This window comes from Nocardia wallacei, assembly GCF_029869545.1.
Taxonomy (GTDB): domain Bacteria; phylum Actinomycetota; class Actinomycetes; order Mycobacteriales; family Mycobacteriaceae; genus Nocardia; species Nocardia wallacei_A.
Genome location: NZ_JARWQD010000109.1, coordinates 1 through 57,671, shown reverse-complemented (window position 1 = coordinate 57,671; position 57,671 = coordinate 1). Strand labels below are relative to the sequence as shown.

50 protein-coding genes and 1 other RNA gene (1 of these 51 running past the window's edge) are annotated in these 57,671 nt (G+C 69.0%); 21 read left to right on the top strand and 30 right to left on the bottom strand.

Annotation, left to right across the window (positions count from 1 at the left end; all coding sequences use genetic code 11):
- Positions 1-38, bottom strand: the beginning of a protein-coding gene (locus QH290_RS08050; protein WP_280263057.1) for an SRPBCC family protein. Its footprint begins 397 nt before the window's first position; only the first 38 of its 435 coding nucleotides appear in the window; the start codon lies at positions 36-38; its stop codon lies beyond the left edge, outside the window.
- A 114-nt stretch (positions 39-152) separates the two neighbouring features.
- Here QH290_RS08050 and QH290_RS08045 point away from each other — a divergent pair, with 114 nt between their 5' ends.
- From QH290_RS08045 to QH290_RS08030, 4 genes are all read left to right on the top strand, one after another.
- Positions 153-836, top strand: a complete 684-nt coding sequence (locus QH290_RS08045) for a hypothetical protein (RefSeq protein ID WP_280382429.1) — start codon at positions 153-155, stop codon at positions 834-836.
- 180 nt (positions 837-1,016) lie between these two features.
- On the top strand, positions 1,017-1,502 hold the full coding sequence (locus QH290_RS08040) for a GNAT family N-acetyltransferase (RefSeq protein ID WP_280382428.1): 486 nt from the start codon (positions 1,017-1,019) through the stop codon (positions 1,500-1,502).
- A 155-nt stretch (positions 1,503-1,657) separates the two neighbouring features.
- On the top strand, positions 1,658-3,091 hold the full coding sequence (locus QH290_RS08035) for an FAD-binding oxidoreductase (RefSeq protein ID WP_280263076.1): 1,434 nt from the start codon (positions 1,658-1,660) through the stop codon (positions 3,089-3,091).
- A complete protein-coding gene (locus tag QH290_RS08030; protein ID WP_280263052.1) occupies positions 3,088-4,404 on the top strand; it encodes a class I SAM-dependent methyltransferase in 1,317 nt (438 codons plus the stop codon). The genes QH290_RS08035 and QH290_RS08030 overlap by 4 nt, the downstream gene beginning before the upstream one ends.
- Here QH290_RS08030 and QH290_RS08025 read toward each other — a convergent pair.
- From QH290_RS08025 to QH290_RS08010, 4 genes are all read right to left on the bottom strand, one after another.
- The gene (locus QH290_RS08025; protein WP_280382427.1) at positions 4,401-8,018 is read right to left on the bottom strand and encodes a serine/threonine-protein kinase; all 3,618 of its coding nucleotides are present in this window, start codon (positions 8,016-8,018) and stop codon (positions 4,401-4,403) included. The two genes, QH290_RS08030 and QH290_RS08025, sit on opposite strands and share 4 nt — an antisense overlap.
- A 182-nt stretch (positions 8,019-8,200) precedes the next feature.
- Entirely contained in the window at positions 8,201-10,348 is a 2,148-nt protein-coding gene (locus QH290_RS08020) for a 3-hydroxyacyl-CoA dehydrogenase NAD-binding domain-containing protein (protein WP_280263051.1), read from the bottom strand.
- Between the two features lie 31 nt (positions 10,349-10,379).
- The gene (locus QH290_RS08015; protein WP_280263049.1) at positions 10,380-11,591 is read right to left on the bottom strand and encodes an acetyl-CoA C-acetyltransferase; all 1,212 of its coding nucleotides are present in this window, start codon (positions 11,589-11,591) and stop codon (positions 10,380-10,382) included.
- A gap of 256 nt (positions 11,592-11,847) precedes the next feature.
- Complete coding sequence (locus tag QH290_RS08010) at positions 11,848-14,787, bottom strand: DNA polymerase III subunit gamma and tau (protein WP_280382426.1); 2,940 nt, start codon at positions 14,785-14,787, stop codon at positions 11,848-11,850.
- Positions 14,788-15,178: 391 nt separating this feature from the next.
- Between QH290_RS08010 and QH290_RS08005 the strand changes: the two genes are divergently transcribed.
- The 4 genes from QH290_RS08005 to QH290_RS07990 all read left to right on the top strand — a co-directional run bounded on the left by QH290_RS08005 (position 15,179) and on the right by QH290_RS07990 (position 20,703).
- Positions 15,179-16,036 (top strand): hypothetical protein, encoded by an 858-nt coding sequence (locus QH290_RS08005; RefSeq protein ID WP_280382425.1) that lies wholly within the window; start codon positions 15,179-15,181, stop codon positions 16,034-16,036.
- Between the two features lie 321 nt (positions 16,037-16,357).
- Positions 16,358-17,653, top strand: a complete 1,296-nt coding sequence (locus QH290_RS08000) for an ammonium transporter (protein ID WP_280268534.1) — start codon at positions 16,358-16,360, stop codon at positions 17,651-17,653.
- Between the two features lie 117 nt (positions 17,654-17,770).
- On the top strand, positions 17,771-20,020 hold the full coding sequence (locus QH290_RS07995) for an MMPL family transporter (RefSeq protein ID WP_280268535.1): 2,250 nt from the start codon (positions 17,771-17,773) through the stop codon (positions 20,018-20,020).
- The gene (locus QH290_RS07990; protein ID WP_280268571.1) at positions 20,020-20,703 is read left to right on the top strand and encodes a TetR/AcrR family transcriptional regulator; all 684 of its coding nucleotides are present in this window, start codon (positions 20,020-20,022) and stop codon (positions 20,701-20,703) included. Before QH290_RS07995 ends, QH290_RS07990 begins: the two co-directional genes overlap by 1 nt.
- Before the next feature lie 31 nt (positions 20,704-20,734).
- Here the strand turns inward: QH290_RS07990 and QH290_RS07985 are convergent, their stop codons facing one another.
- A complete protein-coding gene (locus QH290_RS07985; RefSeq protein ID WP_280268536.1) occupies positions 20,735-21,976 on the bottom strand; it encodes a neutral zinc metallopeptidase in 1,242 nt (413 codons plus the stop codon).
- 5 nt (positions 21,977-21,981) lie between these two features.
- The gene (locus QH290_RS07980) at positions 21,982-22,830 is read right to left on the bottom strand and encodes a neutral zinc metallopeptidase (RefSeq protein ID WP_280382423.1); all 849 of its coding nucleotides are present in this window, start codon (positions 22,828-22,830) and stop codon (positions 21,982-21,984) included.
- A 752-nt stretch (positions 22,831-23,582) separates the two neighbouring features.
- On the opposite strand from QH290_RS07980, the gene QH290_RS07975 reads away from it, so the two are divergent.
- Entirely contained in the window at positions 23,583-25,205 is a 1,623-nt protein-coding gene (locus QH290_RS07975) for a DUF2207 family protein (RefSeq protein ID WP_280382421.1), read from the top strand.
- 3 nt (positions 25,206-25,208) lie between these two features.
- On the opposite strand, the gene bla is transcribed toward QH290_RS07975, so the two are convergent.
- The 3 genes from bla to QH290_RS07960 all read right to left on the bottom strand — a co-directional run bounded on the left by bla (position 25,209) and on the right by QH290_RS07960 (position 28,071).
- A complete protein-coding gene (bla, locus tag QH290_RS07970; RefSeq protein WP_280382435.1) occupies positions 25,209-26,144 on the bottom strand; it encodes a class A beta-lactamase in 936 nt (311 codons plus the stop codon).
- A gap of 27 nt (positions 26,145-26,171) precedes the next feature.
- Positions 26,172-26,735, bottom strand: a complete 564-nt coding sequence (locus tag QH290_RS07965; RefSeq protein ID WP_280268539.1) for a TetR/AcrR family transcriptional regulator — start codon at positions 26,733-26,735, stop codon at positions 26,172-26,174.
- 67 nt (positions 26,736-26,802) lie between these two features.
- A complete protein-coding gene (locus QH290_RS07960; protein ID WP_280382419.1) occupies positions 26,803-28,071 on the bottom strand; it encodes an ROK family protein in 1,269 nt (422 codons plus the stop codon).
- 359 nt (positions 28,072-28,430) lie between these two features.
- On the opposite strand from QH290_RS07960, the gene QH290_RS07955 reads away from it, so the two are divergent.
- Positions 28,431-29,543: a Fic family protein gene (locus QH290_RS07955; RefSeq protein ID WP_280382417.1), complete on the top strand. Its 1,113-nt coding sequence runs from the start codon at positions 28,431-28,433 to the stop codon at positions 29,541-29,543.
- Position 29,544: 1 nt separating this feature from the next.
- On the opposite strand, the gene QH290_RS07950 is transcribed toward QH290_RS07955, so the two are convergent.
- Positions 29,545-29,904 (bottom strand): hypothetical protein, encoded by a 360-nt coding sequence (locus QH290_RS07950; protein ID WP_280268542.1) that lies wholly within the window; start codon positions 29,902-29,904, stop codon positions 29,545-29,547.
- 348 nt (positions 29,905-30,252) lie between these two features.
- Here QH290_RS07950 and QH290_RS07945 point away from each other — a divergent pair, with 348 nt between their 5' ends.
- The 3 genes from QH290_RS07945 (at position 30,253) to QH290_RS07935 (ending at position 32,024) form a co-directional block, all read left to right on the top strand.
- Positions 30,253-31,146, top strand: a complete 894-nt coding sequence (locus tag QH290_RS07945) for a helix-turn-helix domain-containing protein (protein ID WP_280382415.1) — start codon at positions 30,253-30,255, stop codon at positions 31,144-31,146.
- On the top strand, positions 31,143-31,352 hold the full coding sequence (locus QH290_RS07940) for a DUF397 domain-containing protein (protein WP_280382413.1): 210 nt from the start codon (positions 31,143-31,145) through the stop codon (positions 31,350-31,352). The genes QH290_RS07945 and QH290_RS07940 overlap by 4 nt, the downstream gene beginning before the upstream one ends.
- A gap of 84 nt (positions 31,353-31,436) precedes the next feature.
- The gene (locus QH290_RS07935; protein WP_280268545.1) at positions 31,437-32,024 is read left to right on the top strand and encodes a hypothetical protein; all 588 of its coding nucleotides are present in this window, start codon (positions 31,437-31,439) and stop codon (positions 32,022-32,024) included.
- 22 nt (positions 32,025-32,046) lie between these two features.
- Here QH290_RS07935 and arfB read toward each other — a convergent pair whose 3' ends face one another.
- The 12 genes from arfB to QH290_RS07875 all read right to left on the bottom strand — a co-directional run bounded on the left by arfB (position 32,047) and on the right by QH290_RS07875 (position 44,021).
- Entirely contained in the window at positions 32,047-32,475 is a 429-nt protein-coding gene (gene arfB / locus QH290_RS07930) for an alternative ribosome rescue aminoacyl-tRNA hydrolase ArfB (protein WP_280382411.1), read from the bottom strand.
- 82 nt (positions 32,476-32,557) lie between these two features.
- Positions 32,558-33,148: a rhomboid family intramembrane serine protease gene (locus tag QH290_RS07925; RefSeq protein ID WP_280382409.1), complete on the bottom strand. Its 591-nt coding sequence runs from the start codon at positions 33,146-33,148 to the stop codon at positions 32,558-32,560.
- Between the two features lie 58 nt (positions 33,149-33,206).
- Entirely contained in the window at positions 33,207-34,340 is a 1,134-nt protein-coding gene (locus QH290_RS07920) for an LLM class flavin-dependent oxidoreductase (RefSeq protein ID WP_280382408.1), read from the bottom strand.
- A complete protein-coding gene (locus QH290_RS07915) occupies positions 34,337-35,173 on the bottom strand; it encodes a DUF1684 domain-containing protein (protein ID WP_280382406.1) in 837 nt (278 codons plus the stop codon). The genes QH290_RS07920 and QH290_RS07915 overlap by 4 nt, the downstream gene beginning before the upstream one ends.
- Entirely contained in the window at positions 35,170-36,534 is a 1,365-nt protein-coding gene (locus QH290_RS07910; protein ID WP_280382404.1) for an NtaA/DmoA family FMN-dependent monooxygenase, read from the bottom strand. The genes QH290_RS07915 and QH290_RS07910 overlap by 4 nt, the downstream gene beginning before the upstream one ends.
- Positions 36,535-36,541: 7 nt before the next feature.
- Entirely contained in the window at positions 36,542-37,621 is a 1,080-nt protein-coding gene (locus QH290_RS07905) for an LLM class flavin-dependent oxidoreductase (protein WP_280382403.1), read from the bottom strand.
- The gene (locus QH290_RS07900) at positions 37,622-39,244 is read right to left on the bottom strand and encodes an ABC transporter ATP-binding protein (protein ID WP_280382402.1); all 1,623 of its coding nucleotides are present in this window, start codon (positions 39,242-39,244) and stop codon (positions 37,622-37,624) included.
- A complete protein-coding gene (locus QH290_RS07895; RefSeq protein WP_280382401.1) occupies positions 39,241-40,125 on the bottom strand; it encodes an ABC transporter permease in 885 nt (294 codons plus the stop codon). Before QH290_RS07895 ends, QH290_RS07900 begins: the two co-directional genes overlap by 4 nt.
- Complete coding sequence (locus QH290_RS07890) at positions 40,118-41,077, bottom strand: ABC transporter permease (protein ID WP_280382398.1); 960 nt, start codon at positions 41,075-41,077, stop codon at positions 40,118-40,120. The genes QH290_RS07895 and QH290_RS07890 overlap by 8 nt, the downstream gene beginning before the upstream one ends.
- A complete protein-coding gene (locus tag QH290_RS07885; protein ID WP_280382396.1) occupies positions 41,074-42,252 on the bottom strand; it encodes an LLM class flavin-dependent oxidoreductase in 1,179 nt (392 codons plus the stop codon). Before QH290_RS07885 ends, QH290_RS07890 begins: the two co-directional genes overlap by 4 nt.
- Before the next feature lie 48 nt (positions 42,253-42,300).
- Positions 42,301-43,077 (bottom strand): amino acid ABC transporter ATP-binding protein, encoded by a 777-nt coding sequence (locus QH290_RS07880; RefSeq protein WP_280268556.1) that lies wholly within the window; start codon positions 43,075-43,077, stop codon positions 42,301-42,303.
- Positions 43,074-44,021 carry an amino acid ABC transporter permease gene (locus tag QH290_RS07875; RefSeq protein ID WP_280268557.1) on the bottom strand — a complete coding sequence of 316 codons (948 nt, stop codon included), beginning with the start codon at positions 44,019-44,021 and terminating at the stop codon, positions 43,074-43,076. Before QH290_RS07875 ends, QH290_RS07880 begins: the two co-directional genes overlap by 4 nt.
- Positions 44,022-44,293: 272 nt before the next feature.
- On the opposite strand from QH290_RS07875, the gene QH290_RS07870 reads away from it, so the two are divergent.
- Positions 44,294-45,157, top strand: coding sequence for an SDR family oxidoreductase (locus tag QH290_RS07870; protein ID WP_280268558.1), 864 nt, complete (start codon positions 44,294-44,296; stop codon positions 45,155-45,157).
- A 79-nt stretch (positions 45,158-45,236) separates the two neighbouring features.
- Positions 45,237-45,878, top strand: a complete 642-nt coding sequence (locus QH290_RS07865) for a hypothetical protein (protein ID WP_280382394.1) — start codon at positions 45,237-45,239, stop codon at positions 45,876-45,878.
- Between the two features lie 135 nt (positions 45,879-46,013).
- On the opposite strand, the gene QH290_RS07860 is transcribed toward QH290_RS07865, so the two are convergent.
- From QH290_RS07860 to QH290_RS07845, 4 genes are all read right to left on the bottom strand, one after another.
- The gene (locus QH290_RS07860; RefSeq protein WP_280268560.1) at positions 46,014-46,178 is read right to left on the bottom strand and encodes a hypothetical protein; all 165 of its coding nucleotides are present in this window, start codon (positions 46,176-46,178) and stop codon (positions 46,014-46,016) included.
- Positions 46,165-46,683, bottom strand: a complete 519-nt coding sequence (locus tag QH290_RS07855; RefSeq protein WP_280268561.1) for a flavin reductase family protein — start codon at positions 46,681-46,683, stop codon at positions 46,165-46,167. The genes QH290_RS07860 and QH290_RS07855 overlap by 14 nt, the downstream gene beginning before the upstream one ends.
- A 203-nt stretch (positions 46,684-46,886) precedes the next feature.
- Entirely contained in the window at positions 46,887-47,981 is a 1,095-nt protein-coding gene (locus QH290_RS07850) for a hypothetical protein (protein ID WP_280382393.1), read from the bottom strand.
- Positions 47,982-48,126: 145 nt separating this feature from the next.
- Positions 48,127-48,837, bottom strand: a complete 711-nt coding sequence (locus QH290_RS07845; RefSeq protein ID WP_280382434.1) for a DUF8020 domain-containing protein — start codon at positions 48,835-48,837, stop codon at positions 48,127-48,129.
- A gap of 267 nt (positions 48,838-49,104) precedes the next feature.
- Between QH290_RS07845 and QH290_RS07840 the strand changes: the two genes are divergently transcribed.
- Genes QH290_RS07840 through QH290_RS07825 form a run of 4 tightly spaced genes read left to right on the top strand, consistent with a single transcriptional unit; the run spans position 49,105 to position 52,896 of the window.
- Positions 49,105-49,911, top strand: coding sequence for an ABC transporter permease (locus QH290_RS07840; RefSeq protein WP_280382392.1), 807 nt, complete (start codon positions 49,105-49,107; stop codon positions 49,909-49,911).
- On the top strand, positions 49,884-50,735 hold the full coding sequence (locus QH290_RS07835) for an ABC transporter ATP-binding protein (RefSeq protein WP_280382391.1): 852 nt from the start codon (positions 49,884-49,886) through the stop codon (positions 50,733-50,735). The genes QH290_RS07840 and QH290_RS07835 overlap by 28 nt, the downstream gene beginning before the upstream one ends.
- Positions 50,732-51,733 (top strand): ABC transporter substrate-binding protein, encoded by a 1,002-nt coding sequence (locus QH290_RS07830; RefSeq protein ID WP_280268566.1) that lies wholly within the window; start codon positions 50,732-50,734, stop codon positions 51,731-51,733. Before QH290_RS07835 ends, QH290_RS07830 begins: the two co-directional genes overlap by 4 nt.
- A gap of 14 nt (positions 51,734-51,747) precedes the next feature.
- Positions 51,748-52,896: an LLM class flavin-dependent oxidoreductase gene (locus tag QH290_RS07825; protein WP_280382390.1), complete on the top strand. Its 1,149-nt coding sequence runs from the start codon at positions 51,748-51,750 to the stop codon at positions 52,894-52,896.
- Positions 52,897-52,898: 2 nt separating this feature from the next.
- On the opposite strand, the gene QH290_RS07820 is transcribed toward QH290_RS07825, so the two are convergent.
- Positions 52,899-53,474 (bottom strand): HhH-GPD-type base excision DNA repair protein, encoded by a 576-nt coding sequence (locus tag QH290_RS07820; RefSeq protein ID WP_280382433.1) that lies wholly within the window; start codon positions 53,472-53,474, stop codon positions 52,899-52,901.
- 161 nt (positions 53,475-53,635) lie between these two features.
- Between QH290_RS07820 and QH290_RS07815 the strand changes: the two genes are divergently transcribed.
- Positions 53,636-54,454 carry a methyltransferase domain-containing protein gene (locus QH290_RS07815; RefSeq protein WP_280268568.1) on the top strand — a complete coding sequence of 273 codons (819 nt, stop codon included), beginning with the start codon at positions 53,636-53,638 and terminating at the stop codon, positions 54,452-54,454.
- Between the two features lie 51 nt (positions 54,455-54,505).
- Here QH290_RS07815 and QH290_RS07810 read toward each other — a convergent pair whose 3' ends face one another.
- Together QH290_RS07810 and ffs are read right to left on the bottom strand one after the other, a co-directional pair.
- Entirely contained in the window at positions 54,506-55,792 is a 1,287-nt protein-coding gene (locus QH290_RS07810; RefSeq protein WP_280382389.1) for an aspartate aminotransferase type Ic, read from the bottom strand.
- 143 nt (positions 55,793-55,935) lie between these two features.
- An RNA gene (gene ffs, locus QH290_RS07805) (signal recognition particle sRNA small type) lies at positions 55,936-56,030 on the bottom strand.
- Positions 56,031-56,210: 180 nt separating this feature from the next.
- Here ffs and QH290_RS07800 point away from each other — a divergent pair.
- On the top strand, positions 56,211-57,257 hold the full coding sequence (locus tag QH290_RS07800) for a hypothetical protein (RefSeq protein WP_280268570.1): 1,047 nt from the start codon (positions 56,211-56,213) through the stop codon (positions 57,255-57,257).
- The last annotated feature ends 414 nt before the right edge of the window (positions 57,258-57,671 follow it).

Genomic DNA, 57,671 nt, shown 5'->3' with positions numbered 1-57,671 from the left:
GGAACGACGATCGAACTGGAGGCGCTGACCTGTCCCACTGTGAACTCCTTGTTTGAGTCGGCGGTGTGCACGATGACTGCCGCCGGGCTATGCTACGCCGCGGTCCGGGGGAGCCGGACCGTCAGCATTGCCGGAATCACCGAGGGGGGTTCGTGTCCAACGTCGTACATCGCATGCGCAGGGTCAAGGAGATCGTCACCTGGGCGTTGCTGGTGGTGTTCGGAATCGTCGCCCTGATCGCGGGCATCGTGATGCTGAACAGCCACGGCAAGGTCGACTGCGGCGGTAAGACGATGGACGCGGGCGACAAGTGCGTCACCACCGGCAAGCACGGCTCGACCACGCGCACCGCCGAGGAACAGCAGTCGAAGAACACCAAGACCGCCTGGGCGATGGTCGTGCTCGGCCCGCTGTTCAGCGCGGGCGGGGTGTTCATGCTGCGCAGCGAACTTCGCAAGTCGAAGGGTTCGGCGGGTGGCGGAATGCAGCCGCCGCCGAACGATCCACAGGCCCCGCAGGCCGCCCATCCCCAGTGGCCCGCACCCGCCGGTCATGGTGCGGCGCAACCGTATCCGGGCCATCCCCAGCCGGGCCCGTCCCCCACCGGCCAGCCGCACGGCGCCGGGCACTACCCCCAGCAGCCTCCGGTACCGGCGAACTATGCTGCGCCCCAACAACACCCGGCACAGCCCGGCGGCTACGCTCCCATGCCGCAGTACGCCGCCCCCGGCTACGGCCCGCCCCCGGGTTATCCCCAGGGCCCACCCCCGGGCTATCCCCAGCACCCGGGCTACCCACAACAGGGCCCCCACAACCCGTATCCACCCCAGCGCTAGGGGATCCCGGCGAAAAGCATGCCGGGAAAGAGAGATCCGGCATGCCGGGAAAGAGAAGCAGCATGCCGGGCAAGAGAAGATAGGGAGCGCTGGCGGTCGCAGCGGTTCTGAGCGGAATCGTGTGGGAGATCCGGAATCGCCATGTCCTCCTGGGCCTTCGCTCCGGAACCGGTTGGTTCGGTGGTTGCGGTTGCCCTGTGGCGGGCCTACTGCACCGAGGTCAGTGATCGCTGGTACCGGCTGCACGAGGCCAGGCCGACGCCACCGGTCGAACTCGAGCGGGCGATCGCCGCGGAGTCCGGCGCGCATCTCACCCCGACCCACGGGGTGCTGCTGGTCGCCCGGCGCGCGGGACAACCGGTCGGGACGGCGGGGATACACCTGGTCGACGCCACCACGGCGGAGCTGCAGCGGGTCTTCCTGCTGCCACCGGCCCGCGGCCTGGGCGGCGCGCCGCTGCTGGTCGCCCCGCCGAGGACGCCGCCCGCGCCCTGGGCGCCGATCGATACCCGCACGGATCTGGTGGAGGCCCGCGCCCTGTACACCCGGCTCGGCTATCACGAGACGGCGATTGCGGCCCGATCGGTGATTCGCATCCCAATCGGATCCGGTCCCACATGCCGACCGTCCCCGGCGCGGCCCGGGCACCCGAATCGACACTGTTAGACCCGCTAATTACCGTCTTGAGCTGCGCAGACGGCATAGAATCGGACATCCGGACGATTTCCCAACGCCATGCAACAGGTGCGTGAAAATTCGGACGGATAGGTACCCTCACAGTGGCCTCCCTTTTCGGGGAGAGATAGCGTCATGGGGTGGCAGTGAGTCTGTTGGGGAAGGCCGGCCGCGCACCGGCCGCACACGAATCAGGATTTGCCGCGCATCGGGCGGGGGTGGACCGGCTGCTGGCGAGTTACCGCGCCATCCCCCGGGACGCGAACGTCCGGCTCGCCAAGAAGACCTCGAACCTGTTCCGCGCCCGGGCCAAGAACCCCGCACCCGGCCTGGACGTCTCGGGCCTGACCCGGGTGATCGCGGTGGACCCGCAGGCCAAGACGGCCGACGTGGCCGGAATGACCACCTACGAGGACCTCGTCGCCGCGACGCTGCCCTACGGACTGGCCCCGCTGGTGGTCCCGCAGCTGAAGACGATCACGCTCGGCGGCGCGGTCACCGGCCTGGGCATCGAGTCGACCTCGTTCCGCAGCGGCCTGCCGCACGAATCGGTCCTGGAGCTCGACGTGCTGACCGGCGCGGGCGAGATCATCACCGCGACCCCCGAGCAGCACGCCGATCTGCTGCGGGGGTTCCCGAACTCCTATGGCACGCTCGGCTATTCGACCCGGCTGAAGATCGAGCTGGAGACCGTGCAGCCCTACGTGGCGCTGCGGCACGTGCGCTTCCACGATCTGCGCGAGCTGGAAGCGACGATGGCGCAGATCGTGCTCGACCGCGCCTACGACGGCGAGCGGGTCGACTACGTCGACGGCGTCGTGTTCACCGCCGACGAGAGCTACCTGGTGCTCGGCCGCCAGACCGACGAGCCCGGCCCGGTCAGCGACTACACCGGAATGGACATCTACTACCGCTCCATCCAGCACGACGGGAAACAGCCCAAGCGCGACCGCCTCACCATTCACGACTACCTGTGGCGCTGGGACACCGACTGGTTCTGGTGCTCGCGGGCGTTCGGCACCCAGAATCCGAAGATCCGCCGCTTCTGGCCGCGGCAGTACCGGCGGTCCAGCTTCTACTGGAAGCTGATCGCCCTGGACCACAAGTACGACATCGCCGACCGGCTCGAGGCCCGCAAGGGCAATCCGCCGCGCGAGCGCGTGGTGCAGGACATCGAGGTGCCGATCGAGCGCACCGCCGAATTCATGCAGTGGTTCCTCGACGAGATCCCGATCGAACCGGTGTGGCTGTGCCCGCTTCGGTTGCGTGACACCGGGCATACCGCGAGTGGGCGCCCGTGGACCCTGTATCCGCTGGAGCCCGAGCGCACCTACGTGAATATCGGCTTCTGGTCCTCGGTCCCGACGGTGCCCGGACAGCAAGAGGGCGCCGCCAACCGGGCCATCGAGCACAAGGTGTCCGAACTGGACGGTCACAAATCCCTGTACTCGGATGCCTACTACGACAAAGATGAGTTCGCCGAGTTGTACGGCGGCGATGTCTATCCCGAACTGAAGAAACACTACGACCCAGATCATCGTTTACTGGATTTGTATTCGAAGGCGGTGCAACGCAAGTGACCACGTTCAGAGACCGTTCCGACGTCTTCGCGGAGCTGGGAACCCGACTCACCATCGCCGAGATCTTCGAGACCCTGGTCGATGGCGAGGTACCGATCCGGTTCACGGCCTACGACGGATCGAGCTGCGGCCCCGAGGATTCGAAGTACCGCCTGGACATCCGCACTCCGCGCGGGATCAACTACATCGCCACCGCACCCGGCGATCTCGGCATGGCCCGCGCCTACATTTCGGGCGATATGCTCGCCGAGGGCGTCCACCCGGGCGACCCGTACGATTTCCTGCGCGCGATGAGCGACCTGAAGTTCCGGCGCCCGTCGGCGCTGGCGCTGGTCACCATCGCCCGCTCGCTGGGCTGGGACGCGCTCAAGCCGATCGCGCCGCCGCCGCAGGAGACGCTGCCGCGCTGGCGGCGCATCGCGCTGGAGGGCTTCCGGCACTCGAAACACCGTGACGCCGAGGCGATTCACCACCACTACGACGTCTCCAACGAGTTCTACGAGTACGTGCTCGGCCCGTCCATGACCTACACCTGCGCGGCGTACGGGGACGAGAACTGGACGCTGGAGCAGGCGCAGGAGAACAAGTACCGCCTGGTGTTCGACAAGCTGAACCTGAAGGCGGGCGACCGGCTGCTCGATATCGGCTGCGGCTGGGGCGGCATGGTGCGCTACGCGGCCAAGCGCGGGGTCAAGGTGATCGGCGCGACCCTGTCCAAGGAGCAGGCCGAGTGGGGGCAGAAGAAGATCGCCGAGGAGGGCCTGCAGGACCTCGCGGAGGTGCGCCACTCCGACTACCGGGACGTGCCCGAATCCGAATTCGACGCGGTGTCGTCCATCGGGCTCACCGAGCATATCGGCGTGCACAACTACCCGTCGTACTTCGGCTACATCCAGAGCAAGCTGCGCGACGGCGGCCTGTTCCTCAACCACTGCATCACCCGGCCCGACAACACCCGCACCACCAAGGCCGGTGACTTCATCGATCGCTACGTGTTCCCGGACGGCGAGCTGATCGGCTCCGGCCGCATCATCTCCGATATCCAGAACGTCGGCCTCGAGGTCGTGCACGAGGAGAACCTCCGCCCGCACTACGCCCTCACCCTGCGCGAATGGTGCAAGAACCTGGTCGCCAACTGGGACGCCTGCGTCGCCGAGGTGGGCGAGGGCACCGCCAAGGTCTGGGGCCTGTACATGGCGGGCTGCGTGCTCGGCTTCGAGCGCAACGTGGTGCAGCTGCACCAGGTGCTGGGTATGAAGCTGGGCCCGAACCAGACCTGGGATGTACCACTGCGCCCGTGGTGGAACGCCTAGAGGAGCGAGTCCAGGAACTTCTTCGGGATGTCCGGCATTTCGGAGTGTTCGGTGCCGAGCAGCATCTCGTTGCGCAGGGTCCGCAGGAGCGAGAGGACACCCGGCCCCGCGTCCAGTAACGGTCGTGGCCAGCCCAGTTCGGCGCAGCGGGCCACCGCCGGTGTGAGGGTGCCGATGGCCTCGCCGGTCCATCCCGCCGCCGACAGGCATTCGGTCAGCAGCAGCGCCGCGTCCAATTCCGCACGGGGGCGGTGCTGTTCGGCCATGCGACCGTACAGGGCGCGGGCCCGCTTCACCGCCGAATCGCTGGTGCCCAGCGGGGCGTCGTCGCCGTAGGCCTCGGCGCCGCCGCGGTAGTGGTGGGCCAGCAGGGCGCGAATCGTGGCGATCTCCTCGGCCTCCGCGGTGAGGGCGGCCGCGCCGGTGCTGTGGCGCATGGACCGGATCGCCGGGTCCGATACCAACGCCCCGCCCGCCTGGTCCCCGGGCAGATCCAGCCGCAGCCGTTCGGCGCGGATGTGCGCGGCCAGCCGGGTCAGCTTGCGGTCGGCGGCGATGCGCGCGCCCTCGTCGAGCCGGGCGGCGGCGGTCTCGATGTCCCCGCGCTCGGCCTTCACCCGCGCACCCACCACGAAGGTGGTGATCATGAAATCGACGGGCCCCACCCTGGCCACCAGCTGGTGACTCTGATCGAGCAGGCGTTCGGCCGCATCCAGATCGCCGCGCCGATAGGTGACCTCACCGAGCAGCGCCGCCGCCACCCGCACCGCGTGCGAGCGCGGGCCCGAGCGGTCCCGGGCGGTCTGCCAGGCCTGCTCGAAACACTGTGTGGCCGTGTCGATATCGAGTTGTTCGTAGGCGGCCGCGCCCTTGCCCAGCAGGCCGAAGACGGCACCCAGCGGATCCTTGGAGCGGGCGTGGTACTGCGCGGCCCAGTCCTGCATGCCGCGCGCACCCTCGAAATCGAAGTCGCACAGGCGCACGAACGACACCAGGTTGGCCGCGGTCGACACCGTCCACGGCGGCAGATCGTCGGCCAGTTGCAGGCAGTCCGAAACCTTCTCCAGCACACCGTCGGTGCGGTCGCGCGCTACCTGATCCGCGGCGGCCAGCACCGCCGCTTCGCAGCGCTGCCGCACCGTGTCGGCGTCGGTGGGCGACCTGCGCGCCAACATGCTCGACAACCGTCCCAGCGCCGTCCGCGCGGCACCGGACTGCTGCAGGTTGGTATTGGCGCGGGCCAGGGCCATCAGCAGCTTCGACCGCGAAGCCACCTGCTGCACAGGAAGTTTCGACACCGTCCCCAGCAACGTGGCCAGGCGCGAGGTGTCGATCAGGTCCATACCGCCGGTCTCGAGCAGGTCCAGCGCCAGCTTCATATCGGCGGCCGCCATCGCGTGCTCGACCGACTTGCGCACCAGCTGATGTTCGGCATACCAGCGCGAAGCCTTGCGGTGCAACGACTTCAGCTTGCCCGGGTGCACCCGCTCGAGCCGGGTGCGCAGCTGCTCGGCGAACAGCGGCTGGATCCGGAACCACTCCGGGTCCTGGTCGATGCGGCCGACGAACAGTTCCCGCTGCTCCGCCTGCTCGAGCAGTTCCTCCGCGTCCGGCTCACCGCTCAGCGCGGCGGCCAGCGAGCCACTGACCTTCTCGGTGACCGAGATCGACATGAGGAACTCGAGCATGCGCTCGTCGAGGGTGTCGAGCACGTTCTCCGACAGGTAGTCCCGGATCGCCTGGTTGCCCCCGGACAGGTGCGCGATGAGCTGCGCCGGATCGATCTCCCTCGACGCGCCACCCGTCTCCGCCGGTCGGCCGCCGCGCAGCGACAGGCTGACCAGCTGGATGGCCGCGGGCCACCCGTCGGCCGCGGTGTGGATCTGCTCGACCTGTTCGTCGGTGAGCGGAAAACCGTTGCGCTCCACCAGGATCTGCCTGGTCTCGGCGGGCGTCAGGCGCAGCTCGTTACAGCCGATCTCCACCAGCTCGTCGCGCACCCGCAATCGGCTCAGCGGCAGCCCCGTCTGCTCCCGCGTGGTGACCACGAACCGCAGATGGTGACAGGCGTTGTCCAGCAACGCATCCATGCACCGGTGCGCCCCGGGATCGGTGATGCGGTGCCAGTCCTCGATCACCACCACGACCGGGCGGCCACCGGTGTGGATCTCGTCGATCAGCGTCGAGATGGCGTAGGGCACCGCCTCGGCCGGTCGCTCCTCCAGCACCTGCTCGAGTCCGGCGCCGATCTCCGGGTACACCCGGCGGATCGCCTGCACGAGGTGGGCGAGGAACCACACCTCGTTGTCGTCGTCGTGATCGATACCGATCCAGGCCACCGCGGTCCCGCCGGTATTCAGCTCGGCTCGCCACTGGGCCGCGACGGTGCTCTTTCCGAATCCGGCCGGGCCGTGGATCACCGCCAACCGGCGCCGATCGGCCGACCGCAGGATGTCCAGCAGCCGCGGCCGCGCCACCGGCTCGCGCGCCGGTGTCGGCGGCCGGAATTTCGTTGCGGCCGTGGGCGGCAGCGTGACCGGACCGCCCGCGGGCGGCTGCCGCTCACCGGACGAGCCGGGCCGCCGTGTCGTCGCTCCCGGCGGGCCCGTCACCACCGAGCGCGAGCGCAGCGACGGATACGCCGGCGCGCCGCGGTCGAGGGGTTCGGCCGCGCCCGGCCCGGGATCCAGCAGCGCCATCTCGTCCGGCAGCTGCCCGTGCTCGCGCTGCACCGAGCGCAGCAGCTCCCCCAGCTCCAGCGCCGACACCGGCCGCTCGGACGGATCCGAGGACATGGCCCGCTCGATCACGCTCGCCACGCCCGGCGGAATGTCCTGCTCGCGCAGGTCCGGTATGGGCTGCGTGGTGATGCGCAGAAATTGCGCGACGATCTTCTCGCCGGATTGCCGCTCGAAGGCGGCGTGCCCGGTCAGCAGCGCGAACAGCGTGGAGCCCAGTCCGTAGACATCCGAGCGGACGGTGGGCTCCTCGCCCTTGAGCACCTCGGGGGCGGTGAACGCGGGCGAGCCGGTGATCATGCTCGTGGAGGTCCGGAATCCGCCCGGGATGCGGGCGATGCCGAAATCGGTCAGCTGCGGCTCGCCGTAGCGGCTCAGCAGCACATTCGCGGGTTTCACGTCGCGGTGCAGCACATGCACCCGGTGCGCGCTCTCGATCGCCCCGGCCAGCTTGACCCCGACCCGCAACGAGTCCGACCAGCTCAGCGGCCCGTGTTCGCGGACCAGATGCTCCAGCGACCCGTGCGTGGCGTACGGCATCACGAGGAAGGGCAAGCCACCGGCGGTCACGTCGACCTGCAGCACGTCGACGATGTTCGGATGGCCCGACAGCCGCCCCATCGCCTGCTCCTCGCGCAGGAACCGCTCGCGGCTCTCCTCGTCGATCTCCGAGGAGAGCACCTTCACCGCGACGGTGCGGTCCAGGGCGCGCTGGACACAGCGATAGACGACCCCGAAGCCGCCGCGGCCGACCTCCTCGGCGTCGAACAGCCCCATCGCCGCGAGCTCGTCGGCGATCCCGATCGGCGGGTAACGCTGGGTGTTCGATTCGGCGGGAGGGTCGGTGCTGCGGACCTTGCCCGTGTGTGGGTTCATTGGACCACCTCGAACTCATCCGCGCTTACTCCAACGTAGCGCGGACCACGGTCATCCGGTGGAGATTCCGCCCGCGTGTGTGAGGGACCGACCAGTCCGGACGAAAGCCCTTCGCACGCAAGACGGCCCGGACCACGATGATCGTGATCCGGGCCGTACCGGGCGTTCGGTGGTGCTCGGTGCTACTTGCGCAGCGAGGCGGGCACCTCGAAGCGCTTGCCGTACTTGGCGGCCAGCTCGTCCGCGCGGGCCACGAAGGCCTCCTGTCCACCCGGGTAGCCGACGATGAACTGGTGCACGCCACCGGTCCAGGCCGGGTAGCCGATGCCGAAGATCGAACCGATGTTGGCGTCGGCCGTCGACGTCAGCACGCCCTCGTCGAAACACTTCTGGGTCTCGATGGCCTCGATGAACAGCTGCCGATCGATCAGGTCCTGGAACGGAACCTTGTCCTCGGTGCTGGTCTTGAAGTGCTCACGCAGGCCCGACCACAGGCCCTGCCGCTTGCCGTCCTCGTCGTACTCGTAGAAACCGGCCTTCTCCAGACGGCCCGGACGGCCCTGCTCGACCATGTAGTCGATGACATCCTGCGCCGGGTGCCGCTCGGTGCCCAGCTTGGTGTCGCCGGCCTTGGCGGCCTCCAGGGTCTCCTTGGCGATCTTCTGCATGAGCTTCATGTTCAGCTCGTCCGACAGCTGCAGCGGCGCCGCCGGGTAGCCCGCCTGCAGACCCGACTGCTCGATGGTCTGCGGGTCGATGCCCTCCTTCAGCATCGCGATCGCCTCGTTGACGAACGTGCCGATCACGCGCGAGGTGAAGAAGCCGCGGCTGTCGTTGACCACGATCGGGGTCTTGCGGATCGCCAGGGTGTAGTCGAACACCCGGGCCAGCGCCTCGTCGGAGGTCTTCTCGCCCTTGATGATCTCCACCAGCGGCATCTTGTCGACCGGGGAGAAGAAGTGGATGCCGATGAAGTCCTGCTCGCGCTTCACGCCCGTCGCCAGGCCGGTGATCGGCAGGGTCGAGGTGTTGGAGCCCAGCAGCGCATCCGGGGTGACGATGTCCTCGATCTCCTGGAACACCTTGTGCTTGAGCTCGGTGTTCTCGAAGACGGCCTCGATCACGAAATCGACGCCCTCGAGATCCTTGGCCTCGGCGGTCGGGTGGATACGGTCCAGCAGCGCCTTGGACTTCTCCTCGGTGGTCTTGCCGCGCGAGAGGGCCTTCTCCTCGAGCTTGACCGAGTAGCCCTTACCGCGCTCGGCCGCCTCCAGCGAGACATCCTTCAGCACGACCTCGTACCCGGCCTTGGCCGAGACGTAGGCGATGCCCGCGCCCATCATGCCCGCGCCCAGCACGCCGACCTTCTTGATCTCCTTCTTCGGCACGTCCTTCGGACGCGAACCACCGTTGTTGATGGTCTGCAGGTCGAAGAAGAACGCCTGGATCATGTTCTTCGCGACCGGGCCGGTGAGCAGGTCGACGAAGTAGCGCGACTCGATCAGCGAGGCGTTGTCGAAGTCGACCTGGGCGCCCTCGATGGCGGCGGCCATGATGTTCTTCGGCGCGGGCATGTTGGCGCCCTTGAGCTGCTTGCGCAGGTTCGCGGGGAACGCCGGGAGGTTGGCGGCCAGCGACGGGGTGGAGGGGGTGCCGCCGGGGATCTTGTAGCCCTTGACGTCCCAGGGCTGCACGCCCTTGTCCGGGTTCGCCTTGATCCACGCCTTGGCGGCCGGGACCAGCTCCTCGACCGAGCCGACGACCTCGTCGACCAGGCCGATGCCCTTGGCCTTCGCGGCGTTGAACTCGTTGCCCTGCAGCAGGATCTGCATCAGCGCGTTCTGGATGCCGAACATGCGCACGGTGCGGGTGACGCCGCCACCGGCGGGCAGCAGGCCCAGCTTCACCTCGGGCAGGCCGATCTTGAGGCCCTTCACGTCGGCGGCGATGCGGTGGTGGGTGGCCAGCGTGATCTCCAGGCCGCCGCCGAGCGCGGCGCCGTTGATCGCCGAGACGACCGGCTTACCGAGCTGCTCGAGGCGGCGCAGCGCCGACTTGATCTCGGTCAGCTCGTCCATCAGGGCCTGGGCGTCGTTCGGGCCGACCTGCATCATGTTCTTCAGGTCACCACCGGCGAAGAACGTCTTCTTCGCCGAGGTGATGACGACACCGGTGATGTCGTCCTTCTCGGCCTCGAGGCGGTCGACGGTGGCCGTCATCGACTTCTTGTAGAGGTCGTTCATCGTGTTGGCGCCCTGGTTCGGGTCGTCCATGGTCAACACGACGATGCCGTCGGCGTCCTTCTCCCAGGCAATCATGTTGTCGGTCATGTGTTTTCGTCTCTCCTGTGAGGTAAGGGCGTCAGACGCGCTCGATGATGGTGGCCACACCCATGCCGCCGCCGATGCACAGGGTCACCAGGGCGTAGCGGGCGTTGCGGCGTTCCAGCTCGTCGACCATGGTGCCGGTGATCATCGCGCCGGTGGCGCCCAGCGGGTGGCCCATGGCGATCGCGCCGCCGTTGACGTTCAGCTTCTCGTTCGGGATGTTCAGGTCCTTCTGGAACTTCAGAACGACCGAGGCGAATGCCTCGTTGATCTCGAACAGGTCGATGTCGTCGACGCTCAGGCCCGCCTTGGCCAGCGCCTTGTGCGCGGCCGGGGTCGGGCCGGTCAGCATGATGGTGGCGTCGGCGCCGGAGATGCCGGTGGAGACGATGCGGGCGCGCGGGGTCAGGCCGGAGGCCTTACCGGCCTCCTCGTTGCCGACCAGCACCAGCGCGGCGCCGTCGACGATGCCGGAGCTGTTGCCGCCGTGGTGGACGTGGTTGATCTTCTCGACGAAGTGGTACTTCTGCAGCGCCACCGCGTCGAAGCCACCCATCTCGCCGATGCCCGCGAAGGACGGGTTGAGCTTGGCCAGGTCCTCGGGCTTGGTGCCGGGACGCATGTGCTCGTCGCGGTCCAGCACGGTCAGGCCGTTGATGTCCTTGACGGGCACGACGGACTTGGCGAAGTAGCCGCCGGTCCACGCGGCCGCGGCGCGCTCCTGCGACTGCACCGCGTAGGCGTCGACGTCATCGCGGGAGAAGCCCTCGATGGTGGCGATCAGGTCGGCCGAGATGCCCTGCGGGACGATGTAGCTCTCGTAGCTGGTCCACGGGTCCATGAACATGGCGCCGCCGTCGGAGCCCATCGGCACGCGCGACATGGCCTCCACGCCACCGGCGATGACCAGGTCCTCGAAGCCGGAGCGGACCTTCTGGGCGGCGAGGTTGACGGCCTCCAGGCCGGAGGCGCAGAAGCGGTTGATCTGGGTGCCACCGACGGTGTCGGGCAGGCCCGAGGTCAGCACGGTGGTGCGGGCGATATCGGCGCCCTGGTCACCCACCGGCGAGACGACGCCGAGGACGACGTCCGAGATGCGCTCCTCGTCCAGGTTCGGGAAGCGGTTACGCAGCTCCTTGACCAGACCGGTCGTCAGATCGATCGGCTTGACCGAGTGCAGCGAGCCCTTCTTGTTGCGGCCCCGCGGAGTGCGGATGGCCTCGTAAATGTAGGCCTCTGTGGTCATATCGGAGTCTTTCCTTCCTTAGGCTGCGCCGACACCGCAGTGCCCGGTATCGCCGCAGGTAACCTCGCCGACCGGCCATACGACCGACCGTGTAGACGCTGTACAAACGTCGACATGCCACGGCCCACGCATGCTCCGGTCGCCCGTACGCCTGGGCATACCATAGAACCTCGTAGCACCGCTGCTGACGACCACCTGTTCATAGTACAGCCGGATGCGAACTCCGGTTAACTTAAGGCCGTCGGGGAGGTGTCTGTCAACCCTCCAGGCGTGTGGCGCCCAGCTCACTCACGAGCAACTCCAAGGCCACCTCATCGGGGTCGCGGCGGTCGCCGGGCGGGACCGGGCGGGCCGACTCCGCGAGCATCTCCTGCTCTTCCTCCGGCGTCGACGCAGGTGGGACGCCCTCATAACCTACCGACGAGTAGTCGGGCGGGCCGGGATCGTCGGGGTAGTCCGGCCCGTCGGGCAGCGGAATGTCGTCGTCCGGAGGCGCCGAGCGCGCGCCGGAATCGTTACGCGACGGACCCGATTCGCGGCCCCGGGCACTAGGGGTCGAATCGGGATTGTCGGGGTTGGCCGCCTTCGACTGGCTCGGCCGGGTGTATCGCGGAGCCTCGGACGGCCCGGAGCCACGCGCGCCCCCTTGGCCTCCCCTGTTCGCGGCACCGCCGCCCGCAGCCCCCGTGGCACCGCGGTTCGAAGCCCCAGACCCCGTGGCACCGCGGTTCGGCGCACCGGAGCCACGATCACCGCCCGCGGGCGCGCCCCCCGAGGCGACCTCCCAGCGCACCCCGTGCTCGCGGCCCACGACGGCGTGCACCGCCGCCTGCACCGCCTCGACGTACTTCGGATTCGACAGCCGCTGCGCCAGCGGCGCGTGCTGATGCGCGAACACGATGGTGTCGCCCTCGACCCGCGCCACCGACGCCCCGGACAGCAGCGCATGCACCGCCGCCCCGAACTCCCGCACCTTGGCCCGGATCTCCCCCCACTTCGCCTCGATCTCCCGCGCGAGGTCCCCGTCGGGGGCAGAACCAGCCGAAACCTCCCGCACAAGGCCACCATCGGGGGCAGACCCAGCCGAAACCTCCCGCACAAGACCACCATCGGGAACCGAATCGGCCGATGCCCCGGGTCCGTCCACAGACGCAGCCCGCTCAGGCGACTCAGCAGCCGCGTGCCCGGGCGGTGCCTCCGGGCCGCCTGGGGGCGGGGGCATGGGAGCGGTCGAATAGGGCTCCCGGGATTCGGCGTCCGCGAGCGATTCGACATCCGAAGGCAATTCGGCGCGTGTGGGCGGTGCGTTCAGCTCCGCCATTTCGTCTGCGTCCTCGAGATCTACCGATCCGGCGCCTTGCGCGACGTCGGGCTCTGCCACGCCGGATACCTCGGTGGCCGAATCCCCGTGCCCCGACGCCGCCGCGCCCTGCGCCGACGCAGTCGCCAGGCGAGCATCACCGCGCTCGGAATCGTCCTGCACCGCTGCGGATTCGGTACCGCGAGCAGCCTCCGCACCGCGACCCGCCCCGGGTTCAACCGATCCGACGGCGGACGAAGGCGCACCCGCGGGGCGACGATCGGCGGGCGGCACGGAATCGCCCTGCGGCACTTGCGCTTCCGGCGCGGCCGGTGCGTGCTGAACGTCGGGACCGGTGGGCGCCTGGGCGCGCTGGGCAGGATGGGGGCGTGGCTCGATGCCGGACGCAGCGGGCGGTGCGGAAGCAGGAGGCTCGTCCGACCCCGATGACGCTGCCGACGCGTGCCCGGAAGCGTGGTCCGCATCCGATCCCCGCGACGCCGAGTGGGCGCGGGAGTGTGGCGGTTCGGCTACCGGGGGGTTGGACTCGGGCCGCCGAGGCGCCGCGTCAGCCTCGGGTTGTGATGCGCTGCCCGACTTCTCGGCGCGGAGTGCGGCCAATGCCTCGGCCCCGCGGCGGCGGGGGGCGGCGGAGGGCGGCGCGGCCCGAGATGCCGGGCTCGCTGCGCCGGTACCGCCGCTCGCACCGGGATTCGGCGCGGAAGCGGGCGGCACCGCACCACCGGCCATGCCGCGCTCCAGGCGCTCGAGGCGTTGCAGGGTGGCGGATTCGGTGTCGGAGACCGCGGGGAGCAGCATGCGGGCGCAGACGACCTCGAGCAGCAGCCGCGGGGCGGTGGCGCCGCGCATCTCGCCCAGGCCCTCGTGCAGTAGTTCGGCGTAGCGGGTGAGGGTGGCCGGGCCGATGCGGTCGGCCTGGTCGCGCATGCGCTCGAGAACATCGCCCGGCCCGGTGACCAGATTGCGGTCGGCGGCGTCGGGCACCGCGCGCAGCAGGATCAGGTCGCGCATGCGCTCCAGCAGGTCGGTGGCGAAGCGGCGCGGGTCGTGCCCGGCCTCGACGACCCGGTCCACGGTGCCGAACAGCGCCGCACCGTCGGCGGCGGCCAGCGCCTCGACCGCCTCGTCGATCAGCGCGATATCGGTGACGCCCAGCAGCGCCAGCGCGCGCTGGTAGGCGACGCCCTCCGGCCCGGCACCGGCCAGCAGCTGGTCCAGCACGCTCAGGCTGTCGCGCGGGGAGCCGCCACCGGCACGGATCACCAGCGGGTACACCGCCTCCTCGACCTGCACGCCCTCCTGCTCGCAGATCTGGCCGAGCAGCCCGCGCATGGTCGCCGGGGGCAGCAGCCGGAACGGATAGTGATGGGTGCGCGAGCGAATCGTCGGCAGCACCTTGTCCGGCTCGGTGGTGGCGAAGACGAAGATCAGGTGGGCGGGCGGCTCCTCGACGATCTTGAGCAGCGCGTTGAAGCCCGCGGTGGTGACCATGTGCGCCTCGTCGACGATGAACACGCGGTAGCGCGACTCCGCCGGCGCGTAGAAGGCGCGGTCGCGCAGCTCGCGGGTGTCGTCGACGCCACCGTGGCTCGCGGCGTCCAGCTCGATGACGTCCAGGTTGCCGGGGCCGCCCGGGGCCAGCGCCACACACGACGGGCAGACCCCGCACGGGCGGGACGTCGGCCCCTCCACGCAGTTCAGCGAGCGCGCGAGGATGCGCGCCGAGGACGTCTTGCCGCAGCCGCGCGGGCCGGAGAACAGGTAGGCATGACTGATCCGGCCGGTGTCGAGCGCGGTGCTCAACGGGTCGGTGACGTGCTCCTGCCCCACCACTTCAGCGAACGTTGCCGGTCGGTACTTCCGGTACAGAGCCACGGCCCGAGGGTACCGGCGACCACCGACAGTCGCGGCGGCTCCCACCGCGAAGCACGACGCAACCATTCCGGCAACCCGTTAGCACACAAGTCGACAGACCGATAAGTTCGGTTCCGTTCCGTACAAATTCGAACCATGACCGAATGGACTAGTTTGCCGATCCTGACGCGTTTTCGGACGCATGTTTTCAAACCGGCGCCCCGTTTGAATGTGATTCAGCGAACATAACGATCCCGTAACCCGATTGGCTTTCCACGCAATCGACTGGCTAACGTGAGTTCCGGCAACTTCGGTAGCCAAACCTTCATCAGGTTGGTGACCCCGGTCGGTCCCTCATCCCGACCGGGGCACAACCTGAAAATCACAGACCTCTCGCTCTGTCCCGGAGGAAATGTCGACCGTGCAGTCGTGTGACGACATCGCCACCGCCTGGCTCTCGCATACCGATTTCGCCGGTAACCGGACCGCCGCAGGCCTGCTGAGCCGCGCGATCAGTCCGCAGGAATTCGCCCTCAACCGCGACTCGCTACCGGTGGCGGCGGCCGCCGATCCGAAGACCTCGGCCGCCATCCTGGAGTTACTCGGACGTGGTCAAGTGCCCACAATGGCGGCCATCCGAACCCTTATCGCGCAGAACGAGATGCGTGCCGAGGCCGAGCGCATCGAGCGCATGGGTAAACGGGCCCAGCGCAGTATTGATGAATTCGGGCGCGTGCTGGCGACATCCACCCACGAATACTGGGCGGAACACGGAATCGGGCCGACCCGGCGCGACATTCTGCTCACCGATCCCGTGCTCACGCTGATCCGCGAACGCGTGGGCGATATCGCGCCGAACGCGGTCAAACACCTGTGGCTGATCGAGCGGGCCCAGCGGGCGGGCTGGATCGCCTACAGCGCCACCCCCCGATCGCTGTGCGCGGCAAGGCGTTTCCACTCCGCCAAGTACGGAAACCGGGTGTCGCTGCGGCCGGTGAATGCCATCGGCACGCTGGTCGCGGGCTATCTCGACGAGTACGCGCGCACCCACGGGCGCCCGCCGCGCTGGTCGGTGCTGGCCCACGATCTGCGCGACGACCGCGGCCGCCGAGTCTTCAACGACACCGCCGACGCCCGCGCCCAGCAGCAGTGGCTCGATACCGCCGAATGGCTCGCGATCGAGGACGACCTCCCGATTCCGGGGCCGCGCGGGCGGCGGGCGTTGATGCGGAAAAAGGCCCCGGCCAAAAGCGTGCCGGGGACGAAGTAGGGCCAGGCACGCCGGGAACGAAATAGGCCCTGGTACGCCGGGAACGAAATAGGCCCTGGTACGCCGGGGACGAAATAGGGGCCAGGCACACCAGGGACAACGTAGAAGCCACGCACACCGGAGACAACGTAGGAGCCGCGCACTCCAGGGACAACGTAGGGGCCAGGTACGCCGGGGACGACGTAGGAGCCAGGCACGCCGGGGACGGAGTAGGGCCTGGTACGCCGGGGAGGAAAGGCGTGGGCCGGGGGCGGTGGGGCGGGGGACCGTACTGAACGTTCGGTAATTTCTTTCTACGCGAACGCGCCGGAAGGAGTTGCCGTGCCACCGACCATCGACCCCGCCGCCACGGCCTGGCTGTTGGCCAGCACCGCCCTGGTGCTGCTGATGACGCCCGGCCTGGCCATCTTCTACGGCGGGATGGTCCGCTCGACCGGCGTGCTGAACATGTTGATGATGAGCTTCATCGCCATTCCGCTGGTGACGGTGGTGTGGCTGCTGCTCGGGTACGCGCTGGCCTTCGGCGACGATGCCGGGGGCGGGCTGATCGGCACCCTGTCCCACGCCGGGATGGCCGGAATCGACCCGGCCGCGGTGCGCAACGGCGTCCCGGAACTGCTGTACGTGACCTTCCAGCTGACCTTCGCGATCCTGACCGCCGCCCTGGTCAGCGGCGCCATCGCGGACCGGGCGAAGTTCGCGGCGTGGATGGTGTTCGTCCCGCTGTGGACGCTCGCGGTCTATGCCCCTGTCGCGCACTGGGTCTGGGGCCCGGACGGGTGGCTGGCCTCCTTCGGCGCGCTCGACTTCGCGGGCGGGCTGGTGGTCGAGATCGCCTCGGGCGCTTCGGCATTGGCCCTGGCGCTGGTGCTGGGCCCGCGCATCGGCTTCAAGGTCGATGCGATGCGGCCGCACAATCTTCCCTTCGTGCTGCTGGGCGCGGGACTGCTGTGGTTCGGCTGGTTCGGCTTCAACGCCGGATCGGCGTTGGCGGCCAACGGGATCGCCGCCGCGGTCTTCCTCAACACGCTCGTCGCGGGATGCCTCGGCATGCTGGGCTGGCTCGCGGTGGAGCAGCTGCGTGACGGTCGCCCGACCACCTTCGGCGCCGCCTCCGGCGTGGTGGCCGGACTGGTGGCGATCACCCCGTCGTGCGGCTCGGTGAACACCCTGGGCGCGGTGATCGTGGGACTGGTTGCGGGCGTGGCGTGTTCGTTCGCGGTGAGCTGGAAGTTCAAGGCGGGCTACGACGATTCGCTGGACGTGGTGGGCGTGCACTTCGTCGGCGGCATCGTCGGCACGCTGCTCATCGGGCTGCTCGCCGACCAGGTGATGACCGGCGGCGTGCGCGGCCTGTTCTACGGCGGCGGACTGTCCCAGCTGGGCAAGCAGCTGGTGGGCGTGCTGGTCGTGGCGGCCTGGGCGTTCGGGGTGTCGTACCTGCTGGGCAAGGTCATCGACCGCACACTGGGCTTCCGGGTCAGCAAGGAGGACGAGGTCGCGGGCATCGACTTCGCGCTGCACGCCGAGACGGCCTATGCCGAGGGTGTGCACGGTCATGCGCCGCGCGGCATCTTCGGACATCAGCACGGCAAGGGCGAGCGCGACGCGCTGTAACGGGGATCACCTTCGCGGGGGCGCTCTCCCTCTTGCGGACCCACGAGGTAACGGCGTTACGCTAACATCGTTACCTTATGGCCGCCGCGCAGCCGAGGCAGAAACGAGGAGCGCCCCATGCTGACCCGAATCGCTCGGATCACCACTCGCTACCCCAAACAGATACTGCTGGCGGCGCTCGCGCTCGCCCTGCTGTGCGGCGCGTTCGGCGCGACCGTCACCGATAAGCTCAAAGGCGGCGGCTTCACCTCCGACGGAGCCGAGTCCTCGCAGGTCACCAGGCTGATGGCGGACCATTTCGGCGGCGCCGAACCCAACCTGGTACTGCTGATCCGATCCGATCACGGCGTCGACGCGGGCGATGCGCGCACGATGGCCACCGAGATCACCGAGCGGCTGCAGTCGCGCGGCGACACCGTCGGCGTCCGGTCGTACTGGACCAGCCCACCGCAGGTCGCCTCGACGCTGCGCAGCACGGACGGCAAGAGCGCGCTCGTGCTCGCCTACCTCACCGGCGGCGACGATCGGGCGCAGAAGACGGCGGGCGAGATCGTCGAGGGAATCGGCGACACCCCGCCCGGCGTCACAGTGCAGGCGGGCGGCCTGTCGGCGCTGTACCAGGAGGTGAACAGCCAGGTCACCAAGGACCTCGCGATGGCCGAGGGCGTGGCGGTGCCGCTGACGGCGATCGTGCTGATGCTGGTGTTCGGCAGCGTGGTCGCGGCCGCGCTGCCGCTGCTCATCGGCGCCTTCGCGATCCTGGGCACGCTGGCGATCCTGCAGGCGCTCACCGCGGTCAGCGACGTATCGATCTACGCGCTGAACATGACCACGGCGCTCGGCCTGGCGCTGGCCATCGACTACAGCCTGTTCATCGTCAGCCGGTACCGCGAGGAACTGGAAAGCGGCCTCGCGCACCGCGATGCGGCGATCCGCGCGGTGCAGACCGCCGGGCGCACGGTGCTGTATTCGACGCTCACGGTGGTGCTGGCGCTCGCGGCGCTGGCGGTCTTCGATCTCTACTTCCTGCGGTCGGTCGCCTTCGCGGGCGTCGCCGTCGTGGCGGCCGCGGCCGCCGCCTCGATCGTGATCCTGCCCGCCGTACTGGTGCTGCTGGGCGATCGGGTGAACGCCTGGAATCTGCGCGTTCCGCTGCGGCGGCTGCTGCGCCGCCCGGAGCCGGTGGCGCGGCCCATCGAGCAGTCCGCGTGGTATCGCACCGTGTCGTGGGTGATGCGCCGCGCCGCGCCGGTGGCGGTGGTGCTCATCGCGCTGCTGCTGGCGATCGGATCACCGTTCCTCGGCGTGAAATTCGGCTATCCGGACGATCGGGTGCTGCCGGTCGGCGCGGAGAGCCGGGCCGTGGGCGACGTGCTGCGCAGCGATTTCCCGGGGGTCAACGCCGGTACCGCCACCACGGTGGTGCTGGACGGATATCGCGGGGACGCGGGCGGCTACGCGGGCGCGCTGTCGCGGGTGAACGGCGTCTCCGCGGTGCTGTCGAGTTCGGGCGTGTACGTCTCGGGCGCCCGGGTCGCGCCCACGCCGCCGGGGATGGCCAACGACAACGGCCAATACCTCACGGTCACATCGAAATTCATGCCGTACACCGCGGACGGGCAGAACCAGCTCGAGCAGCTGCGGTCCGTGCCCGCACCCGCACCGGCGCTGTTCGGCGGGGCCGCGGCCATCAACGCCGACACCCTGCACGCGCTGGGGGCGCGGCTGCCGCTCGCGATCGGGCTCATCGTGTTGTCCACCTTCATCGTGCTGTTCCTGTTCACCGGCAGCGTCGTGCTTCCGCTGAAAGCCCTGGTACTCAACACACTGTCGCTCAGCGCGATGTTCGGGATGATGGTGTGGATCTTCCAGGAGGGGCATCTGTCCGGCCTGCTCGACTTCACCGCGACCGGCTACCTGGTGGCGACGATGCCCATCCTGATGTTCTGCCTGGCCTTCGGGATGTCGATGGACTACGAGGTGTTCCTGCTGTCGCGAATCCGGGAGGCGTGGCTGGCCTCCGGGCGCACGTCCGCCGACAACGTCCGGTCGGTGGCGCTCGGGGTCGCCCGCACCGGGCGGATCATCACCGCGGCGGCCGTGCTGATGGCTATCGTGTTGGGCGCCATGGTCACATCGAAGGTGTCGTTCATGCAGATGTTCGGCCTCGGGCTCACCCTCACCGTGCTCGCCGATGCCACCGTCATCCGCGGGCTGCTGGTTCCGGCGCTGATGAAGTTGATGGGCCGGGCCAACTGGTGGGCGCCCGCCCCGCTGGCGCGGTTGCACGAGCGGATCGGACTGTCGGAGGAGGCCCCGGCGCCGCGCGGCACGGCCGCCGAACCCGAACCGGCGGGCCGCGCGTGATGTGCCCGCGGCGTCCCAGGTCGGCCCGCGGCACCGGCGCCCAGCTGCGCGAGGAGATCCTCGCGGCCACCCGGGACCTGTTGGCGCGCAGCGGGAATGCCGATTCGGTGTCGATCCGCGACGTGGGCAGGATCGTCGGGGTGAGCGCCCCGTCGATCTACCGGCACTTCGCCGACAAGGAGGCGCTCATCGATGCGGCGACGGCGCAGGTGTTCGAGGATCTCGACGTCGCCATCGCCGCCGCCACCGATCCCGCCCTGTCGCCGATCACCCGGATGCGCGATCAGGGTCTGGCGTATGTGCGCTTCGCCCTGGAGCATCCGGGCCAGTACCGGGCCGCGATCGGTCCCCCGTCCGACCATGGGCCGAGCGCGGTCGACCTGGTCATGAGCAGCGGTGCGTTCCAACGCTTCTCGCAGACCGTGCAGGAGGCCATGGACGCCGGGACGATCACCGCGGGCGATCCGCTGCCCGTGGTGCTGGAGCTGTGGGCGGCCGCGCACGGCATCGCCTCGCTGCTGATCTCCAAGCCCCATCTGCCGTGGGGCGACGCCGAGGCCGTCGCGAACCGGGTGCTGGGCGCGGCCTGCATCGGGCACGCGGTGCTCGACATCATGGGCGGTGAGCCGTTCGAACCCGACGAGACGGCGCGGTGGCTGGAGGAGCTGCGGCGCCGGAATTGACTGCGGTGCAAGACGTTCCGGCGACCGTTTCTCAGGAGACGTCCCCCGGCGAGGCTACCCACGTATTGCACTTCTGGGTGCGGTTGTTGAAATACCCGTGCTCGTACCAGGATCCGTAGTTCTGCTTGGTGCCGTGGTCTCGGGTGTCCCCTGGGCCGTCGCCGCGGGTGTAGTTGTCGCGGATGGTGCGGCCCGCCTGGTCGTCGCTGATCGTGCCGACGTGATTGGAGGAACCGATGAACATGCCACCGAAACACTGCGCCTGCAGCTCGAGCCGCCGCGAAAGTTCCAGCCCCCGTGCGGAAGTCGGCCCCGCCTCGTATCGCTCCCTGTGCGACTTCTGGGAGACGCCGCTGATTGCCTCGACGTGATGGCCGTATTCGTGCGCGAAGACCATCAGGTAGATCACCGAATCGTCGCCGTAGTCCTCGACCTGGATGGTGTCCAGCGGCATGTAGATGGTGTGGTTGGTCGAGCAGTAGAACGCGGCGAAGCTGCCGCCGGAGCTGGTGCACGGTGAGGTCGCGCTCGACGCGCGGGCGGGGACCGAGACGGTCGGACTGGAGAACGGCAGGTTGGCGGCCTGCAGCACCGGCTTCCACATGTTGTCCAGGCAGGTCTTGGCCGCGTCGAAGAATGCCTGCGCGGCCGCGACGGTGGCGCCCCAGCGCGGGTAGCCGCACTCGATATTGATCAGTCCCGATTCGGGATCGCGGAACAGCGGATTGTCGCCGGTCGCCAGGACCGGCTGCGGCCCAGCGGGTTTCGTCGAGGTCGCGGCGCGGCTGGTCGAGGCGGACCGCGAGGTCGTCGCGCGTTCGGACGTGGTGGGCGAACTCGCCGACGTCGTGGTGTAGCTCGGCGGCGCGTAGGTGTGGCTGGGCGTGTCGTAGGAGTATTTCGACGGGTCGCTGCTGGTGGCGCCAACGGTGGCGAACACGACCAGGGCGCCGACCACGCCGAAGACCAGTAGCACCGCGAACACCACGCCGACGGCGCCGCCGCCACCGGACCGCGGCGGCGGATAGGGACGCCCGTAGTACCCGGGCGGCGGCAGCGGCGGACCGTACGGCGGCCGCGGCATGCCGGGCGGCGGACCGTACGGCGGTCGCGGGCCCGCGCCGTAGCCGGGCGGGGCGCCGTATCCGGGTGGCGGGCCGTAGCCCGGCGGTGGTCCGTAGCCGGGGGGCGGACCGTAGCCGGGCGGACCCGGCCGCGGGCCGTGCGGCGGCGGAAAGCCGTGCGGTGGTGGGTTTCCCGGGGGCTGGTTCATGGGGATCAACTCACCTGACTCGCTGGGGCCTTGAACGTATTGCACTGCGCGGACCGGTTCTGGTCGAAGCCGACGCTGAACCAGTCGCCCATATGCTGTGCGGAGCCATGATCGCGCATATCGCCCTGGGCGTCACCGCGACCGTAGGCGTCCTTCTTGGTGTTGCCGGTCTGGGTCGGCGTCAGCGAGCCGCCGCCCGCCGTGGCCGCCACGAACATTCCGTCGAAACAGTTGGCCTGCAGCTCGACTCGCCGCGACAGTTCCAGCCCGCGCGGGCTGCTGGTGCCGGATTCGCGGCGCTGCTTGTTGGCCTCCAGCAGGATTCCGGACTGGGCCTGGATGTGGTGGCCGTACTCGTGGGCGAACACCGACAGGTAGATCTCCCAGCGATCCTTGAACATCTCGGTCTGCAGCTGGCTGATCGGCATGTAGATGGTCTGGTTCGCGCCGCAGTAGAAGGCCGCGAAATTGCTGCTGCTGCCGGTGCAGGGCGTGCTGATCCCGGCGGTGGTCGCGGTGACGCTCAGGTTCGGGGGCGTGAACGACAGCTTCGCGGCCGACATCACCGGGCGCCACGCCTGCTCGAGGCAGGTCGCCGCGCTCTCGAAGAACTTTCGCGCCGCATCGACCTGGGTGCTCCAGGGCGCATAGTTGCAGCGGGCGGGACTCAACGGCGAACCCGGGTCGGCCAGTAGCGGATTGGCGTCGGTCGCCGCGACGCCCGCGGTCCCCGTCGACCTGCCGGTGGTCGGCGCATAGGTATAACTCGGCTGATCACCCGAGCGGGTGGCCGCATGCACACCGGTCCGGATCGCGGTCCGCACCAGCCCACTCGTCACCAGCAGAATGACCACGATCAAAACCACGGCCAGCCCACCACCCCCACGCTTACGCCGCGGCCCCCTCCCCGGCGGCCCATACGGCACCGGCGGCGGCATCGGCGGCCGATACCCCGGCGCCATCCCATAACCCGGAGCCCCGGGCGCAAACCCCGGCGGCGGCGCATATCCCGGCGGCCCGGCCGAATGCGCGGGCGGCGGACCGTAACCCGGCCGTGGCTGCGGCGACGCTTGCCCGGGAAGCACAGGTGGCGCATGCCCAGGCGGCGGCGCACCGTAGCTCGGCGGAGCCGATCGCGGAGGCGGCCCACCGTAGCCCGATGGCGGCACCGAATGCGCAGGCGGCGCACCATAACCAGGCGGCGATTGAGCATGTCCTGGTTGTGGTGCCGCGTGCCCAGGCGGCGCAGAATGACCCGGTGGCGGTGCTGCATGCCCGGACGGCGGCATATGCCCCGGCTGTGATGCGCCATGGCCCGGGGAGTGTGGAGCCGAATGCGCGGGCGGCGCACTGTAACCCGGTGGTGGTTGGCCATGCCCTGGTTGTGGTGCCGCATCGCCCGGTGCCGCAGCGGGCCCGGGCGGCGGGTTGTACTGCGGCGCACAGTGGTGGGGCGGGGGGCCGGAGGGAGGCGGGACCGGCCGACCGGCAGGCGAATTCGGACCATGCCCGTAGGGTGGTTGACTCACTCCCCCGCGCCCCCAGTTCTTCCAGGTCTCCAAACAGCCGCTGACGCAGGATAGCAAGCCGTCTAAGCTACGGCCCCATGCTGATCTTTCGGGGGGGCGCCCTGGGCGCTCTGTTGGTTGTACTGGCGGGACTGTTCGGAGGGTTGCCCGCGGCCCAGGCACAGGGACCGGTCGGTGGGGTCACGATCAATGCGGATATCAAGCTGAGTGAGCAGGGGCTGCTCGAGGTTGCGGAGACGGTGCAGGTGCCGCCGGGGGGCGAGTTCCATATGGCGGTGCCGCTGCGGGTGGCGTTGAAGGACAAGGGGGAACGCCGTTTCAGCGTCACCGATATCTCCTCGACCGGTCCCGGCACGGCGAAGGTGGAGGGCGACCGGTTCAGCATCGACGCGCAGCCCGGCGAGTCGTCGTACCGCTACACGGTGCACAACGTGGTCAACGATGCGCCCGGCACCCAGATCTTCCGGTGGAGCGGCGTGCTCAACACCGACGTCGACTCGATCACCGCGTCGGTGATCAGCCCCAGCTATCAGATGGGCATCGTCGACTGCAAGATCGGCCCGGTGGGCACCTCGCAGCCGTGCGCCGATGTGCGGGTGGAGCCCGACGGCGTGCTGACGCTGTACAAGGAGGGCCTGCGCAAGGGCGACATGATCGATCTCACGCTGCAGATGCCGCCCGGCACCGTGCCCGCCAACGCCGACATCACCGGCGACGAGCCGAGCGCCTTCGCGATCACCACGCCGGTGCTCGTCGCCTTCGGCGCACTGCTGCTGGGACTGGCCGCGGCCGCCGGATACGTGGCGTGGGCACGGCGGCAGGAGGCGGCGGCGCTGACGGCGCAGGACACGCTGGATCCGGTGCAGCACAACGGAAATCAGGCGCAGTTCGCCTCGCCCGGCGGCGTGCTGCCCGGCGAGGCGGGACTGCTGCTGGACGGCTCCGCCGACGCCAGCGACCTGGCCGCCACGGTCGTGGATCTCGCGGTGCGCCGCTATCTCTGGGTCACCCCGGTCAGCGATTCGGACTGGCGGATCAGCCGCGTCAACCCGCCCGACGATCAGCTGCGCGGCTACGAGCAGGCCGTGTACCGGGCGCTGCTGCCCGACGGCACCGAATCGGTCCTGGTCTCGGAGCTGCGCGCGGCGGGCCGGGTGAGCGGCGAACCGGTGCGTGCGGCACTGCGCGAGGATGCCTTCACGCGGGGCACGCTGATCGATCGGACCCGGCGCGGCCCGGCGTTCTGGCTGGGCGCGGCGCTGGTGGTGGCCGGGGTCGCGGTGACGGTCGCGCTGGCGATCACCGGCGGCCATGCGCTGGTCGGTGTCGCGATCGCGCTCGGCGGGGTGGCGGCGCTGCTGCTGCCGCGCTACCTGCCGACCCGCACGGCCGCCGGGCGCCAGTTGGCCGGGCAGGTGCGAGCGCTGCAGCGCGGGCTGGATGCCCTTGCCCCCGACCGGATTCCGCCCGCCGACCGCGAGGTGATCTTCTCCCGGGCGCTGCCGTTCACCATCGTCGGCGGACGCACGGACAACTGGATCCGCACCTTCCGGGAGCTGAATCCCGCGGCCGATCGGCAGGCGGGCCTGTACTGGTTCGGCGGATTCGACCGCGACCCGAACCTGCACCGGTTCGCCGGGCACTTCCCGTTCTTCATCACCGCGCTGGACGGGCTGTTCGGCACGAGCAGCCGCTGGTGAGCGCTACCGGGCGGGCGGTTGGAGCGCCTTGGTGAGGTAGGCCGCGGCATCGGCGATCATGGCGTACGGCGGCGCGGCGTCGAATCCGGCGCGGTCGGTCATGATCGCCAGGACCAGCGGCGCGCCGTCGGGCGGCCAGACGATGGCGACATCGTTGGCGCGGCCGAAATCACCGTGGCCGGTCTTGTTGGCGACGGTCCACCCGGCGGGGACACCGGCTCGGATGGTCTGGGCGCCGGTGGTGCTGCGCTGCAGCCAATCCCGCAGCAGCGCTTGCTTTTCCGCGGGGAGCGCCCCGCGGAGCACGATCTGCTGATAGTCGGCGGCGAGCGCGCGCGGGGTGATGGTGTCGCGCGGATCGCCGGGCGGATCGCTGTTCAGCTCGGGTTCGTACTGGTCCATGCGGCCGACGGTGTCGCCCAGACTGCGCAGGTAGGCGGTGAGCTGTTCCGGTCCGCCGATATCGCGCATCAGCAGATTACCGGCGGTGCCGTCGCTGAATCGTATTGCGGCGTCGCATAATTCGCGGATCGTCAGCCCCGTCTCGATATGATCCTGGGCCACGGGCGAGATCGAGTTCACATCCTCCCTCGTGTACCGGACGAGGGTGTCGAGATAGGACATCGGATGCCGCTGCAGGACGGCGGCGGCCGCGAGGGTCTTGAAGGTGGAGCAGAAGGCGAAGCGGTCGTCGGCGCGGTAGGCCAGCGACACCGCGGTGCGGGTGGATACGGCGTAGACGCCCAGGCGCGCATCGTATGCGCGCTCCAGCGACGCGAAGTGCTCCTCGGCCGCCGCCGGGTCGACCAGGGTGCCCGAGACCGGGCCCGCGGCGGGCGGCGCCGAGGTCCGCGCGTCGGTGTCCGCACAGGCGGATACGGTCAGCCCCAGGGCACCGAGCAGCAGATTCCGGCGGCCGAAGGCCGTTCGCCCGAACACATTCCGTTCGTGGGTCACCCCCGCACACTACCCAGCGCGCAGGCCGTCGAGCACGATGTCCATCGTGCGCCGCACCGCCCGCTCGTACGACTCGTCGGGTCGCACGAAGATCTGCAGGGTCATCAGCCGCGCCATGTCCTGGGCGTCCACATCGGTGCGCAGCTCGCCGTCGACCTGGGCCTGCGCGGTCATCCGGGCGACCTGCTCGGCGATGGTGCCGCGAAGGTCGGCCAGGCTCGGGTCGGCCTGGACGTCGGCGTGCAGGGCCGGTTCGATCGCGGAGGCCGTGGCACCCAGGCCCGATTCGGCGCATTCGCGCAGGAAGCGCCGCAGCGCGGGCCAGGCACCGTCCTCCTCGAGGGCGGCGGTGGCGGCGAGGTCGGACAGTGCCTGCAGATAGGCCCGGGCGGTGGCGGTGATCAGGGTGCCGCGGTCGGGAAACCGCCGGTACAGGGTGCCGACGCCTACCCCGGCCCGATCGGCGATCTCCTTCATCGGCACGTCGACGCCCTGCTCTCGGAACACGGTCTGCGCCGCCGCGAGGATGTGGTCCCGGTTGCTGCGCGCGTCCGCCCGCAGTTGGTCGGCCATCGCCACCACCTCCGAAAGAAATGGACGAATTTCTTCCGCTTAGTGTAGCGTGGCGGTCCGGCGGCCCTCAGCGGGCGGTGCGGATGCTGCGGCGCATGGCCGAGAGCGGATCGGCGTAGAAGACGCTCAGGGCGGTGACGGCCGCGGCGTGTTCCTGGACGCGTCCGCCGAACCTGCTGATGCGCAGATCCGCGGGCGGCAGGGTGGTGCCCTGCGCGAAAGCCTTGACCACACGGTCGATTCCGGGGCGGTAGCCGGTGAATGCCTGGCCGCCCAGGACGACTCGGTCCGGGTTGAACATGTCCCGCACCAGAGCCGCTGTGTGGCCGAGGATTTCGGCCCGCTCCACCAGTAGTTCGCGCGCCGGTTCCGAGCCGCCCTCGGCGGCGCGGTACAGGTCGGCGATCACCGGGCGGCGCGGGGCCTCGCGCTTGGGCACGATGCCCGCCCGCACGGCCCGGTGCAGCAGCGCCGCCTCGCCGATGGTGGCCTCCAGGCAGCCGCGGCGGCCGCACGAGCATTCCACGTCGGAACCGGTCGGCAGGTGCGCGATGGATCCGGGACCGTTGGTCGGGGTGTGCACGCGATCGTGCAGGGTGACCGCGATGCCCGCGGTCTCACGGGCGTAGATGTACAGGCTCGAGCCGGGCCGCGGCTCGCCCGACCCGTCGTGGGTGAGCAGCAGTTCGGCGGCGGCCATCGCCTCGACGTGTGCCGACACCGAGACGGGCAGGTCGAGCACGGCACCGAAGGCCGCGGCCACCGGTGCGGTCCGCCAGCCCAGCCGCGGATGGTCGACCACCCCGGCCGTCGGGTCGACTCGGCCCGCCAGCGCGACGCCGGTCCACAGCGGGCGGCGACGCGGCAGCCGGTCGAGGAACGCCTTCGCGCTGCGGGCGATGATCGTGAGTGCGGCGTCGGCCCCGGCCTGCGGGGTCGCGATCTCCAGTCCGCCGAGGATGCGGCCGGACAGGTCGGCGGCGATGATGCGGGTCACCGTGGCGCCGATGTGCACGCCCAGGGTGGCGTAGGTGTCGGTATCGACCTCGAAGGGCACCCGCGGACGCCCGACGGCGCCGGATGCGGTGAGATCGGCGCGTTCTCGCAGCAGTCCGGCCGAAAGTAGCGCGGACACTTGGCGATTCACCGTCGCGATGCTCAAACCCGTGGTCTGCGCGGCGGTGTCGCGGAAGATCGGGCCGCGGGCGGCGGCCCGCAGGACGGCGGCCGCGGGGTTGTCGGCGATGCGTAATTCGGGCGGCACCGCGGGGCGCGGGGCCACGGCCCGGGTGGTGAGGGTCTGCGAGGACGATCGCTCGAGGGTGGGGCTCGTCATGTGCGTAATCCTTGTTGTGGTCCGCGGGTACACCGCGGACGAATCGATCCGAAACAGCAACAAGGCAGCGAGAAGGGCCCGAACTCGGGGAGGCGAGGAGCGGTTCTCAGCTGCGCGGCCGGGAGCAACACAGCTCCCGCTGCCGCGGCAGCCGCACACCGAGCGCGACGGTCATGTACGTGACCCGCGTGGCATTCGGTCGGCTGGAGGACATGCCATAAAAGCTAACATCCCATGTCTTCGGGACGCCAGACCGCCCGGTACGCATCATTTGGAATCACCGTGATTCCAAACAACGTTGCGGTCGAGCATACGTTATTCTCCGCAAAATACGCAGAGAATAACGCTACAATAGCCGCATGGCGAGAAGGCGGCAGTACATCTGGGAGATCCCTGGTTGGCCTGCGCTCTCTTACGATGCCGACCGCCTGGCCGGGCCGCTCGCCGAGGCGTCTCGCCTGCAGGGAAGGCTCATCGGCCGGCTCGCCGATTCGGACGACAGGATCGCCGACCAGGTGTGCATGACCACTCTGACCTCCGATGTGGTCAAGACGAGCGAGATCGAGGGCGAGTTGCTCGACGCCGAATCCGTCCGCTCCTCCATCGCGCGGCACCTGGGTGTCGATATCGGCGCCCTCGCACCGGCCGATCGGCATGTCGACGGAGTGGTCGAGATGGTGCTCGACGCGACGATCCACCACGATCGCCCGATGACCACGGACCGGCTTTTCGGTTGGCATGCAGGGTTGTTCCCTACCGGTTACTCGGGTATCTCGAGGCTGCGCGTGGGCGCGTGGCGCGACGATACCGGTGGCCCCATGCGGGTGGTCTCGGGTCCCTACGGCAGACAGCAGGTGCATTTCGAGGCGCCACCGGCCGACCGCCTGGACGCCGAGATGCTGCAGTTCCTGGACTGGTTCAACCTGGAAACCTCGCAACCCGCGATCGTGAAGGCAGGTCTGGCGCACCTGTGGTTCGTCACCGTGCACCCGTTCGACGACGGAAACGGACGCATCGCACGCGCGCTCGGTGACCTCTGGCTTGCCCGCGCGGACGGGAGTTCCCGGCGGTTCTACAGCCTGTCCGCCCAGATCCAGCGCGACCGCGCAGGCTATTACCGCATTCTGGAACGCACCCAGCACGGCACGCTCGACACGACCGAGTGGCTGCTCTGGTTTCTCGGGGCCCTGCAACGCGCGACCGTCCGCGCGGACGAGACCGTCGACGCTGCCCTGGCCAAGGCCGGATACTGGCGCCGCTGGGGACAATTCGCGCTGAACACTCGGCAGATCATGATGCTGAATCGCCTGCTGGACGGCTTCAACGGCAATCTCACCACACGTAAATGGGCAATCATCGCCAAGTGCTCGCCGGACACCGCACTGCGTGACATCAACCAGCTGATCGAACTGGGCGTGCTGCGTCGATCGAAATCCGGTGGGCGCAGTACCGCGTACGAATTGGCCGCGTAGTTCACGAGTTCAGCCACCGCTCTACTTGCTCGAGAGTTGGTGCGGTGTAAATGGTTTCGCCGTCCTCGGTGTCGAGTAGGCGCCATTCGTAGGGGGCGTGCAGGGTGCGGGTCAGGTGGTAGCCCGCTCTGGCGGCGCGGGTCGCGAGGTGGAGGAAGCGGGCGGGTCGGTCGTCGAGTGGCGGCCGATTCGGTTCGGTGTCAGTCGATTCCACGGCGGTACCTCCGAAGTCGTCGGCGTTTCGAGTCGGGCGTGATTCGGGCGGTTGTTCGGAGGGCCAGACGCATCCGACGGCGAGCGAGGCGAAACCGCACGCGGTGAGGGTCGCCACGATGCTCGACACCACATACCAAATGCTCACGGTCAGTTCACCTCCCAAGGGCGAGGCGCCTGACACGGAATGTCGGCGGGATTAGAATTGCGGGCGTCCCACAGTTCGGCGTTCATCGGTACCTCGGTTCGTCGTCGGTCTGGGCGCCCGGCCCCAAGGAGTAGGGGGGTTCGGGAATCCGAATTTCGTGGAGCAGCTCCCTCCGGGCGCGCAGTCAGCTCAGCTCAGAGGCGGTCGCAACGGTTGGCAATACGGGGAATCCACTCGAATCGCGGCAATTCGCGAGAGTGGTGTCCGAGGACATCGGAACAAAAAACCAAAGGTTCCCCAGGGCGATATCCAAAATCTGAGCTCTTCGCATCCAGAGCAGGAGGATCGATGTCCGAAACCAGCTCCACCACGCCCGGCTCCACGGTTCCCCGACGACAACTCGGCCGGTATCTGCGGGACCTTCGGCAGCAGGCAGGCATGACGATCGTCGAGATAGCGAGGTTGATCGAACGAGGCGCGTCCACGGTGCAGCGCCTGGAGACCGGGACAGCCGACCGCATTCGACTGCGGGATGTGGAGGCGATCTGCCGGGTCGTGGGTGCGGATCCGACGATCACCGAGGCACTCAAAGGTTTGGCGCAGCAGGGGAATACGAAGAGTTGGTATCACCAGTACGGCGATCTGATTCCCGTCAGCTTCGATGTCTACATGGGGTTGGAGTCGGCCGCCTCGGCACTGGCTTCATATCAGGAGCTGGTGCCCGGCCTGCTGCAGATTCCCAGCTACGCCCGAATGTTGTACCGCATCGGTCACTTGGACGAATCCGACAGCGAAATTGCTCGGCGGGTGGAAATGCGCATTCGCCGCCAGATCCTGATTTCCCGCAAGACTCGGCCCGCCACCGTCGACGTGATCCTCGACGAGTCGGCACTTCGTCGTGTGGTCGGCGACCGGCGGATCATGGCTGCCCAGTTGCGGCACCTCGCCGACATGAGCACTCGCCCCAACATCACGATCCGAGTCCTGCCCCACGCGGCAGGTATTCCCCTGGGCGAGTTGACAGGACCATTCACGGTCTTGGACTTCGCAACGGGTCCGGGTGGAAAACCGATCGAGCCAGCGGTGGTCTACGTCGAGGGCTACCGAGGCGCGATGTACTTCGAAGAAGCGGTCGACGTCCACGCTTATCGCGCCACTTTCGAAGCGCTGGGGCGTGTAGCGTTGTCACCAGAGGCAAGTAGGGACATGCTCAGGAAAATGGCAAGGGAGTACGCCGCGTGAACGTCGATCTATCTTGTGCACGCTGGTTCAAGAGCAGCCACAGCGGCGCGAACCAGGACTGCGTCGAGGTCGCCTTCCTGGACACCGGCCACGTAGGCATCCGCGACTCCAAGAACCCAACCGGCCCAGCACTGGTTTTCGCACCCACCGAGTGGGATGCCCTGGTCACCGGAGTGATGAGCGGGGATCTCCACCCCACCCTCTGACTCGAAATAAACAGCGACACTGGGCGGCCCCGCCCCACCGTGAGTGGAGCGGGGCCGTCCTCATGCCGAGGAAGGAACACCACCGTGACTACCGGCCCGGCCCCCATCCACTACCCCAGCGACAAGGCCATTCGCGAACTCACCCATTGGATGCTCGATCAGCATCAGGGCTGGGATTCGCCCCCGATGTTCTTCGGGCTCGCCGCGGATACCTCCGGCGAGCTCGCCGTCGACGGGGGGCCGCTGCACAACGACGAAACCGCGGCCTCCTCCATGGATCCGGTGCACTATCGCGCCGCGCAGATGAAGCATTCGGGAATTCCGCTGTGGGGCTTCGGACTTCTCTTCGAAGGCTATTGCGAGGAGTTCACCCCCGAGGAAACCGCGTCGGGTGAGATGCGCCGGATCATGCTCGAGGGCCGCCTCCCCGACCGCCCCACCGCCGAGGAAATGTGCAACGCGGTCATCTACGACGCCCGGGGCAACGAATGGGTCGCCCTCACCTACCGCTACCTCCCCGAACGCGGCATCTCCGAATTGTTCACGCCCACAACGGCTATAACGAAACCCCCACTGGGCATGTCCGGCTACCTGTGGTCCGCAGCCCTCCTCCTCGACCCCGCCAACCGCCCCCGCGTCCTGGAAATGGTCGCCGCCACCGAGGACGAGTGACCCTCGCCGTCTCCCCGCCCGGCTAGTCGTCCGGGGAGACGCGGCGGTTGCGTTTGGTGACGCCGCGCCGCTTCTTCGCGGAGAGGCGACGTTCCTCGGCTCCGCGCGAGGGCTTGGTGGCGCGGCGAACAGGTGGCGGTGCGGCAGCGGCGTCACGGAGTAACGAGGCCAGGCGTTCGCGGGCGACCGCGCGATTCTGCAACTGTGCGCGGTGCTCCGACGCGGCGATCGTGAGCACGCCGCCGACCAGGCGGGTGGCCAGGTGGTCGAGCATCCGGGTGCGCAGCCACTGCGGCACCGAGGGCGAGTTGGCGAGGTCGAACGACAGCTCTACCCGGCTGTCGGTGGTGTTGACGTGCTGCCCTCCCGGACCCGACGACCGCGAGAACCGCTCGCGCAACTCCGCCGCGGGTATCACCAGATCCCGCGTCACGGTCAGGTCTGCTGCCATGGTCCGACACCGTGCTTCCCGATTCGCGAGCCGACTCGGCCTAGGTCGGCTTCACGATAGCGATGCCCGTGCCGACGCCGCATCAATCCCGGACCAGGGTGAGGTAGCCGAGGCCCATACCGAGCAGCAGGGGCGGGCCGTGGTTGTCGTGCAGCAGCGTGCCGACCACGGCCAGCGCCGGGACCACGTACAGCACCGGACGGGCGGGGCGGCGGGGGCCGAAGCGGTCCGGGGCGAGTAGGGCCACGGTGGTCAGACCGCCGACGAGTCCGGCGACGCACATCGAGTTGCCCGCGCCGGTCGAGTCCAGCCACCAGAAGCTGACGGCCTGGCCGAACAGTCCACAGCCGAAGTACAGGACCAGCCAGCGCCAGCGACCCAGCACACGTTCCGCGATGATCCCGAAGACGGCCAGGATCACCAGGTTGAACACCAGCCCGGCGGCCCGACCGTCCTGGACGAACATGGCCGTCCCCAGCCGCCACCACGCGCCGAGGCGGATCTCCGCGGGATCGCGGCACAGCCGGTCGTACAGCGACGAATCGACCAGCTGGGCGATCCCGACCGCGGCGGTCACCACGGCGATCGCGGCGGTGAGCCACGGCCGAGGCGGCCGGGTGAGCCAGTCGAGCACCTCGTCGACGCGCGACGGTGCGGGCGGGGGTGTGGTCATCACCGCAGGCTATCCGGGCAGGCCGCCGCGCCCGCCGCCCGGACCGCGACGACGCACGTCAGGCGGCGCGTACGTGCGACAACCCCCATTCCCGTGCCAGCAGGCGGTGGGACTCGAGGCGATCGTCGTGGCGATGGGTCACCGAGGTGACGACCAGCTCGTCGGCACCGGTCAATTGCTGCAGGGCCGTGAGGCGTTGGGCGACGCTGGCCGGGGTGCCGACGAATTGGGTTGTGACGCGGTCGCGTACGAGGCGCTGCTGCTGTTCGGTGAGCGGGGACGCGGTGTCCGGGTCCTGGTATCGCGCCGCGCCCGCGCCGCTGCGGATGCTGTACACCCAGTGACCGTACGTGGACGCCAGATGCTTGGCGGTGGCCTCGTCCTCGGCGACCACCACATCCGCCGACACCACCAGGTACGGCGTCGGGTAACGCTCCGAGGGACGGAACGAATCCCGGTACGCGGCAACAGTTTCCAGGATGCTTCCCGGCGAAACATGATAGTTGGCGGCGAACGGCAGGCCCAGCCGTCCCGCCAGCTGCGCGCTCTCCCCACCGCTGGAGCCGAACAGCCACAGGTCCAGCTCGGCCCCCTCACCCGGCACCGCGTGCAGCGCAATGCCTTCCGCGGTCCGATAACGGCCCTCGAGCAGCGCGCGAATCTCCTCCACCTGCTCGGTGTAGTCGATCGATTCCGCACCCGGCAGCAACAGCGCCTCGAAAGACGCTGCCAGCCGCGAGGTGTCGAGCTGCTGCCCCGGCGTGAACGGCGGCGGGAGCACCACACCGTCGCGCACCTCGGTCGGACGCTCCGGCGCGGGTACCGGCGGCACCCCCGCCGAGCGCAGCTGCGCGGCCCGATGCGCCGACCGGCCGAGCCCCAGATCGAGGCGGCCGGGATGCAGCGCGTCGATGGTGCCGAACGATTCCACCACCGACGCCGACGTGTGGTGGCCGAGCTGTACGGCGGCCGAGCCCACCCGGATCGTCTTGGTGGCGGCGGCGACCAGCGCGATCAGCGTCGTGGTCGCGGAGCTCGCCACCTGCACGAAATGGTGTTCGGCCAGCCAGTAGCGCCGGTATCCCCAGGCTTCGGCGTGCCGGGCGAGATCGATGCTGTTGCGCAGGGCCTGCTGCGCGGTCGAGCCCGCACTGATCGGGGACAGGTCCAGAACCGACAGGGGAATGCTCATCTCGCCCCCTCCGGCCGCGGGTTCTTCTCCCCCGCCTCGATCGCCACGGTGAGCCGGTTCTCCGCGGGCGCGACCGGGCAGGTCGCATAGTCGGTGAAGGCGCACGGCAGGTTCTGCGCGCGGTTGAAGTCGAGCACGACACCGCCGTCGGCGGCCGGGACGCCCAGCTGCAGCGTCCGCGCGCCCGCATAGGTGGTGACGCCGCTGGTCCCGTCCGTGAACAGCAGGCGCAGACCGGTTTCCGCATCCCCGAAGGCGATGAGACGATGCTCGGACCCACCGAGCCGGAAGATGACCGTGCCCGCCGCCGGGTGATGGTGCTCCAGCCCCGCCACCACCGCGCCGGTGGTCACCGTGCGGGCCGCGTCGTACGGCTCGAAGATCCCGGTCACGACCCAGCGCGAATCGGGTTGATACACAGGAATTTCCCTGAAGTCCGCGAGCGTCGGCGCGGCCGGATCGTGAATGCGCAGGGCGAATTGCCCGGTGCGCCGGATCACTTCGATGCTGCGCTCCCCGACTCGAACCGTCAGCCCCGGCGCGCCCTCGCCCGGCGTGAGCTCGGCCCGCCCGACGACCGGTTCGCCGTTCAGGACGAGCCCGTCCGCGGATTCGGCTGTGACAACGACGTTCTCGCCGTCGACCCGCCACCTCCCCGGCAGGCCCGCGATGGTCTCCTCCTGCTCGCCGAGCCAATGCAGGCCGGTCAGGCTCAGCCAGCCCAGTGGCTCGCGCGCCCATGCCTCGCGCTCGGCATGCCAAGCGTTCCACTGGTTTTCGAACTCCGCGACGGAGTCCGACCTGTTTCCACCCGCCGTGGTGACCGCGCTCATGATGCCCGTACTCCTTCGCTGCTCTCGTGGGGATGGCGCAGACCCAGGTGCTCCCGCAGGGTCGTGCCGGTGTATTCGGTCCGGAAACTGCCGCGCTCCTGGAGTTCCGGGACCACCTTCTCGACGAATTCGTCCAGCCCGCCGGGGGTCAGGTGCGGCACGAGGATGAAGCCGTCGGCGGCATCGTTCTGCACATAGCGGTCGATCTCGGCGGCCACCTCGCGCGGCGAACCGACGAACTGCTGCCGCGCGGTGACCTCGATGATGAGCTCGCGGATGCTGAGGCCCTCCGCCTCCGCCTTGGCGCGCCACGCCTCGGCGACGGCGCGCGGATCCTTGGCGTGCCGCACCCGGCCCCGGGTGATGTCGACGTTGTCGGCGGGTTCCACATCCGGCAGCGGCCCGTCCGGGTCGTAGCCGGAAAGGTCACGGCCCCAGACCTGTTCGAGGAAGGCGATCGCCGTCTGCGGCCCGACCTGCTGCAGCCGGATGTGCCGGGCCCGCTCCTCGGCGTCGTCGCGGCTGTCGCCGAGCACGAAGGCCGCCGCGGGCAGGATCTTCAGATCGTCGCGGGCGCGGCCGTACTTGGCGAGGCGCCCCTTCACATCGGCGTAGAACTGCTGCCCGTCCTCGAGTTCGCCGTGCCGGCTGAAGATCGCGTCGGCCTTGGCCGCGCCGAATTCGCGGCCCTCGTCGGAATCGCCCGCCTGCAACTGCACGGGGTAACCCTGCGGGCTGCGGGGCAGCACGAACGGTCCCTCGATGTCGAACTGGTCGCTGTCGATGCGCACGGTGGGCGCCGGGTGCGCGAAGATTCCGCGCTCGCGGTCCACCAGCAGCGCCCGCTCGGGCCAGCTGTCCCACAGCGCCCGGGTGGCGTCGACGACCTCGGCGGCACGGATATATCGCTCGGCATGCTCGAGATAGCCGCCGCGGCGGAAGTTCTCACCGGTGAACGCGTCGGAGGAGGTGACGGCATTCCACGCGGCGCGACCGCCGGAGAGGTGGTCCAGCGTCGCGAATTGCTTTGCCAGCTCGAAGGGTTCGTTGAACGTGGTGTTGATCGTCCCGGCCAGTCCGAGATGGGTTGTCACCCCGGCCAGCGCCTCCAGCACGGTGAAGGTGTCCGGCCGACCGACCACGTCCAGGTCGAAGATGCGGCCGCGGTGCTCGCGCAGCCGCAGCCCCTCGGCGAGGAAGAAGAAGTCGAACAGGCCGCGCTCGGCCGTGCGGGCCAGATGCACGAACGAGTCGAAGTCGATCTGGCTGTGCGAGTCCGGATCGCTCCAGACGGTGGTGTTGTTGACGCCGGGGAAGTGGGCGGCGAGGTGAATCTGCTTGCGTACCTTGTTGTTCGACATCTCGTCCTCAGGCGGTGGTCGCGTAGCGGTTGGCGGGACGCGGCAGGCCGAGCCGGTCGCGCAGGGTCGGGGTGAGGCGGGGCAGGTGGTCGGTGAAGGCGGCCAGCGCCAGCGGGCGCAGCACGACACCGTCGCCCGCGCATTCGCGGCGGACCTCCGCCAACAGCTCGCGCAGGGTCCGCGCAGTTCCGATGTGGCGCAGCGCGTTCGGTGCCTGCGTCGGTGACCAGGCCTCGAGCTGGGCGACGTCCGACGCGGCGCGCTCCGCGGTGGTCGCCACGTGCACATCGATATCGACCAGCACCCGAACGAGATTCGGATCGCGTCCCGCCGCCGCGGCAGCCGACCGCAGTTCGCTGCGCAGGTGCGCGGCCCCCGTGAGGTCGGCGGCCGAGATCCTGATCAGGTCGGCGCGGTGCACCGCCACCCGGGTGCTGCGTGGATCCGCGGCGCGAACGGCGACCAGCGGCTGTCCCTGCGGCGGGCGCGGCGTGATCGACGGGCCCTTCACCGAGAAGTTGTCGCCCGCGAAGTCGATGTAGTGCAGCCGATCCCGGTCGATGAACCGGCCCGTCGCCCGATCGCGGATCTCGGCATCATCCTCCCAGCTGTCCCACAGCCGGGTCACGACCTCGATGGCCTCGTCCGCCTCGTGCCACAGCGACGTCTCGTCCTGTTCGCCCTTGCGCCCGAACAGCTTCGACTGCCCGTGGGAGACCGTGACCTCCCACCCGGCGCGGCCGTAGGTCGCGAAGTCCAGGCTGGCAACGGCTTTGGAGATGTGGAACGGCTCGGTGTGCGTCACGGGGGCCTGCGGGATCACACCGATCCGGTGCGTCGCGGACGCGGCGCGCGCGGCGATACCCACGGCCTCGAGCCGTCCGATCGCACCTTCCGGCTGCAGCGCGAAGGAATCGGGCAGAAAGGCGAAATCGACGCCCGCGGTGTCCGCTGCGGTAAGGGCATCGAGCCAGTATCCGGCGGTGAACAGGTCCTCCGCGCGGGAGTCGGCACGCCGCCACGACGCGGGGTGGGCACCGGTGCCGGACAGTTCGAGGCCGAGGAGAAGCGGATTCGGCAGGGTCATTCAGGCCGTCCTTTCGATCGGGATGGGCCGGGTGTCGGCGCCCGGAATGGCAGCCAGCAGCTCGCGGGTGTACTCGTGCCGTGGTGCGGCGAACAGTGCTGCGGTAGTGGCGGTTTCGACGATCTCGCCCGCACGCATGACCGCCACCCGGTCGGCGATGCGCCGCACCACGGCCAGGTCGTGGGTGATGAACAGGTAGCTCAGCTCGAGGTCGCGCTGCAGCTGTTCCAGCAGTTCGAGGATCTGCGCCTGCACCGAGACGTCGAGCGCCGACACCGGTTCGTCGAGTACCACCAGGTCGGGGCGCAGGGCCAGGGCGCGGGCGATCGCGACCCGCTGCCGCTGCCCACCGGACAGCGAGTCCGGGCGCCGGTCGCGGTAGTCGGCGGGCAGGGCGACCTGCTCGAGCAGCTCGGCGACCCGCTCGCCGCGATCGCCGACACCGAAGGCGCGCAAGGGTTCCGCGATGATCTCGGCGACGGTCAGTTTGGGATTCAAAGCGGCATAGGGGTTCTGGTAGACCACCTGAATCCGCCGCCGCAGCTCGCGCAGCCGCGAGCGCCGCAGGGCACCGAGGTCCTGGCCGTCGAATGTCACCGCGCCCGCGTCGGGGGCCTCGAGCCGCGCCAGGATCCGGGCCGTGGTGGTCTTTCCGGAGCCCGATTCGCCGACCACCGCCAGGGTTTCGCCGCGGTCGACGTGCAGGGATACTCCGCCGACCGCCGTGAGCCGCGCGCCGGGCCCGATCCGGAAGGTCTTGCGCAGACCGGAGGCGGCCAGCAGCGGGGTCGCCGCGGCCGGGCGTTCCGGGCGGATCTCCGTATCCAGGCTGGGCGCGGCCGCCAGGAGCCGCCGGGTGTACTCGTGCCGCGGGTGCTCGAGAACCTCTGCCGTGGAGCCGATTTCGACGATCTCGCCGCGCCGCATCACCGCGATTCGATCGGCACGATCCGCCGCCACCGCGAGGTCGTGGGTGATCAGCAGGACCGCGGTGCCCGAGCGGGCGGTGCGGTCGGCCAGGTGGTCGAGGATGTGCCGCTGCACGGTGACGTCCAGGGCGCTGGTCGGTTCGTCGGCGATGACGAGATCGGGGTCGCAGGCCAGCGCGGTGCCGATCAGTACCCGCTGACGCTGCCCGCCCGACAGATCCTGAGGGTATTGGCGTGCGCGCAACTCCGGCCGGTCCAGTCCCGCCTCCGCGAGGATCCGCACGGCCTGCGCCCGTGCGGTTTTCCGGGTGGCGCGGCCGTGGATGCGCAGCGCCTCGGCCACCTGATCGCCGACGCGCAGCACCGGATTCAGCGAGGTGCCCGGGTCCTGCGGCACCAGACCGATTCGCGCGCCGCGCAATTGGCGTAACCGGCGCCGCGGTGCGTCATCGATGCGCTCACCGCCGAAGTGGATGCGCCCGCCGGTGATGATCCCGCCGTTCAGCAGTCCGATCACCGCGTGGGCGAGAGTAGATTTGCCGGAACCGGATTCGCCGACCAGCGCCACGGTCTCGCCCGGCAAAACCGTCAGCGACGCCCCCGCGACGGCTGTGGTCGGCGCCGTGGTGCCACGGTAGGCCACCTGCAGATCATCGATGCGCAGCAGCGGTTCGGGGAGTCGTTCCACGCTCATCGCGCACCGTCCCGTGCGATAATGCGGCCGAGGTGCTGCGCGGCGAGCACGACCGCGACGATGACCAGCCCGGGCAGTGTCGTCATCCACCACGACGTGGCGAGGTAGTTGCGGCCCTCGGAGATCAGCGAACCCCATTCCGGCGTGGGCGGGGCGGCGCCGTAGCCGAGAAAACTCAGCGAGGACACGGCCAGCACCGCCACGCCGAATTCGACGGCGGCCAGCGCGGCCACGGGCGCGTAGGCATTGCGCAGCACGTGCCGCACCAGCACAACCGGCCACCGCACGCCCGCGGCGAGGGCGGCCTCCACATACTGGGCGCGCCGCACGCGCAGCACCTCGGTGCGCATCACCCGCGCGAAGCGGGCCACCAGCGCCACACCGACCGCGATCGCGACATTGCGGGTGCCGAAGCCGAGCACGGTCACCAGGGCCAGCGAGATCAGCAGTTCCGGAATCGACAGCAGCACGTCGACGACCCGCATCGTCGCCGAGTCGACGGCGCCGCCGATCGCGCCCGACACCAGTCCGATCAGCGAACCGGCGACCAATCCGATGAGAACCGCGAATACCGTTGCCGTCAAGGACAACTCGGCCGCATGGACGACTCGGGTGTAGATATCGCGGCCCAGATTGTCGGTGCCGAACCAGTGGTTCGCGCTCGGCCCACGGAGCTTCTCGGCCGGTACCCCGACCAGCGGATCACGCCCGGTGAACAGCCCCGGAACGACCGCCCAGCCCAGCACGGACAACAGCACCAGCGCCGACAGCACCGCAAACGGCCTGGCACGCAGTGGTTTCAGCGCCGCAGCCAATCGCGGTACCGAAACGCGCAGAGGACCGAGCCGCTCCGCCGACCCCACCACTGATCCGTCACGCATGCACCGGCTCCTTCACTCGAACCGCTTGCGCCACACGGGGGTCCAGCATCGGGTACACCAGGTCGACGGCCAGATTCACCAGCACGAAGGCGACGGCGGTGAGCAGGACGATGCCCTGCACCACCGGGATGTCCTGGTTCAGCACGGCGGTCTGGGTCAGGCGGCCCACCCCGGCGCGCGAGAACACCGTTTCGACGATGACCGATCCGGCGAGCACCGTGCCCACCCAGACGCCCGCGACCGTCAGCGCCGGTGCCACGGCCGGGCGCAGCACGTGCCGCAGCTGCACCCACCAGCGCGAGGCGCCCTTGGCGAAGGCCACGTCGACGAACGGCTGGCGCCAGGTCTGGGCGAGGCTGCTGTAGAGCACCTGCGCGATCACCGCGCCCACCGGAATCGCCAGCGTCACCGCGGGCAGCACGGTGCCCTGCAGCCCGGTGCCGCCGAAGGCCGGAACGACCCGCAGCCGAAACGACAACAGCTGCAGCAACAGCAGTCCCACCCAGAAGGTCGGTGCCGAGGCGCCGATCGGCGGCAGTGCCGTCAACAGCCCACGCAGCCAGCGGCGTTCGGTATAGGTCGCGGCCGATGCCAGCGCGGTCCCGAACACGACCGCCAAGGCCAGGGCGAACGAAGCCAGGGCCAGGGTGGAGGGCAGCGCGTCGGCCAGCGCACCGGTCACCGCCTGCCCCGTGCTCAACGACCGCCCGAGATCGCCCTGCACGGCATGCGTCAATGCGGTCCAATACTGTTGCCACACAGGCTGGTCCAGCCCGTAGCGGGCCCGCATCTCGGCAATGGCCGCGGGATCGACCGGCGTGCCCGGTGTCGCACCGGCGGCCAGTTCGACCGGGTCGCCAGGCAGTAGATAGAGCACCGCGAACGACACGGTGAACGCCGCCCACAGCACCCCGACCGCCTGTAACACACGGAGGCTCACATACTTGGTCACCGCTCCACCGCCCCGGCGGTGTCGGAGTGCGGCGCGACGATCTCATCCGGCGGCACAGCGGCAGCGTCAGCGTGCTGCCCCGTGCCGCCACCCGCCGCCGAGGCAGGGCCGGACACGGCGGCACCATCGCGCAGCGCACCGAGGGCTCGGCTCGGAATACCCTGGCGCAGAATCGGCGCCACCTCCTCCTGGAACAGCTCGAGGCTCTCGCGGTGCTGTTTGTCGGTGAGGCCGTCGCCGTCGGCGGACAGGTGGATGACCTCGTGGCCGAATCGGTCGTGGTAGCGGTGGACCTTGTCGAGCACCTGCTGCGGGCTCCCGATCAGGGCGGAGCTGCGCTCGGCGAGATCCTCGACGGTGTCGAAAACGACGGGGACGCCGTGGTTTCGGGCCACCGCCCGGCGTGCCTCGAAGATCGGCCGGTACGCCCGCAGCGCGTCCTGTGAGTCGCGCGTCACGTAGAAGCCCGCGGTCCCGGCGCCGACCAGCGCCTCGGCGGGGTCGTGGCCGTAGGCGGCCCAGCGTTCCCGATAATGTTCCACCAGTTCGGCATACGGCTCGATGGAGTAGGTGACGTTGGCCGAGAACAGCGGATCCCCGTATCGCGCCGCCAGATCCACCGACTCGCGGCTGGTGGCGCTGCCGTGCCAAATGCGCAGCCGCGGTTGCAGCGGCCGCGGCAGCGCCTTGGCCGCGGTCAGGGCGGGGCGGAAGCGCCCGCTCCAGGTGACGCTGTCGCTGTCCCACAGCAACCGGAACAGTTCGTAGCCTTCGCGATTGCGGTCCCACTGGTCCTCGGCGGTGACGTGGAACAGCTCGGCCTGCGCCGCGCCGTTGCCCTTGCCGATGATCAGTTCCAGCCGCCCGCCCGACAGATTGTCCAGCGTCGAATAGTCCTCGAACGCGCGCACCGGATCGAGCAGGCTCAGCGTCGTGACGCCGGTGAACAGGGCGATCCGCGAGGTCACCGCCGCGATGTGGCTGAGCACCACCGGCGGCGCGGAGGAGATGAACGGATCCTCGTGCCGCTCACCGACGGCGAACCCGTCGTAGCCGAGCTCCTCGGCGAGCCGGGCGCTGTCGACCACGCGCCGCAACCGCTGCGCCGGGGATTCGGTCGCGCCGGTCACGGGGTCCGGTTGATGCGTGATCAGGGTCAGGAGCAGGAATTTCATGCGATCTCCTCGGTAACCCGCTGTGGCCGTGGGTAGTCGCGCATTCGCTCAGAGCACATGTGCGAGAAACGCCTTGGTGCGTGGATGATCCGGACTGTCGAAAACCCGGCCGGGCGGACCCTGCTCGACGATCTGCCCGGAGTCCATCAGCACCACGGTGTCGGCGATCTCGCGGGCGAAACCGATCTCGTGCGTGACGATGACCAGGGTCGCGCCGTCGCGGGCCAGGTCCCGGATCACCTCCAGCACCTCGCCGACCAGCTCGGGATCCAATGCGGAGGTGGGTTCGTCGAACAGCACCACCGCGGGACGCAGGGCCAGCGCCCGTGCGATCGCCACGCGCTGCTGCTGTCCGCCGGACAGGCGGCGCGGATACTCGCCGGACTTGTCCGCGAGACCGACCCGCTCCAGCAGTTCCGCCGCCTCGGCCTCCACCTCGGCGCGCGGCCGTCCCTGCGCGGAAACCGGTGCCAGCGAGACGTTTTGGAGCACGGTCAGGTGCGGGAAGAGATTGAAGTTCTGGAACACGAATCCGATGCGCGACCGCTGCCGCAGGATCTCGCGCTCGCTCAGCTCGTGCAGCTTGGCGCCCTTGCGGCGGTAGCCGACCAGCTCGCCGCTCACCCGCACGGATCCGGCGTCGACCTTCTCCAGGTGGTTGATGGTGCGCAGCAGCGTCGACTTGCCCGAGCCGGACGGGCCGAGGATCACCGTGACCTCGCCCGGCCGCACGGCCAGATCGATACCGCGCAGCACCTCGTCGGCACCGAAATGCTTTCGGACTCCGCGTAATTCGACGGCGTATTCCGCTTCGGCCGCACTCATCGGCGCTCCCCCGTGATCTCGGCGATCTTGCCGCGCACGCGCTGCCACGGCGTCGGCGGCAGCTCCCGCTGGCTGCCCTTGGCGAAGTGCCGTTCGATGTAGTACTGGACGACGGTCAGCACCGTGGTGAGCACGATGTACCAGACCGTGGCCACCATCAGCAGCGGCACCACCCGGCCGTTGCGGCCGAAGATCACCTGCACCTGATAGAACAGCTCGGCGATGGCCATCACCGATACGATCGAGGTGCCCTTGAACAGGCTGATCACCTCGTTGGCCGCATTGGGCAGGATGCCGCGCATCGCCTGCGGCGCGATGATGGTGAAGAACTGACGGCGCCACGGGAGTCCCAGCGATTTCGCCGCCTCCAGCTGACCCGGATCCACCGAGATGATCCCGGCGCGAATGATTTCCGCCGAATAGGCCGCCTGATGCAGCGCCAGCCCGATCACCGCCGCGGTGAATCCGCTGATCACGCCGTTGACGTCGAAGGTGAGAAATGCGGGGCCGAAAGGGATTCCGATCGACAACCGCTGATACAGGTAGGCGATATTGAACCAGAACAGCAGCTGCACGATGAGCGGGATGGAGCGGAACGCCCACACGTAGACCCACGCGATCACCTGCAGCACAGGGATTTTCGACAACCGCGCCACCGCCAGCCAGATGCCGAGCAGGAATCCGGCGAGGGTGCCCCAGAAGGTCAGCTCGACGGTGACCTTCAACGCCTCGAGCACCGAACGGGCGGTGAAGTAGCGCGCGAACGTCGGCCAGTCCCAGCCGGGATTGGTGATCAGGCCGTGCGCGAACTGGGCCACCAGCACCAGCGCGATCGCCGCGGCCAGCCAGCGCCACGGGTGCCGGGTCCGCGCGACGGGCAGCGTATCCTCATCGTCCGCCGACACCGCGCGGATGTCGGCCGAGTCGGCGGCCAGTGTGCTCATGGAATCGCGATCCTCCATCGGTCCTGGCGGTAGCGCTGCGCCAGTCCCCCGTTCGAGCCAGGTCTCTCAACCGCTCTGGATGGGTAGTCACGAAGGTAAAGGAGTCTCGACCCGGTGTCTGCACTCCCGATCAGCGTGAATCCAACTGTTGGCAAACGGTTTTCCCCGGCGGAGGCGGGAAATCCACCATTGACCGATGCCCTGTGTACACAGTTGTTCGCAATACTCTATTGTGAACACCGTTGTTCTCAGATCCGCTAGGAGATCCGCACATGAAAGACCTGACCGGCCGGAAATGCCTGATCACCGGCGCGGCCAGCGGCATCGGCCGAGCGACCGCACTGGCCGCGGCGCGCGAGGGAGCGCACCTGGTCCTGACCGATATCGCCGAGGCGGGCCTGCACGAGACGGTGCGATCGGTCGAGTCCGCGGGCGGCCGGGTGCTGACCGCGCAGGCGCTCGACGTGTCCGACTACGAGGCCGTCACGGCGTGGGCCGACCGCGTGCACGCCGAACACGGCAGCCTCGACGTGGTCATGAACATCGCGGGCATCGCCACCTGGGGCACCGTGGAAAACCTCGAGCACCGGCATTGGCGCTCGATCATCGATGTGAACCTGATGGGACCCATCCACATCATCGAGAACTTCCTGCCGCCGATGGTGCGCGCCGGTCGCGGCGGACACCTGGTCAACGTGTCCTCGGCGGCGGGCCTGCTCGCGCTGCCGTGGCATGCCGCCTACAGCGCCAGCAAGTTCGGGCTGCGGGGCATCTCGGAGGTGCTGCGGTTCGATCTGGAGCGGCACCGCATCGGCGTGAGCCTGGTGGTGCCGGGTGCGGTGCGCACACCGCTGGTGGGCACGGTGCAGATCATCGGCGTGGATCGCGACGACCCCCGGGTGCGCAAATTCACCGGCCTGTTCGAGGGGCACGCGGTGACGCCGGAGAAGGTCGCCGACCGGATCATCGCGGGCATCAAGCGCAACCGCTACCTCGTGCACACCTCCTTCGACATCCGCGTCGCCTACTGGTTCGCGCGCAAGTTCGCGCTGCCCTACGAGATCGTCATGCGGATCGCGAACCGCCAGTTCAGCAAGTTGCTCGAGGCGCCGGAGCGGACGTCGGCGACGCCGTAGCCCCGGCTTTGCTTGCGCAACTGTGACATTCGTGGCTCAATCCGAATGGATGTGCAGTTGTACCGAGCGGGGACCGCCGATGATCACTCGGAATTCGCATCGCTGGGTACCGACCGGCGAGGCGGACATGGTGGAGCTGCGTGACCCGGTGTCGGGGCGCGCGGTGCAGATCGTGCGGCCCGCCTCCGACGAGCTGTCGGGCGAATCGCTCGTCGAGACCGAGGATCTGATATTTCGCTGGGCGAATCTGGCCACCCAGGCCGAGGCCGAGACCGAACTCGGCCGCCGCGAGGCGACGGCCGTGCTACGGACGCTGAGCTGGCTGTTCGCCCTGTGGGCGGTGGTCTGCGAGACCCGGCTGGGCAAATCGGCCGACAGTATCATTCGCGACCTGGACTATCGTGGCGGCTGGCGGCAGATCCGCAACGCCGACGAGGCCCGGCTGTGGGACGGCCTCACCCAGCGGGTGCGATTGGGCGCCCTGGCCGCGCTGACCGAGGACCCGCGGGCCGTCGAGGCCTACCGGCGCGCGTGCACCGAGCCGCCCGAGGTCGGCCCGATCCTGGTGCGGCACACGCTCATTCATCTCGACGCCTTCAGCCAGGACATGCAACTGCACGAACTACACGCGCAGGGCCTCGTGGCGGCGCTGGTGGCGCACACCGACCCGCTCCCCGCCCCACGCCGCCGCCTCTGCTTCCGCCCGGCCCACTCCTACTGACGCGAGATATCCCGCCCCTCACAGGCTTTCGAGATATCACGCGGTCCCGGCCAAAAGCGCGCCGGGAAAAGCAAGCGACTGAGCGCGCCGGGAAACCAGCGACCGAGCGCGGCGGGAGGGGCGATGGCCGTGGTCTTACAGCGGCGCGGTGCCGAGCACTGCTCCTATCCAGTGCGGGTTCACCCATGCCCAGCGTTGCCGCACCGAATCGCCCTCCGGCACGGACGATCGGTGCGGCAGCGCCCGCAGGAAACGCGGCAGTTCGGGCAGGGTGAAGGTGGACTCGTCAGCCGACCCCATTGCGGGCCTCCTCGGGATGCAGGCGGCGGAATCGGCTGCCGTGGAAGACCAGTGGGTCGACCTCGGCGCGCGTCGCCAGGCGCCGCACCCGCAGGATGACCACGTGATGATCGCCCGCGGGCACCTGCGTTTCGATCACGCCCTCCAGCCACGCCGACGCGCCGTCGACGAATACGGCATGCCCCGCCCCGTGATACAGCTCCAGATCGCGGAAGCGGTCACCGTTTCGCGAGCTGAGTGAGCGGGCGGCCCCGTGCTGATCGGTCCCCAGCAGGCTCAGGCCGAGGTAGCTGGCCGCGGACAGGCGAGGCCACGTGGTGGAACTGTTCTGCACACAGAACGACACCAGCGGGGGATCCAGCGACACGGGAACGAAGGTGCTCACCGCCAAACCGTGTGGCGTACCGGCGATTTCGGCACACACCGCGACCACCCCACTGGGGAATGCCGCGAAGGCGCGCCGCAGACCGGCGCCGTCGGCAGGAATCTCGTGCAGTTCAGCCATGCTTCACCAGCTCGGTCTCGGAAACGTCGGGCGCGGCTCCGCTCCTGTGCAGTATGCGCCTCGGGTGCGCGCCGAGCACGGCAACCAGCACCCGGCGCACCACCACTACAACATCATCACGCCCACCCCCGCGAGGGTTTCGATCGCCGCGATCCCATCGCGCCCCGCCCAACGGCCGTTCGATGCCACCCGCACGCAACTGGTCAGACGAAATCCACGTCGACGCCGATGGTTTCGTTCGGTACCGGGTCCCGCTCGAACGAATACGGAATTCCGAGTGAGTCAAGGGCATCGAAGAGTTCCGATGAGTACTCCGATCGGTTCGACAAGAAGGTGACACGGTCGATGGAATCCACCCCCAAGGGTGACGACTCCGTACCGGACGGTGTGGAGATAAGTCGATGGATCTGAGCCTCGATGTAGGGCTCGACACTCTCGGGAGTCTGATACGCGAACGGATCCTCGTTACGACGGAACAGGTTTGAAGTCGGGTTCGTAAGCGGTTCGGCCATCGACATGCCCGCCTTCATCTCGTCATTGTGGGTTGCGACGATCAACGAGTCATTGAGCGTAATCGTCGTCCGCTCGGCAATCTGTGGCTTGAAAACCACTGCGACCGAACCATAGCCAGCCAAACGACCGCCGTTGAGATCGCGGCCGAGCGGATCGCGTGTGATATATCCGTATATCGGCCGACCTTCCGGAACCAGGTCGGCACCGTGCCCGAAGAGCGCCTTCTGCGACGGAATGTAGTCCTCCAACTGGTCGTCGCGGATACTGGATTTCCCCGCGTCGAAGAATGACTTGACTTCCCCGCTTCGGATCACGTCGAAAAGAGTGGAACCAGTGACCCGGGTACAGACGTAACTATCGCGGACGAGGTCCGCGGCGTGCTCGTCGGCTTGCGTGATGAACTCGTCCACGGTGAGGCCGCGGTCCGCAGCGAGGCGCGACCAGTGGCGCGCCCGGTGCGTTTCGTAATCCGCAAGACACTCGGAAGACGGCCTCACATGCGCCAGCGGAGCGACCTGCCCATCGCTCCGGTCGAATTTGGCCACGAACTCGCCGGGCGGCCGGACTTGCTCGCCGGTGGAACCCTCGAAGGCGGAACCCACAGCGTGAGCGCCATTCTGATCGCCCTCCAGCCGTCGACGTATACCCAGCCGGAGAGTATCCGGAAACTTGCCTATGCCTTTGTCCGCCGCTTCCGATCCGCGGGCGAACGCCCGAGCCATGCGCTCCGCGGCCTCGGTCATCACCTTGACCAACGCCGGATCGATCAAGGCCACCCCCAGCACGGCAAACTCAACGGTAACTCACAAAGTACCCATACGTAAGTTGACGAGGTTAGACCATGGGCCGCCTCGTCAGCCCAAACCGCCCCCATGGCAGAGAATGGGTCCGTGAGCCTGTCCCCGGCACGCTCGGCCGGGTCTTCGCCACCTACTTCGCCGGGGCCGGGTTGAACGGCTGGTTGATGGTGGTGAAGTACTGGGCTGCGGCCAGGATCGCCACGGGGGCGGTGACCAGGAGCTGGCCCGCCAGGGTGCCCAGGGCGCCGATGGCGACGATGCCGCCGAGGCAGCCGACCACCGCGGCGGGCACGAAGGGGCCGAACATGCCGACGATCGTGGCCGCGGCGACGGTCGCCCCCGCGATGCCGCCGAGCACGCAGCCGACGGCGCCGCCGGTGATCCCGCCGACCAGGGTGCCGATGGTCGCGCCCGCACTGATGGTGCTGGTCAGGCGATTCCACGCGGCGAGTTCGCGGTCGTAGGGCGTCTTGAACGGCGCCAGGTCCTCGTAGGGCAGCGCGACCGGCTTGTAGACGGCGTGCCCGAGGTCGAACTGCGGGGTCAGGGTTGCCGTGCGGTCGTGGATCTCCGCGGCGATCGGGAATACGAAATCATCCACACGGAACGATAATTCGGTGCCCGCGACGGTCGTCCCATCGGCCGCCTTGATCCTGAATACACCGTTGTCCACATCCAGTGATCCGGCATCGGTCGAGATCACGGTGGACTTATCGGTGGTCGTCACCTTGTAGTCGACGACCCCCGGTGCACCGGGCGGAGCCGCACCGGCGGTACCGGCGGCTATCCCCAGGGCGGTGGTCACCGGGGCGGCGATCACCGCGAATTTCCTCATCTTCACAAGCGTGTCCCTCATCGTCAGGCTGCGGCGCATCCGCTGCAGTGCGTGCGTCGGTCGGTGGCGGATTCGCCGGAACTGCCGCTGCGGCACGGGCCGGGCAGCGACTGGCCGCAAGTCTCGGGGAACTCCCAGCGAGCTGTCAGGTGTAAGAACCAGGCAGATTTCAACCGGTGACCCGACGCCGCGGCGCGGGCACCATCGGATCCTGGGCTGCCGACCGCTCGGCACCGCCGACACAGTCCACCCACCACTGCACGAGGTTTTCGCTTGTCTTCACTCGCCCTGCGGTCGACACCCGTCCGGCTACCGCGACTGCTCCACGCGCGCTGGGTGCGCCTGGTCAGCCCGGTGCTGCTCATCGCGCTCTGGCAGCTGGCCAGCGCCACCGGCGTGCTGCCGGAACGGCTGCTGGCCGCGCCGACCACCGTGGTGGACACCGCGATCGAACTCGTCCGCGACGGCACGCTGCCCGACGCGATCGCGGTGTCGCTGCAGCGGGCGGCGATCGGATTCGCCATCGGCGCGGCGATCGGCATCGGGCTGGCCGTGCTCGCCGGACTGAGCCTGCTCGGCGAGTACGTCGTCGATCCGCCGATGCAGATGCTGCGGACGCTGCCGTTCTACGGCCTGATCCCGCTGTTCATCCTGTGGTTCGGCATCGGCGAGCTACCCAAGATCGTGCTGGTGGCCTTCGGCGTCGCCATACCGCTGTACCTCAACACCTTCGCCGGAATCCGCGGTGTGGACGGCAAACTCGCCGAGGTCGCGCGGGTGCAGCAGCTGTCCAGGCTCGCGACGATCGGCCATATCGTGCTACCCGGCGCGCTCCCGCAGACCCTGGTCGGGCTGCGGCAGTCGCTCGGCGTGGCCTGGCTCGCGCTGATCGTCGCCGAACAGGTCAATGCCGATGCGGGCCTGGGCTTTCTGATCAACAACGCGCGCGAGTTCCTGCAAACCGACGTCATCGTGGTGGGCCTGCTCGTCTACAGCGTGCTGGGCCTGCTCACCGATGCCGTCGTGCGGCTGATCGAAAGAAAGGCGCTGTCATGGCGACGCGGATTCTTGGGGAACTGACGACCGATGGTGACACCGAGGCGGACCTGCGCGAGGAGGACCGGCGCCCCGATGTCGGCAACCCGGGCAGCCCGGCGGCGGATGCGCAAACCGACGGCACCGTGGCCCGAATTCGCAAGCTGACCAAGGCTTTCGGCGACCGCACCGTCCTCGACGGCATCGAACTCGACATCACCCGCGGCGAATTCGTCGCCCTGCTCGGCCGCAGCGGCAGCGGCAAATCGACACTGCTGCGCGCCCTCGCCGGACTGGATCGCGACCACAGCGGCGAGCTGACCGTCTCCGGCGATGTCGCCGTCGCCTTTCAGGAGCCCCGCCTCGTCCCGTGGAAGCGTGTGCACGCCAACATCACCCTCGGCCTGCGCCACCGAGACCCGAAGGCCGCCGCCCGCGCGGCGCTCGCCGAGGTCGGACTCGACGAGCGCGCCGACGCCTGGCCCCTGACCCTGTCCGGCGGCGAGGCCCAGCGCGCCTCGCTCGCCCGGGCCCTCGTGCGCGATCCGGACCTGCTGCTGCTCGACGAGCCGTTCAGCGCACTGGACGCCCTGACCCGCATCACGATTCACCGCCTCGTCCTGCAGCTGTGGGCGCGGCACCGGCCCGGTGTGCTGCTGGTGACCCATGACGTCGATGAGGCGCTGCTGCTGGCCGACCGCGCACTGGTGCTGTCCGACGGGCACATCGCCCGGGAGATCCGCGTCGACCTGCCGCGGCCGCGCCGCCGCGAACAAGCCGGGTTCGCCGCGCTGCGGCGCGACCTGCTGACCGAACTCGGTGTCGCCGACGACGGTGCCGCCGAGGAAGAACCCGAAGGAATCGCATGATCAGCCGCCGCCACTTCGCCGCTCTCGCCCTGACCGCACTGGTAGCGACCGCCTGCGGCACCGACGACGGCCAGGACGCCGCGGTGCGCCCGGACGGCACCGTCGACCTGTCGCAGGTCACGCTGCGGCTCGGCGATCAGAAGGGCACCGCGCTGCAGGCACTGCTGGAGTCCTCCGGCGAGCTGCGGTCGGTGCCGTACAAGATCGAATGGTCGCAGTACACCGCAGGCGTGCCGATGCTCGAGGCAATCAATTCCGGCGCAGTCGATTTCGGAGGCGTGGGCAATTCGCCGCCGGTGTTCTCGGCCGCCGCGAAGTCCTCGATCAAGATCGTCACCGGCTATTACGCGGGCGTCGCGGGGCAGGCGGTGGTGGTGCCGAAGGATTCGCCGCTGCGCAGCCCCGGCGACCTGCGCGGCAAGAAGATCGCGGTGACCAAGGGCAGCTCGGCACACCATCACCTGCTGACCGTGCTGACCCGGAACGGCTTGTCGTTCAACGATATTCAACCGCAGTACCTCCAGCCCGCCGACGCCCTCGCCGCGCTCAGCACCGGACGCGTGGATGCCTGGGCGATCTGGGACCCGTACACCGCCCAGGCCCAGCAGCAGGCGAACGCGCGAATCCTGGTGGACGGCGAGGGATACATCAACGGCGACTCGTTCTACGTCGCCAATTCCAAGGCGCTGGACAGCAAGTCGAAATCGGCGGCGCTGCGCGACCTGATCGCCCGGATCCAGCGGGCCCACACCTGGGTGAACGAACATCCCGACCCCTGGTCGCAGGTCTTCGCTCAACAGACCGGTCTGCCGCCCGACGTGACCCTGCTCTCGGTGACCCGCAACCAGTACCGCGATCACCCGCTCGACGACGCCACCATCGACGGCGAACAGCAGGTGGCCGACGCCTTCGCCGAGGCCGGGCTGATCCCGCACAAGGTGCGGATCCGCGACTTCGTCGACACCCGCTACAACGACATCTTCGCCCCACCCTCCTGAAGGGAGCACTTCGAATGACCCTGTCCTTCCACTGGTTTCTGCCGACCTACGGCGATTCCCGCAACCTGGTCGCGGGCGGGCACGGCACCTCCATGTCCGGAGACCGGCCCGCCTCGCTGCGGTATCTGAACCAGATCTCCGGTGCCGCAGAGGAAAACGGATTCGAGGCCGTGCTCACCCCCACCGGGCTGTGGTGCGAGGACGCCTGGCTGACCACGGCCATGCTCGCGGAAACCACCGAGACGCTGAAGTTCCTGGTGGCGTTCCGGCCGGGCCTGATCAGCCCGACGCTGGCCGCGCAGATGGCGGGCACGTTCCAGCGGCACTCGCGCGGACGGCTGCTGCTGAACGTGGTGACCGGCGGCGAACCCCACGAACAGCAGGCCTTCGGCGACTTCCTGGACAAGGACGAACGCTACCGGCGCACCGGGGAATTTCTGCATGTGGTGCGCGAACTGTGGCGGTCCTACGAGCCGATCACCTTCGAGGGCAAGCACATTCACGTCCGGGACGCGCTGCTGAACAATCGGCCCGACCCGCTCCCCCCGATCTTCTTCGGCGGTTCCTCACAGGCGGCGGGGCCGGTGGCGGCGCAGTATGCCGATACCTATCTCACCTGGGGCGAGCCGCTGTTCGCGGTGAGCAAGAAGCTGGAATGGATTCGCCGCCTGGCCGTCGACCAGGGCCGCAAGCTGAGCTACGGCCTGCGCATCCACGTCATCTCCCGCGACACCTCCGAGCAGGCGTGGGCCGAGGCGGACCGGCTGCTGGAGGCCGTGGACCCGGCCGATATCGAACGCGTGCAGCAGAGTCTGGCCCGCAGCGAGTCCGAGGGGCAACGGCGCATGCTCGAGCTGCACGGCGGCTCCACCGAGCGCCTGGAGATCGCGCCGAATCTGTGGGCGGGCGTGGGCCTGGTCCGGGGCGGGGCGGGCACGGCGCTGGTCGGCTCGCACGAAGAGGTCGCCGAGCGGCTGATCGAGTACTCGCGCCTGGGCATCGACCACTTCATCCTCTCCGGCTACCCGCACGTGGAGGAGGCGTACTGGTTCGGCGAGGGCGTCCTCCCGATCCTGCGCCGCAAGGGGCTGTGGAAACATCCCCTGCAACGCGAAACTACGCCCGTGGCAACACCTTTCGCCTCAGCAGCAAGCAGCAGCTAGCCTCACCCCTTCTTGGCCGCCGCCTTCGCCTGCTTCTTGAATTCCCGGACCTGGGCGAGGGATTCGGCGTCGGTGACGTCGGCGACCGAGCGGTGTGAGCCCTCGTCGCCGTAGGCGCCGGCGGCCTCGCGCCAGCCCGCGAGCTGCACGCCGCGCTGCTTCCCCAGCAGCGCCAGGAAGATCCGGGCCTTCTGGTCGCCGAAGCCGGGCAGGGCCTTGAGGCGCTTCAGCACCTCCTTGCCGTCGGGGTCGCCGTCGGTCCACAGGTTCTCGACCTTGCCGTCGTAGTTCTCGACGACATAGCGGGCGAGGTCCTGGACCCGGCGGGCCATCGAGCGCCCGTAGCGGTGGATGGCGGGCGGCGTGGCGCCCAGCTCCTCGAACTCCTCCGGGTCGGCCTCGGCGATGCGGCGGATGTCGAATCCGCCCATCCGGTCGGCGAGCTTCTGCGGCCCGCGGAACGCGTGCTCCATCGGGAACTGCTGGTCCAGCAGCATCCCCGTCAGCAGCGCGAAGTTGTCGGTCGACAGCAGCTTGTCCGCCTCCGGGTCCTGCGCGAGGCACAGCTTTCGGCTCACCATGGACCGATCATCCCATCCGGGTCCGACACGGCGATCCGTGGCCTATCTCACATGCGTACCGACCCGTAGCTTTCCAGCGCGCATAGAGTGTCCGCATGCCTGACACTCTGGTTACACCCACAGTGGCAACGGTGCCGACAGACAGAACGGCAACACACATGGCGCCTTCACACAGCACCTCCGGACTGCGTCCGGACCGTTTCGACCGAGACGGCCGGGACCAGCTCATCGACGTCCGCGATCTGCGGGCCGCACTGCCCGGAATCCGCCGGCTGCGGCACTGGGCCCACCAGGCCCTGGCGGTCCGGCCCGGCGAGAGCGCGGTCGACATCGGATCCGGCAGCGGGTCCGAGGTTCTGACCTTCGCCGACGCGGTCGGTGCGGACGGAACGGCCGTCGGTGTGGAACCCGATCCCGATCTGCTCGCCGCCGCCGAACGGCGCGCCCACCAGGCCGGATCGGCCGCGCGATTCCTGCCCGGCGATGCCTACAACCTGCCGCTGAGCAACGACAGCTTCGACGTCGCCCTGTGCGAGCGCGTCTTCCAGCATCTGACCGCACCGCAGCGCGCGGTCGGCGAGATCGCGCGCGTACTACGCCCCGGCGGGCGGGTCGTGGTGATGGACAGCGATTGGGGCACGGCGATCGTGCACCCGGGCGACCGGCACGTGGTGCGGCAGGTGATCGAGACCCTGATCAGCGGCACCACCGACCCGTTCGCGGGCCGCCGCCTGCCCGGGCTGCTCACGCAGGCCGGTCTGGTGATCGACGATGTCGGTTCGCACGCGCTGGTCCAGGAACACAGCGTGGGCGCCGGTGCGCTGGTCGCGCGGGTCTCCGCGATGGCGGTGGCGCGCGGGTCGATCACCGAACAGCAGCGCGAACAGTTGCTCGCCGATCTGGAGGCCGGTGCCCGCACCGGGGATATCCATCTCTCGGTGACGATCTTCGCGGTGCTCGCGCACAAGCCGGAGTAGACGAGCACGCGGTCGCCGCCGTTGTCATACAACGGCGGCGACGTGCGCGCCCTACCTGTCCAGATACTTCTCCGTGGCCGCCAACAGCACGCACGTCGCCAGCCCGTTCATCGCGGCCTCCAGATCCGCCAGCGACGGGAAGCTGGGGGCGATGCGAATGTTCTTGTCCTCCGGGTCCTTTCGGTACGGGAACGCCGAACCCGCCGGGGTGAGCGCGATTCCGGCCTCCTTGGCCAGCGACACCACCCGGGCCGCGGTGCCCTCCAGCACGTCCAGGCTGATGAAGTAGCCGCCCTTGGGCTCGGTCCAGGAGGCGACCTTGGAGGCGCCCAGCCGCTCCTCCAGAATCCGCAGCACCAGTTGGAATTTCGGCTCCAGCAGGGCGCGGTGCTTCTGCATGTGCGCGCGCACGCCCTCGGCATCTCCGAAGAACCGCAGATGCCGCAGCTGGTTCACCTTGTCCGGGCCGATGCTCTTCTTCGACAGGTGCTTCAGGTACCAATCCAGGTTGGCCGTTGATCCCCCGAGGAAACTGACCCCCGAACCGGCGAAGGTGATCTTCGACGTCGAGGCGAAAACGAAGGGGCGGTTGGGGTTACCGGCGGCCGCCGCCATCCCGAGCACGTCCAGCACCGGCTCGGCGGTATCGGTCAGCGGGTGCACGGCGTAGGCGTTGTCCCAGAACAGCCGGAAATCGGGGGCCGCGGCGGGCATCGAAACCAGTTCGCGGACAACCTCTTCGGAGAAGGTGACGCCGGTGGGGTTGGAGTAGTTGGGCACCGCCCACATGCCCTTGATCTGCGGATCGGCGGCCACCAGCTCGGCGATCGCGTGCACGTCCGGGCCGTCGTGGTTCATCGCGACCGGGATCATCTCGATCCCGAGCGATTCGGTGATGGCGAAGTGCCGGTCGTAACCGGGTGCGGGGCACAGGAACTTGATCGGCTCGTCGGCCCAGCGGCGCGGCGAGTCGGCGGTGCCGTGCAGCATCGCGAAGACGATGACGTCGTGCATCAGCTCCAGGCTGGCGTTGTTGCCCGCCAGCAGGTTCTCCACGGGGATGCCGAGCAGTTCGCCGAAGATGGCCCGCAGTTCCGGAAGTCCGTGCAGCCCACCGTAATTGCGGCAGTCGGTGCCGGAACCGTCGCGGAAGTCGTCGGCGCCGGGGAGGGCGAGCAGCCCGGTGGACAGGTCGAGCTGTTCCGGGGACGGCTTGCCGCGCGTGATATCCAGCGTGAGCTTCTCGGTCTTCAACTTGCCGTAATCCGCGGTCCGGGTCTCGTGTTCGGACACGAGTTCCGCGTGGCTCACCAAACCGATCTGCGTTTGCCGGGGCATCCTGAGCAGCCTTTCAAGCAGCGAGGTACAGGGTTTGCGGACCGGGTGCTTCTGGCGCCGGTCCAGCCGACCACGTTACCCGCCGGGCAAGCCGGGCGGCATGCGAGTTTCGGATCTCGCCGGTGACCACCCCGCGGCGAAAAATTAGGGGACCCCGCGCACCCGGCAGAGCCCGTTGACCCTTGCTGCCTTCCGGCCCTGGGGGAGTTCACAGGATGCACGCCGCGCGGGATCCATGGGCCAGTGTAGCGACCGGGCCCGAATTTGCCGCATCCGCCCCTGATAGCCCGCCTGACCACAGCAAATGCCACGCGGCGCCGGGTTCCCATCGCTGACCTCGCGGCGTACGCGCCCGAATAGCTACGATCTGTGCGACATTTCGAGGGGGCTTCCGCGCCACGACCGGAGGAATTGAGCAGTGACTGGACCCAACCCACCGCACGACCGGGAGCAGCCGGACCAAGGCGGGCAACCCAACGAAACCGTGCAGTGGTGGTCGACACCGCCCGCGCATACGAGCCCCGAGACCCCGGTCACGGGCACCGAGCCCACCGTGCTCGGCGGCGGTCGGCAGGGCCCGGTGACCGGCACCGATCCGACCGTGCTGGGCGCCGGATTCGACAGCTATCTCGGCAACGCCCAACCGCCGAGCCAGCCGTACGGGCAGCAGAGCCAGCCGCAGTATCCGCAGCAGAGCGCACCGCAGTATCAGCAGCAGGCGCAGGGTGGCTATCCGCCTCCGCCGCCCTACGGCAACCAGCCCTACGGTCAGCAGCCGTATCCGGGCCGACCGTATCCGCCGCCGAAGAAGGGCAGCGCGGCCCCGTGGATCATCGGCGGCGTCGTCGGCCTCGTGGTGATCATCGCCGCGGTGGTCGGCGTCGTGGCGCTGGCGAGCCGGGACAGCGGCGGTGGCGGCGGCAGCCTGACGGGGACGGACAGCAAGGTGGACGGCAACTACGCGATGACCAATGTCACCGACGCCTGCACGCTCGTCGACACCACCGTGCTGCGCAAGTGGGCGCCGACCCCCGACGGCACCCCCGAACACACCGAACGCCAGCCCGACAGCACCCTCGGCGGCGGCTCGCTGGAGTGCCGGGCCTCCTACACCGGCGCCGGAAAGTACGGCGACGACGGCTCCGACCTGGACTTCGAGGCCGACTTCCAGTCCGAATACGGCACCCCCGACTTCAACAACTGGAAGGACTACGACACCCAGACTACCGGCAGCGGCCGCTCCTCGGGCATCATCACCGGCCTCGGCCAGGACGCCTACTACGCCATCTACGAGCAGAGCTACTCGAGCTTCGTCACCCTCGACTACACCTGCGCCGTCCTGGACTCCAACCTCTCGGCCAAGGTCAAGCTCTCCATAGACACCCCCACCGCCACCAACAAGGACGAGGTAGGCACGGCCTGCAAGGACCAACTCAAAAAGGCCCTGACCGCCCTCCACAAGTAGCCGCCCCGCCGCCCTCCGGGGCGGCACTGAACAGGTTGCAGCCGTAGGCAAACCGACGGCCGAGCACTGCCCCACCAACGCGAATCCGACAGAGCTGGGAACATAAGGCCCGCCACTGCCACTCCGGAGTTGCCACACACACACGACAACCCCGGCCGCCGCGACTCCACAGATGCCGCACACACGACAACCCGCCCATCGCAACTCCAGAGACGCCGCGCGCACGACAAACCCGCCCATCGCAACTCCAGAGACCCCCCGCACAACAAACCCGCCCATCGCAACTCCAGAGACGCCGCGCACACAACAAACCCGCCCATCGCAACACCAGAGCACCCGCGCCCCAAAACACCCCCCCGCGCAGCGCCCCAGACACCCCCCCCCCCAAGCCCCCCCAGCCCCGGAGAGGCGGAG

Excerpts from the sequence above, each read along its gene's own strand:
- QH290_RS07965 (WP_280268539.1), bottom strand. The coding sequence starts at position 26,735 with ATGGCCGACCAACTGCGGGCGGACGCGCGCAGCAACCGGGACCACATC.
- QH290_RS07855 (WP_280268561.1), bottom strand. The coding sequence starts at position 46,683 with ATGGCTGAACTGCACGAGATTCCTGCCGACGGCGCCGGTCTGCGGCGC.
- QH290_RS07810 (WP_280382389.1), bottom strand. The coding sequence starts at position 55,792 with ATGCCCCGGCAAACGCAGATCGGTTTGGTGAGCCACGCGGAACTCGTG.
- QH290_RS07900 (WP_280382402.1), bottom strand. The coding sequence starts at position 39,244 with ATGAGCGTGGAACGACTCCCCGAACCGCTGCTGCGCATCGATGATCTG.
- QH290_RS07865 (WP_280382394.1), top strand. The coding sequence starts at position 45,237 with ATGATCACTCGGAATTCGCATCGCTGGGTACCGACCGGCGAGGCGGAC.
- QH290_RS07880 (WP_280268556.1), bottom strand. The coding sequence starts at position 43,077 with ATGAGTGCGGCCGAAGCGGAATACGCCGTCGAATTACGCGGAGTCCGA.
- QH290_RS07985 (WP_280268536.1), bottom strand. The coding sequence starts at position 21,976 with ATGAACCAGCCCCCGGGAAACCCACCACCGCACGGCTTTCCGCCGCCG.
- QH290_RS07945 (WP_280382415.1), top strand. The coding sequence starts at position 30,253 with ATGTCCGAAACCAGCTCCACCACGCCCGGCTCCACGGTTCCCCGACGA.
- QH290_RS07860 (WP_280268560.1), bottom strand. The coding sequence starts at position 46,178 with ATGGGGTCGGCTGACGAGTCCACCTTCACCCTGCCCGAACTGCCGCGT.
- QH290_RS07815 (WP_280268568.1), top strand. The coding sequence starts at position 53,636 with ATGGCGCCTTCACACAGCACCTCCGGACTGCGTCCGGACCGTTTCGAC.
- QH290_RS07960 (WP_280382419.1), bottom strand. The coding sequence starts at position 28,071 with ATGACGAGCCCCACCCTCGAGCGATCGTCCTCGCAGACCCTCACCACC.
- QH290_RS07870 (WP_280268558.1), top strand. The coding sequence starts at position 44,294 with ATGAAAGACCTGACCGGCCGGAAATGCCTGATCACCGGCGCGGCCAGC.
- QH290_RS07990 (WP_280268571.1), top strand. The coding sequence starts at position 20,020 with ATGTGCCCGCGGCGTCCCAGGTCGGCCCGCGGCACCGGCGCCCAGCTG.
- QH290_RS08020 (WP_280263051.1), bottom strand. The coding sequence starts at position 10,348 with ATGACCGACAACATGATTGCCTGGGAGAAGGACGCCGACGGCATCGTC.
- arfB (WP_280382411.1), bottom strand. The coding sequence starts at position 32,475 with ATGGCAGCAGACCTGACCGTGACGCGGGATCTGGTGATACCCGCGGCG.
- QH290_RS07915 (WP_280382406.1), bottom strand. The coding sequence starts at position 35,173 with ATGAGCGCGGTCACCACGGCGGGTGGAAACAGGTCGGACTCCGTCGCG.
- QH290_RS07875 (WP_280268557.1), bottom strand. The coding sequence starts at position 44,021 with ATGAGCACACTGGCCGCCGACTCGGCCGACATCCGCGCGGTGTCGGCG.
- QH290_RS08015 (WP_280263049.1), bottom strand. The coding sequence starts at position 11,591 with ATGACCACAGAGGCCTACATTTACGAGGCCATCCGCACTCCGCGGGGC.
- QH290_RS07925 (WP_280382409.1), bottom strand. The coding sequence starts at position 33,148 with ATGACCACACCCCCGCCCGCACCGTCGCGCGTCGACGAGGTGCTCGAC.
- QH290_RS07995 (WP_280268535.1), top strand. The coding sequence starts at position 17,771 with ATGCTGACCCGAATCGCTCGGATCACCACTCGCTACCCCAAACAGATA.
- QH290_RS07835 (WP_280382391.1), top strand. The coding sequence starts at position 49,884 with ATGGCGACGCGGATTCTTGGGGAACTGACGACCGATGGTGACACCGAG.
- QH290_RS07920 (WP_280382408.1), bottom strand. The coding sequence starts at position 34,340 with ATGAGCATTCCCCTGTCGGTTCTGGACCTGTCCCCGATCAGTGCGGGC.
- QH290_RS08025 (WP_280382427.1), bottom strand. The coding sequence starts at position 8,018 with ATGAACCCACACACGGGCAAGGTCCGCAGCACCGACCCTCCCGCCGAA.
- QH290_RS07895 (WP_280382401.1), bottom strand. The coding sequence starts at position 40,125 with ATGCGTGACGGATCAGTGGTGGGGTCGGCGGAGCGGCTCGGTCCTCTG.
- QH290_RS08005 (WP_280382425.1), top strand. The coding sequence starts at position 15,179 with ATGTCGACCGTGCAGTCGTGTGACGACATCGCCACCGCCTGGCTCTCG.
- QH290_RS07910 (WP_280382404.1), bottom strand. The coding sequence starts at position 36,534 with ATGTCGAACAACAAGGTACGCAAGCAGATTCACCTCGCCGCCCACTTC.
- QH290_RS07905 (WP_280382403.1), bottom strand. The coding sequence starts at position 37,621 with ATGACCCTGCCGAATCCGCTTCTCCTCGGCCTCGAACTGTCCGGCACC.
- QH290_RS07830 (WP_280268566.1), top strand. The coding sequence starts at position 50,732 with ATGATCAGCCGCCGCCACTTCGCCGCTCTCGCCCTGACCGCACTGGTA.
- QH290_RS07885 (WP_280382396.1), bottom strand. The coding sequence starts at position 42,252 with ATGAAATTCCTGCTCCTGACCCTGATCACGCATCAACCGGACCCCGTG.
- QH290_RS07955 (WP_280382417.1), top strand. The coding sequence starts at position 28,431 with ATGGCGAGAAGGCGGCAGTACATCTGGGAGATCCCTGGTTGGCCTGCG.
- QH290_RS07825 (WP_280382390.1), top strand. The coding sequence starts at position 51,748 with ATGACCCTGTCCTTCCACTGGTTTCTGCCGACCTACGGCGATTCCCGC.
- QH290_RS07975 (WP_280382421.1), top strand. The coding sequence starts at position 23,583 with ATGCTGATCTTTCGGGGGGGCGCCCTGGGCGCTCTGTTGGTTGTACTG.